50 protein-coding genes are annotated in these 56,681 nt (G+C 72.4%); 35 read left to right on the top strand and 15 right to left on the bottom strand.

What is annotated here, in order from left to right; all coding sequences use genetic code 11:
* The 4 genes from GPA10_RS40635 to GPA10_RS40620 all read left to right on the top strand — a co-directional run.
* Nucleotides 1-929 (top strand): alpha amylase C-terminal domain-containing protein (locus tag GPA10_RS40635; RefSeq protein WP_198351857.1); only part of this gene is annotated, 929 nt, incomplete at its 5' end.
* Nucleotides 930-1,150: 221 nt separating this feature from the next.
* Entirely contained in the window at nucleotides 1,151-1,369 is a 219-nt protein-coding gene (locus tag GPA10_RS40630; RefSeq protein WP_058847906.1) for a hypothetical protein, read from the top strand.
* Between the two features lie 253 nt (nucleotides 1,370-1,622).
* On the top strand, nucleotides 1,623-2,423 hold the full coding sequence (locus GPA10_RS40625) for a SigB/SigF/SigG family RNA polymerase sigma factor (RefSeq protein WP_157169794.1): 801 nt from the start codon (nucleotides 1,623-1,625) through the stop codon (nucleotides 2,421-2,423).
* Nucleotides 2,424-2,497: 74 nt separating this feature from the next.
* Nucleotides 2,498-2,824, top strand: a complete 327-nt coding sequence (locus GPA10_RS40620; RefSeq protein ID WP_058847904.1) for a hypothetical protein — start codon at nucleotides 2,498-2,500, stop codon at nucleotides 2,822-2,824.
* A 45-nt stretch (nucleotides 2,825-2,869) separates the two neighbouring features.
* On the opposite strand, the gene GPA10_RS40615 is transcribed toward GPA10_RS40620, so the two are convergent.
* The 3 genes from GPA10_RS40615 to GPA10_RS40605 all read right to left on the bottom strand — a co-directional run bounded on the left by GPA10_RS40615 (nucleotide 2,870) and on the right by GPA10_RS40605 (nucleotide 4,972).
* Entirely contained in the window at nucleotides 2,870-3,901 is a 1,032-nt protein-coding gene (locus GPA10_RS40615; RefSeq protein ID WP_157169793.1) for an iron-containing redox enzyme family protein, read from the bottom strand.
* Nucleotides 3,898-4,101 carry a CDGSH iron-sulfur domain-containing protein gene (locus GPA10_RS40610; RefSeq protein ID WP_277819657.1) on the bottom strand — a complete coding sequence of 68 codons (204 nt, stop codon included), beginning with the start codon at nucleotides 4,099-4,101 and terminating at the stop codon, nucleotides 3,898-3,900. The genes GPA10_RS40615 and GPA10_RS40610 overlap by 4 nt, the downstream gene beginning before the upstream one ends.
* Before the next feature lie 181 nt (nucleotides 4,102-4,282).
* Nucleotides 4,283-4,972, bottom strand: a complete 690-nt coding sequence (locus GPA10_RS40605; RefSeq protein ID WP_343041880.1) for a HemK2/MTQ2 family protein methyltransferase — start codon at nucleotides 4,970-4,972, stop codon at nucleotides 4,283-4,285.
* 470 nt (nucleotides 4,973-5,442) lie between these two features.
* Here GPA10_RS40605 and GPA10_RS40600 point away from each other — a divergent pair, with 470 nt between their 5' ends.
* The 3 genes from GPA10_RS40600 to GPA10_RS40590 all read left to right on the top strand — a co-directional run bounded on the left by GPA10_RS40600 (nucleotide 5,443) and on the right by GPA10_RS40590 (nucleotide 7,844).
* Nucleotides 5,443-6,531 carry an NAD(P)H-dependent amine dehydrogenase family protein gene (locus GPA10_RS40600; RefSeq protein ID WP_157169791.1) on the top strand — a complete coding sequence of 363 codons (1,089 nt, stop codon included), beginning with the start codon at nucleotides 5,443-5,445 and terminating at the stop codon, nucleotides 6,529-6,531.
* Nucleotides 6,528-7,010: a carboxymuconolactone decarboxylase family protein gene (locus GPA10_RS40595; protein ID WP_157169790.1), complete on the top strand. Its 483-nt coding sequence runs from the start codon at nucleotides 6,528-6,530 to the stop codon at nucleotides 7,008-7,010. Before GPA10_RS40600 ends, GPA10_RS40595 begins: the two co-directional genes overlap by 4 nt.
* 201 nt (nucleotides 7,011-7,211) lie before the next feature.
* A complete protein-coding gene (locus GPA10_RS40590) occupies nucleotides 7,212-7,844 on the top strand; it encodes a hypothetical protein (RefSeq protein WP_157169789.1) in 633 nt (210 codons plus the stop codon).
* Nucleotides 7,845-7,882: 38 nt separating this feature from the next.
* On the opposite strand, the gene GPA10_RS40585 is transcribed toward GPA10_RS40590, so the two are convergent.
* Both GPA10_RS40585 and GPA10_RS40580 read right to left on the bottom strand, forming a co-directional pair.
* Nucleotides 7,883-8,581: an N-acyl homoserine lactonase family protein gene (locus GPA10_RS40585; RefSeq protein WP_058847897.1), complete on the bottom strand. Its 699-nt coding sequence runs from the start codon at nucleotides 8,579-8,581 to the stop codon at nucleotides 7,883-7,885.
* 46 nt (nucleotides 8,582-8,627) lie between these two features.
* Nucleotides 8,628-8,996 carry an ANTAR domain-containing protein gene (locus GPA10_RS40580; protein WP_157169788.1) on the bottom strand — a complete coding sequence of 123 codons (369 nt, stop codon included), beginning with the start codon at nucleotides 8,994-8,996 and terminating at the stop codon, nucleotides 8,628-8,630.
* 215 nt (nucleotides 8,997-9,211) lie between these two features.
* Between GPA10_RS40580 and GPA10_RS40575 the strand changes: the two genes are divergently transcribed.
* A complete protein-coding gene (locus GPA10_RS40575; protein WP_157169787.1) occupies nucleotides 9,212-9,586 on the top strand; it encodes a VOC family protein in 375 nt (124 codons plus the stop codon).
* Nucleotides 9,587-9,763: 177 nt separating this feature from the next.
* Here GPA10_RS40575 and GPA10_RS40570 read toward each other — a convergent pair whose 3' ends face one another.
* The 3 genes from GPA10_RS40570 to GPA10_RS40560 all read right to left on the bottom strand — a co-directional run bounded on the left by GPA10_RS40570 (nucleotide 9,764) and on the right by GPA10_RS40560 (nucleotide 12,538).
* Nucleotides 9,764-10,027 carry a GlsB/YeaQ/YmgE family stress response membrane protein gene (locus tag GPA10_RS40570; RefSeq protein ID WP_058847894.1) on the bottom strand — a complete coding sequence of 88 codons (264 nt, stop codon included), beginning with the start codon at nucleotides 10,025-10,027 and terminating at the stop codon, nucleotides 9,764-9,766.
* A 156-nt stretch (nucleotides 10,028-10,183) separates the two neighbouring features.
* A complete protein-coding gene (locus tag GPA10_RS40565; protein ID WP_157169786.1) occupies nucleotides 10,184-11,383 on the bottom strand; it encodes a hypothetical protein in 1,200 nt (399 codons plus the stop codon).
* A gap of 96 nt (nucleotides 11,384-11,479) precedes the next feature.
* Nucleotides 11,480-12,538, bottom strand: coding sequence for a GNAT family N-acetyltransferase (locus GPA10_RS40560; RefSeq protein WP_157169785.1), 1,059 nt, complete (start codon nucleotides 12,536-12,538; stop codon nucleotides 11,480-11,482).
* A 217-nt stretch (nucleotides 12,539-12,755) separates the two neighbouring features.
* On the opposite strand from GPA10_RS40560, the gene GPA10_RS40555 reads away from it, so the two are divergent.
* The 7 genes from GPA10_RS40555 (at nucleotide 12,756) to GPA10_RS40525 (ending at nucleotide 20,420) form a co-directional block, all read left to right on the top strand.
* Nucleotides 12,756-13,340 (top strand): (2Fe-2S)-binding protein, encoded by a 585-nt coding sequence (locus GPA10_RS40555; RefSeq protein WP_157169784.1) that lies wholly within the window; start codon nucleotides 12,756-12,758, stop codon nucleotides 13,338-13,340.
* Entirely contained in the window at nucleotides 13,337-14,329 is a 993-nt protein-coding gene (locus GPA10_RS40550; protein WP_343041879.1) for an FAD binding domain-containing protein, read from the top strand. The genes GPA10_RS40555 and GPA10_RS40550 overlap by 4 nt, the downstream gene beginning before the upstream one ends.
* Nucleotides 14,330-14,381: 52 nt before the next feature.
* On the top strand, nucleotides 14,382-16,496 hold the full coding sequence (locus GPA10_RS40545) for a xanthine dehydrogenase family protein molybdopterin-binding subunit (protein WP_157169783.1): 2,115 nt from the start codon (nucleotides 14,382-14,384) through the stop codon (nucleotides 16,494-16,496).
* A 129-nt stretch (nucleotides 16,497-16,625) separates the two neighbouring features.
* Nucleotides 16,626-17,210: a sigma-70 family RNA polymerase sigma factor gene (locus GPA10_RS40540; RefSeq protein WP_058847888.1), complete on the top strand. Its 585-nt coding sequence runs from the start codon at nucleotides 16,626-16,628 to the stop codon at nucleotides 17,208-17,210.
* Nucleotides 17,207-17,965, top strand: a complete 759-nt coding sequence (locus GPA10_RS40535) for an anti-sigma factor (RefSeq protein WP_157169782.1) — start codon at nucleotides 17,207-17,209, stop codon at nucleotides 17,963-17,965. Before GPA10_RS40540 ends, GPA10_RS40535 begins: the two co-directional genes overlap by 4 nt.
* Nucleotides 17,966-18,132: 167 nt before the next feature.
* A complete protein-coding gene (locus GPA10_RS40530) occupies nucleotides 18,133-19,698 on the top strand; it encodes a molybdopterin-dependent oxidoreductase (protein ID WP_246260637.1) in 1,566 nt (521 codons plus the stop codon).
* Nucleotides 19,699-19,754: 56 nt separating this feature from the next.
* Nucleotides 19,755-20,420 (top strand): fasciclin domain-containing protein, encoded by a 666-nt coding sequence (locus tag GPA10_RS40525; protein ID WP_157169781.1) that lies wholly within the window; start codon nucleotides 19,755-19,757, stop codon nucleotides 20,418-20,420.
* A 112-nt stretch (nucleotides 20,421-20,532) separates the two neighbouring features.
* Here the strand turns inward: GPA10_RS40525 and GPA10_RS40520 are convergent, their stop codons facing one another.
* Nucleotides 20,533-20,943: a Fur family transcriptional regulator gene (locus GPA10_RS40520; RefSeq protein WP_058847885.1), complete on the bottom strand. Its 411-nt coding sequence runs from the start codon at nucleotides 20,941-20,943 to the stop codon at nucleotides 20,533-20,535.
* Nucleotides 20,944-21,127: 184 nt separating this feature from the next.
* Here GPA10_RS40520 and katG point away from each other — a divergent pair, with 184 nt between their 5' ends.
* The 12 genes from katG to GPA10_RS40460 all read left to right on the top strand — a co-directional run bounded on the left by katG (nucleotide 21,128) and on the right by GPA10_RS40460 (nucleotide 35,552).
* On the top strand, nucleotides 21,128-23,356 hold the full coding sequence (gene katG, locus GPA10_RS40515; RefSeq protein ID WP_157169780.1) for a catalase/peroxidase HPI: 2,229 nt from the start codon (nucleotides 21,128-21,130) through the stop codon (nucleotides 23,354-23,356).
* A 195-nt stretch (nucleotides 23,357-23,551) separates the two neighbouring features.
* Complete coding sequence (locus tag GPA10_RS40510) at nucleotides 23,552-24,031, top strand: SsgA family sporulation/cell division regulator (protein WP_157169779.1); 480 nt, start codon at nucleotides 23,552-23,554, stop codon at nucleotides 24,029-24,031.
* A gap of 125 nt (nucleotides 24,032-24,156) precedes the next feature.
* The gene (locus GPA10_RS40505; protein WP_157169778.1) at nucleotides 24,157-24,987 is read left to right on the top strand and encodes a zinc metalloprotease; all 831 of its coding nucleotides are present in this window, start codon (nucleotides 24,157-24,159) and stop codon (nucleotides 24,985-24,987) included.
* Nucleotides 24,988-25,058: 71 nt separating this feature from the next.
* Nucleotides 25,059-26,162, top strand: coding sequence for an amidinotransferase (locus GPA10_RS40500; protein ID WP_157169777.1), 1,104 nt, complete (start codon nucleotides 25,059-25,061; stop codon nucleotides 26,160-26,162).
* Nucleotides 26,163-26,257: 95 nt separating this feature from the next.
* Nucleotides 26,258-26,494, top strand: coding sequence for a DUF6480 family protein (locus GPA10_RS40495; protein ID WP_157169776.1), 237 nt, complete (start codon nucleotides 26,258-26,260; stop codon nucleotides 26,492-26,494).
* Nucleotides 26,495-26,708: 214 nt separating this feature from the next.
* A complete protein-coding gene (locus GPA10_RS40490; RefSeq protein WP_157169775.1) occupies nucleotides 26,709-30,368 on the top strand; it encodes a nitrate reductase subunit alpha in 3,660 nt (1,219 codons plus the stop codon).
* A complete protein-coding gene (gene narH / locus GPA10_RS40485) occupies nucleotides 30,368-32,005 on the top strand; it encodes a nitrate reductase subunit beta (protein ID WP_058847878.1) in 1,638 nt (545 codons plus the stop codon). The genes GPA10_RS40490 and narH overlap by 1 nt, the downstream gene beginning before the upstream one ends.
* 116 nt (nucleotides 32,006-32,121) lie before the next feature.
* Complete coding sequence (gene narJ, locus GPA10_RS40480; RefSeq protein ID WP_157169798.1) at nucleotides 32,122-32,778, top strand: nitrate reductase molybdenum cofactor assembly chaperone; 657 nt, start codon at nucleotides 32,122-32,124, stop codon at nucleotides 32,776-32,778.
* Entirely contained in the window at nucleotides 32,775-33,542 is a 768-nt protein-coding gene (gene narI, locus GPA10_RS40475) for a respiratory nitrate reductase subunit gamma (protein ID WP_058847877.1), read from the top strand. Before narJ ends, narI begins: the two co-directional genes overlap by 4 nt.
* A 19-nt stretch (nucleotides 33,543-33,561) precedes the next feature.
* Nucleotides 33,562-34,602 carry a tellurite resistance/C4-dicarboxylate transporter family protein gene (locus GPA10_RS40470; protein ID WP_343041878.1) on the top strand — a complete coding sequence of 347 codons (1,041 nt, stop codon included), beginning with the start codon at nucleotides 33,562-33,564 and terminating at the stop codon, nucleotides 34,600-34,602.
* Nucleotides 34,603-34,611: 9 nt separating this feature from the next.
* Nucleotides 34,612-35,232 carry an L-threonylcarbamoyladenylate synthase gene (locus tag GPA10_RS40465; protein ID WP_157169773.1) on the top strand — a complete coding sequence of 207 codons (621 nt, stop codon included), beginning with the start codon at nucleotides 34,612-34,614 and terminating at the stop codon, nucleotides 35,230-35,232.
* 119 nt (nucleotides 35,233-35,351) lie between these two features.
* Nucleotides 35,352-35,552: a hypothetical protein gene (locus GPA10_RS40460; protein WP_157169772.1), complete on the top strand. Its 201-nt coding sequence runs from the start codon at nucleotides 35,352-35,354 to the stop codon at nucleotides 35,550-35,552.
* An 85-nt stretch (nucleotides 35,553-35,637) separates the two neighbouring features.
* On the opposite strand, the gene GPA10_RS40455 is transcribed toward GPA10_RS40460, so the two are convergent.
* Nucleotides 35,638-37,140, bottom strand: a complete 1,503-nt coding sequence (locus GPA10_RS40455; protein WP_157169771.1) for a glycerophosphodiester phosphodiesterase family protein — start codon at nucleotides 37,138-37,140, stop codon at nucleotides 35,638-35,640.
* A gap of 328 nt (nucleotides 37,141-37,468) precedes the next feature.
* On the opposite strand from GPA10_RS40455, the gene GPA10_RS40450 reads away from it, so the two are divergent.
* Nucleotides 37,469-38,101: a GNAT family N-acetyltransferase gene (locus GPA10_RS40450; protein ID WP_157169770.1), complete on the top strand. Its 633-nt coding sequence runs from the start codon at nucleotides 37,469-37,471 to the stop codon at nucleotides 38,099-38,101.
* A gap of 51 nt (nucleotides 38,102-38,152) precedes the next feature.
* Entirely contained in the window at nucleotides 38,153-39,070 is a 918-nt protein-coding gene (locus GPA10_RS40445; protein WP_343041877.1) for a glutaminase, read from the top strand.
* A 30-nt stretch (nucleotides 39,071-39,100) separates the two neighbouring features.
* Here the strand turns inward: GPA10_RS40445 and GPA10_RS40440 are convergent, their stop codons facing one another.
* The 5 genes from GPA10_RS40440 to murJ all read right to left on the bottom strand — a co-directional run bounded on the left by GPA10_RS40440 (nucleotide 39,101) and on the right by murJ (nucleotide 46,826).
* Complete coding sequence (locus tag GPA10_RS40440) at nucleotides 39,101-40,750, bottom strand: amidase (RefSeq protein ID WP_157169769.1); 1,650 nt, start codon at nucleotides 40,748-40,750, stop codon at nucleotides 39,101-39,103.
* A 103-nt stretch (nucleotides 40,751-40,853) separates the two neighbouring features.
* Nucleotides 40,854-41,813, bottom strand: a complete 960-nt coding sequence (locus tag GPA10_RS40435) for a helix-turn-helix transcriptional regulator (RefSeq protein ID WP_157169768.1) — start codon at nucleotides 41,811-41,813, stop codon at nucleotides 40,854-40,856.
* Between the two features lie 113 nt (nucleotides 41,814-41,926).
* Nucleotides 41,927-43,606 (bottom strand): FAD-binding oxidoreductase, encoded by a 1,680-nt coding sequence (locus GPA10_RS40430; protein ID WP_157169767.1) that lies wholly within the window; start codon nucleotides 43,604-43,606, stop codon nucleotides 41,927-41,929.
* 328 nt (nucleotides 43,607-43,934) lie between these two features.
* Entirely contained in the window at nucleotides 43,935-44,996 is a 1,062-nt protein-coding gene (locus GPA10_RS40425; RefSeq protein ID WP_079086339.1) for a M20 family metallopeptidase, read from the bottom strand.
* A gap of 75 nt (nucleotides 44,997-45,071) precedes the next feature.
* Entirely contained in the window at nucleotides 45,072-46,826 is a 1,755-nt protein-coding gene (gene murJ / locus GPA10_RS40420; RefSeq protein ID WP_157169766.1) for a murein biosynthesis integral membrane protein MurJ, read from the bottom strand.
* Between the two features lie 114 nt (nucleotides 46,827-46,940).
* Between murJ and GPA10_RS40415 the strand changes: the two genes are divergently transcribed.
* From GPA10_RS40415 to GPA10_RS40385, 6 genes are all read left to right on the top strand, one after another.
* Nucleotides 46,941-48,065, top strand: coding sequence for a beta-ketoacyl-[acyl-carrier-protein] synthase family protein (locus GPA10_RS40415; RefSeq protein WP_157169765.1), 1,125 nt, complete (start codon nucleotides 46,941-46,943; stop codon nucleotides 48,063-48,065).
* Nucleotides 48,066-48,115: 50 nt separating this feature from the next.
* Complete coding sequence (locus tag GPA10_RS40410) at nucleotides 48,116-48,997, top strand: GNAT family N-acetyltransferase (protein ID WP_157169764.1); 882 nt, start codon at nucleotides 48,116-48,118, stop codon at nucleotides 48,995-48,997.
* 544 nt (nucleotides 48,998-49,541) lie between these two features.
* Nucleotides 49,542-52,916 carry a S8 family peptidase gene (locus tag GPA10_RS40405; protein WP_343041876.1) on the top strand — a complete coding sequence of 1,125 codons (3,375 nt, stop codon included), beginning with the start codon at nucleotides 49,542-49,544 and terminating at the stop codon, nucleotides 52,914-52,916.
* Between the two features lie 435 nt (nucleotides 52,917-53,351).
* Nucleotides 53,352-53,705, top strand: a complete 354-nt coding sequence (locus tag GPA10_RS40400; protein ID WP_157169763.1) for a hypothetical protein — start codon at nucleotides 53,352-53,354, stop codon at nucleotides 53,703-53,705.
* 135 nt (nucleotides 53,706-53,840) lie between these two features.
* Nucleotides 53,841-54,887 (top strand): isocitrate/isopropylmalate dehydrogenase family protein, encoded by a 1,047-nt coding sequence (locus GPA10_RS40390; RefSeq protein ID WP_157169761.1) that lies wholly within the window; start codon nucleotides 53,841-53,843, stop codon nucleotides 54,885-54,887.
* Between the two features lie 322 nt (nucleotides 54,888-55,209).
* A partial coding sequence (locus tag GPA10_RS40385; protein WP_343041875.1) for a condensation domain-containing protein occupies nucleotides 55,210-56,681 on the top strand: 1,472 nt, incomplete at its 3' end.

The raw sequence follows: 56,681 nt of genomic DNA, 5'->3' as shown, positions 1-56,681 counted from the left end.
CGCCCAACGAACACGGCGGCCGGGAGAACCTCGACGCCGTCGCCTTCCTCCAGGAGATGAACGCCACCGTCTACCGGCGCTGCCCCGGAGTGGTGACCATCGCCGAGGAGTCCACAGCGTGGGACGGCGTCACCCGCGCCACACACGAGGCCGGGCCCGGCGGCACCGGCGGTCTCGGGTTCGGCATGAAGTGGAACATGGGCTGGTCGCACGACTCGCTGGCGTACCTCGCGCACGAACCGGTGCACCGCCAGTACCACCACGGCGAGCTGACCTTCTCGATGGTCTACGCCTACAGCGAGAACTACCTGCTGCCGGTCTCGCACGACGAGGTGGTGCACGGCAAGCGGTCCCTGGTGTCGAAGATGCCCGGCGACTGGTGGCAGCAGCGCGCCAACCACCGCGCCTACCTGGCGTACATGTGGGCGCACCCCGGCAAACAGCTGCTCTTCATGGGCCAGGAGTTCGCGCAGGGCGCCGAGTGGTCGCAGGAGCGCGGCCTCGACTGGGGGCTGCTCGACGCGGCCCACCCGGCGCGGGCGGACCACCACGGCGTGCGGCGGCTGGTGCGGGACCTCAACGACCGGTACCGGTGTGCGCCCGCCCTCTGGGAGCAGGACACGGTGCCCGCGGGCTTCTCCTGGGTCGCGGTGGACGCGGCGCAGGACGACGTCGTGGCGTTCCTGCGCTTCGCCAAGGACGGCACGCCGCTGCTGGTCGTGTGCCACTTCTCCCCGGTGGTCCGGCACGGCTACCCGCTGCGGGTACCGGCCGCGGTCTCCGCCTGGGAGGAGATCCTCAACACCGACGCGGAGTGCTACGGCGGTGGCGGTGTCCGCAACACCGGGGTCCTGGAGCCCGAGGACACCGGCGGCTGGCTGCGGGTGACTCTGCCGCCGCTGGCGACGGTGTGGCTGCGTCCGGTGTGACACAAGGCGGGCCGTGACACATCACCGCACAAGAGGGCCGCTTCCGTGCATGACCCGTGCCGTACATGGCACCCGGTATCCGACGACATGTGAAAGCGACACCCAAGAACGGCACCCAAGAACGGCACCCAAGAACGGCACCCGACAACGACACCCGACAACGACACCTGAGAACGGCATCAGAGAGAACGAGACCGGAGAACGACACCTGAGGAGGCCGTATGTCCGCCACGGAACCCCACGCGCCGGAACTGCCGAAGACCACGCTCCTGGAGCCGCCGCACAGCCGTGCGGCGCGGAGCGCCCCGTCCGGCCCGGAGTCCCCCGCGCAGGACGCGGGAGCCGTGCGCACATGCGTGCCCGCCCTGCCGTCCGCCACGGAACCGGCCGACAGAGACGACTACGTCTTCGAGGCCAACATCGTGCGCGGCCTGGACTGAACCGGCGCGCGGCCACCGGGGACACCGGCACCCGTGGCCGGGGCCCGCACCGTACGGACCCACATGGGCTGCCTCAAGCTGCGGACCGGGGCTTTTGCGAGGACAGTGGAAAGGCAGGCGAATCACCGTGCTTCGGACAGGAGGCGCGACAGCGAAGCGGCAGAGCCGCTTGGCGCGCGACCTCCTGCCGAGCCGCGCGCGAGGCCGTGCCGCGGCACCACTCACACGTCGTCACGGCCCAGGAGCGATCCCCATGCCGAGCACCACCTCCTCCGGCGCGTCCCGGCGCGCTCACCACGACCGACCGGAGACGGAGCGGGCCTTCCGGCACCTGGCCGGGCTGCCCCCCGGGCTCGAGCGCGAGCTGCTCTGCGAGGAACTCGTCGCCGCCTGGCTGCCCATGGCCCACCGCATCGCGTACACCTTCCGCAACCGCGGTGAGAACCTCGACGACCTCCGCCAGGTCGCCGCCATGGGCCTGGTCAAGGCCGTCAACCGCTACGAGCCGGGACGCGGCGCCTTCGAGAGCTACGCCGTGCCCACCATCACCGGCGAACTGCGGCGCCACTTCCGGGACCACACCTGGGACGTCCGCGTGCCCCGCCGCGTACAGGAGCTGCGCAACCGCATCCGCTACGCGCGCCGCGAACTCACCCAGACCCCCGGCAGCCCCGAACCCACCGCCGCGCAGTTGGCCGCGCACACCGGGCTGACCACGCAGGAGGTGCACGACGGCCTCGAAGCCCTGGACGCGTACCAGTCCCTGTCCCTGGACGCCGACATGCATACCGCGTCGGACGACGGGTACCACCTCGCCGACACCCTGGGGGCCCCCGACCCCGGCTACGACCTCGTCATCGACCGCCAGACCGCGAGGGAAGGCCTGCGCCATCTGCCCGAGCGTGAGCAGACCATCCTCTACCTGCGGTTCTTCCGCGGCATGACGCAGAGCGGCATCGCCGAACAGCTCGGCCTCTCCCAGATGCACGTGTCCCGGCTGATCACCAAGTCCTGCAGCCAGGTACGCGCCGAGGCGATGGGCGTCGCCCCTTAGGGGCACAGACAACTGCCCTCAGGGGCACAGACAACTGCCGAAGCCACCGAACGACCGACCGGAAGGGTTGCTCCATGCCTGCTGGATCCAGCAAGAAGCGGGAACGACAGTACGAGCACATCAAGGACAGTGCCGAGGACCGGGGCGCCTCCACCAAGCGCGCCAAGGAGATCGCCGCCCGCACCGTCAACAAGGAACGCGCACGCTCCGGGGAGTCAAGGACCGCGAGCAAGACCTCCACGCAGGACCGGAAGTCCGCCTCCCAGCGCGGCGGCGAGCGCTCCCACAGCGGCGCCCAGGGGCCGACTCGTGACCAGTTGTACGAGGAGGCCAAGAAGAAGAACATCGAGGGCCGCTCGTCGATGAACAAGAAGGAACTCAAGCAGGCGCTCGGCCGCTGACCGGTTCACCGTTCACCGTTCACCGGCGAAGTCGGGGTCCCGCCCCTATGGGGCGCGCAGGGCGGTGCGGCCGGCGCGCCAGGCGGTGAGGAGGTGTGTCGCGAGGCGGTCCTCGACGAGACCGGTGGCGCGGGCGCCGAAGGCGACGTCGGCGTCGAGCCGCGGCTCGGCGGCGAGCAGGCCGCCGACGACGTCCCGGCGGACGACCTGCTCGTGCACGGCGTCCGCCTCGACGTGCTCGTCGTAGAACCGCTGCGCCGCACCCCCCGCGCCGACTCTCCGCAGGCCGGCCGCGAGGCGCCTGGACCCGGGCGAGGAGGTGGTCTCCACGGCGGCGAAGTGCCCGACGAGCGCCCCGCGCAGCGCCCGGTGCAGCCCGAACAGGGACATCAGGTTCACGGTCACGAGGGCTTCGGCCGGTGCGGTGTCGAGATGGTGCCCGTACGAGGGGTCCAGGCCGAGGTCCACCATGAGGTCGGCGAACAGCTGCGCGTGGATGTCCTCGGGACGCCCGGCGCCGAACTCGTCGAACTCGACGGCCACCATCGCGGCCTTGGCGCGCCCGTGCAGCCGCGGAAGGACCCAGGCGTGCGGGTCGGCCTCCTTGAGGTGGTACAGGGACCGCAGGGCCGCGTACTCACGGAACTGCCAGAGTTCGCCGTCGCGTCGCAGATGGTGGCTGACGCTCGTCGCGTCGTACCCGACAGGCTCGGTCAGGAGTTCCGCGAGCGTCTCCTCGGCACCGCCCGGAGGGGTCGCGTCGGCCCGCAGCGCCCCGAGGAAGCGCCGTTCGAGCGTGCGGCGCAGGGTCAGCAGGTCCGGATCCCACTCCCGCTCCTCGTCCACGCCTGCGAAGCCCTGGTAGTGGAGTTCGTAGAGGACGTAGAGGGCGAGCTGGAGGTCGTCGCCGTACGGGTCGGTACGGTCGGCCGGCGCCTGCGGCAGGCAGCCGTCACCAGCACGCCGCAGGGAGTCGATGACGGCGCCGGACAGGTCGCCGCGAGGGTCGGGGAGGCCGGGGCTGCGGCGGGGCGTCGGCTCGGTCCGTAGCTCGGTGTGGACGCGCGCGGTGCTCATGACGGCGGCTCCTGGGCGGAGGGGTCCCCTGTACCGGCGCGGGGGGTGTCGGAGGTGTCCGGGCGTGACCTGCGGCGGTGGCTGGTGTCGCACCAGGGGTAGGTGCGGCTGCGCCGGCACGTGCAGAGCGCGACCGTGAAGCGGTGCGACACGGCGACGCTGCCGTCGTCGCAGACCACTTCCACCGGCCCCTCCATCAGGAGCGGGCCCTCGTGGTCGACCGTGACCCGGCGAGGGCGTCGGCCGGAGTGCTCGCGGGGCAGTGCGGGCGAGCCCTGAGCACAGTCGGGTGAGCCTCCAGCACTTTCGGGAGAGCCCCCAGCGCTGTCGGGAGAGCCCTCAGCGCAGTCGGGGACGCCCTCAGCGGGGTCGGGGGAGGCTTCAGCGGAGTTCGGCACGGATCACCACCAGTTCCTCCCTGTTCTCGGTGTCGTCGATGAGTCCCATGTCGCGCAGCCAGGCCCTGCGGGACCGCAGGACGGGACCGAACGGGACGTACGCGCGGTCGACGACACCGGCCTCCATGCCGTTCCCGGCGAGCCGGTCGAGCGTCGCCGCAACACCGGAGAGGCCCGAGTGCACGAGGAGCAGGGCGCCTCCGGGACGCAGCACGCGGGGCACCGCGTCGCAGACGCGGTTCACGACCGCCCGGCCCTCGGTTCCCGCGTCCCACGCGCGGGCCGCGCCGTGGCGCGGGAGGCGTGCGGAGGGGCCGGGCACGTACGGCGGGTTGCTGACCACGAGGTCGCAGCAGTCGTCGGGGAGCGTGTCGGTCAGATCGCCGCGGCGCACGGTGACGGTCAGGCCGTTGCGCAGAGCGTTGAAGCGGGCGGTCAGGACCGCGCGCCGGGATATGTCGACGGCGGTCACCCGCGCCCCCAGCGAGGCGGCCGCGACGGCGAGCGCCCCGGAGCCGGTGCCCAGGTCCACGACGGCGGTGTCCTCGTCGATGGCCTCCCGCCGCAGGCAGCGGGTGAGGAGGCGGGTGTCGTGCTGCGGCGCGTAGACGCCCGGGAGGGTGACGAGGCGCGCCAGGCGCGCGGCTCCGGTCGGCGTACACGTGTGCGTCACCGGTCGTGGGTACGGGCGCGGGGGCGTTCCCGCCCTCACCCCCGGCTGCGCTCCTTCGCTCACCCCCGGCTGCACTCCTTCGCTCACCCCCGGGTGCGTCCCATCGCTCACCCCCGAATACGCCTCTGCGCTCATCCGGCATCTCCCGTCGCTCGGTGTCCACGAGTCGCCCGTCGTCACAGAAAGTGACTCAGCGGGGACTTTGCGGATGCACATGGCCGTGCTCGATGCAGTCACTGAGTGCCCAGGTCTGCACTGCCGACACCTGGATGGCCCCGTGTCACAGGTCCCGTACCGCCGCACCCGTTTCCCCGGCTGTCGCGGGGCCACCGGGGCCGATCACAGCCGAGCGGGTCCGCGCCGCCGACCTGCGGACCGGATCCCGGGGCACGTCACCACCTGACAGCGCGTCAGAGAATGTGCGGTCGCGCCCCTGGGAAGTGCGAGGCGCCGCCGTTACCCTCCGGCGCATGATTTCCACGGTGGTCTGGGGAACGGGCAACGTGGGCCGCGCGGCCGTCCGCGCCGTGGCCGCTCATCCGGCGCTGACGCTGACGGCGGTGGTCGTCCACAGTCCGGGCAAGGTCGGCCGCGACGCCGGTGAGCTCTGCGGGCTCGGCCGGGACCTCGGGGTCGCGGCCACCACCGACCTCGACGCGGTGCTCGCCGCCCGCCCGCGGGCCGTCGTGTACGCGGCGTCCGGCGACGTCCGCCCCGACGACGCGCTCGCCGACGTCACCCGGGCACTGCGGGCCGGGTGCGTGGTCGTCACGCCCTCGCTGTACGGCTTCCACGACAAGCTGAGCACCCCGGCCGAACTGCGGGACCCGGTACTCGCCGCGATCGCGGACGGCGGCGGCTCCCTGTTCGTGTCCGGCGTCGACCCGGGCTGGGCGAACGACGTGCTGCCGCTTCTGGTCAGCGGGCTCGGCGCCGCCGTGGACGCGATCCGCTGCCAGGAGATCTTCGACTACTCCACGTACGACCAGGAGGACGCGGTCCGCGGCCTGATCGGCATGGGCCACCCCCTCGACTACGCGCCGCCGATGCTCGCGCCCTCGGTGCCGACCATGGTGTGGGGCGGGCAGATAAGGCTGATGGCCCGTGCGCTCGGCGCCGAACTCGACGACATCCGCGAGACGGTGGACCGCCGCGCGCTCACGGCGACGGTCGACACCAGGACGATGGGGCACTTCGAGGCCGGCACCCAGGGAGCGGTGCGGTTCGAGGTGCAGGGCGTCGTCGCGGGCGAGCCCCGCATCGTGATCGAGCACATCACACGCATCCATGCCTCCTGCGCCCCCGAATGGCCCGCTCCGCCCGACGGCGACGGCGCGCACCGGGTGGTGATCGAGGGCCGCCCGCGCATCGAGGTCACGATCGAGGCGTCCGACGAGGGCGACAACCGGTCCGCGGGCGGCAACGCCACGGCCGTCGGCCGTCTTGTGGGCGCCGTCGACTGGCTCGCGGCCGCCGAGCCCGGCCTCTACGACGCCCTCGACGTCCCGCTGCGCCCGGCCGTGGGCGCACTGGGCCCACCGGGAAGGACAATTTCATGATCATTGACATTCCGGACGGCCATGACCCCCTCGGTCACGTGTGGGGCGACATGGTTCCCGGGATCGGTGCCGCCGCCGCGAACTTCTCCCTGGCGGTCTATGAACACACCACCCTCGGGCTGCGCGAGTTCGAGGCGGCGCGGCTGCGGACCGCGCAGATCAACGGCTGCGCCCTCTGCCTCGACTGGCGCACCGAACGCGACGGACGGAAGGTCGAGGCGGAGTTCGCCGACGCCGTCACCGCGTGGCGCACCACCGGCGCCTTCGACGACCGGACCCGGCTCGCCGCCGAGTACGCCGAGCGGTACGCCCTCGACCACCACGGACTCGACGACGCGTTCTGGGCGCGGATGACGGCGCACTACAGCCAGGTGGAGATCGTGGAACTCACCATGAGCATCGGCGCCTGGCTCGCGTTCGGCAGACTCAACCACGTACTGGGCATCGACGGCGTCTGCGCGCTCCCCACGCACACCTGAGTACCACCCGCGCGGGCGAACTCCCCGGCCTCAAGCGGCCGTTGCCATTCCGCGACATGCAGAACGAAGCCGTGACACGTGTGAGGACAACGGGTTCGCCGTGTCGCGGGTCGTAAGGAGCGTGAGTCGCCGCTTGGGGGGCGATTCGATCCGCCGGGACGCACCACGGGCGGAACGAACCGATATGGGGAGATGACACAGATGACTGTACGAACGACTGCACGGACGGCCGGGCGGCGGCACGTGAAGCTGCTGGCGCTGACCGCCGCGATGGCGGCGTCGGGCATCGCGCTCGGGACCGTCCCGGCCGCGGCCGCCTCCGGCACGCCGCGTTTCCTCGCGCCGTCCGAGCTGCCGCCGCACGCGTCGTCGGCCTGGCACGCGGGCCCGGTGACGTCGGGCCAGCCGGACCCGCTGCCGATGTGCGGGGGTGAGGTGCTGCCGTCGATCTCCGTGCACCGCGCCTACCGCACGGACCTCGACACCGGGGCCCTCCAGGTGACCGTCGTCGAGCGCAGCGAGGAGCGGGCCAAGACCTTTGCCGAGCTGCTCCGCAAGAACCTCGCCGCCTGTGCGGACAAGGTGATGCAGCAGTACCCCGACATCACCGCGTCGCAGAAGTACTACGGCAAGGTCGACGCCGAGGAGGGCGCCCACGTCTACGGAGTCCACACCGAGTCCTCCTGGGGCGCCTCCGACATCAACCTGTACTCGGTGGGGCGTGACGGCAGCACCGTGACGCTCGTCCACTGGGGCCAGATGGGAGGCTTCGCCGACGCGCCGGTCGCCGGTTTCAAGAAGACGACGGCCACGGCGGTGAAGAAGCTGTACTGAGGCCTGGTCCGGTCCCGGGCGGCGGCGCCCGGGACCGTTCAGGACGGCTCCCAGACGGAGCAGTCGTGGGCGAAGAGGACCCGCCGCGGGTCGAAGTCCGCCAGCCGGTCGAGCCACGGACGGTAGGCGGGCAGCGGCTGCTCCACCCCGTCGAGCGCGGCCCGGCGGGCCAGTTGGGCGGAGGCGAAGTCCGAGGCCAGGTCGTGTGCCTGCCCGGCGAGGACGACGGTACCGTCGTCCTGGCGCAGGACCAGCGACTGGTGCCCCGGTGTGTGCCCAGGCGTCGGCACGACCCGTACGCCCGGCCAGGGCTCGCTCTCCCCGGACAGCTCGTCGTAGACCGCGCCGGGGAAGTCGACCAGTTCGTCCACGGTGTAGTCCCCGCGGCGGGCGGTGGCCAGTTCGACGTCCTGGACGAGGACGGGCCTGCCCGCGAGGAGCGGGTTGCCGCCGCAGTGGTCGAAGTGCAGATGGCAGTTCACGACCAGGGAGATGTCGTCGAGCGCGACTCCCGCAGCCGCGAGGGCCTCCTCCAGCGGGCGGCGACGTGGGCGGTAGTGCGCTTCGGTCCCGGTGTCGGCGTGGCCTATCCCGGTGTCGAAGAGCAGCAGGCCCCGCTCGTGACGGACCAGGTAGGCGAGCGCCGGTTCGACGCGCGGTTCCGTGCCGCCCGCCTCCGACGCGGGCCGGACGAAGTACCCGAGGTCGAGACGGCGCACCGCGATGTTGTGTCCCATGCGGCCATTCTCACCATCGCCCGCACCGGGGCTCCCACCGAGTCCCTCATCGCGGCGGGATGCCCCGCGTCGGCTGCCTGCGGGCCCGGTGTTCGGCGCTGCGCACCGTGAGCCGGCGCTCCAGCTCCGCCCGGATGTCGTCGGACAGCAGGCCCGTGCGCCCCCATTCGACGACCTGCTCCGCCAGGGCGCCCAGCCTGACGCCGGTGCGCATCGACATCTCGCGCAGGTCGTCCCACGCGTCGGCCGCCGTCGTCTGCGCCACCGCGAGGATCACACCGATCGCCTGGTCGACGGGCGCGTTGGCCGTCAGGGCCGACCGCAACTTCTTGACCTCCTCCTCCAGCTCCCGCACCAGCGCCTCACCGGTCCGGCAACCGTCGCCGCCCCGCTCCGTGAGGTGGGTGTCAAACATCAGGGGGAACCTCCACGGCGACGGGCACAGCAATGCGGGCGGGCATGCGGACACTGGAGCAGTCCGCTCCTGAGGTCCACCTGCCCTGCGAAGTCGATACGACACGCGCAGGCTATCGAATGGCCAGGCGGCTCAAGAGCAACAGGCGGGGTACACGATCCGAGTCCGGTTCACCGAGCCGGAGAATCTGGCACCACGACGGAAGGAGGGCGACCATGACCATCGTCGAAGCCGGCATCGTGGTTCTCGACTGCGCAGAGCCCGAGCAGCTGGCCGAGTTCTACCGTGCGTTGCTGGGCGGGCAGAGCGAGTTCAATCCGCAGTCGGACCGGTTCGAGGTCACCAGCGAGTCCGGTACGAGGATGGGCTTCCGCCGGGACACGGGCTTCACGCCCCCGAGTTGGCCCCGGCCCGACGACGCCCACCAGACGCATCTGGAACTCCTGGTCTCCGCGGAGAACATGGACGCCGCCGAACGCGAGATCATCACGCGCGGCGCCCGCCCCGTCGACACCAATCCGCACGGCGGCGAGGACAAACGCCTGTACTCCGACCCCGCAGGACACACTTTCGCGCTGCGCAGTCATTGACGCCCGTTGCCTTGATGCCTGTTGATGATCCGGTTCCGAGGCGCCGCTGAGCGTGCCCGGAACCGCCCGCGTCCGGCTGTGCGCGCCTCCGTGTCCGGGAGCGCGCACAGCCGGACGCGGGCCACGAACCCTGGTGGTGCGCCGGAGGGACGACGGCAGGGCGTGCGGCCCGGCCCCTCAGCGACGGACCTTGACCCGCGACAGCGCGGTCACTCCGAGCGCGGCCAGGGCGATCTGGATGAGCCACTCCCCCCAGTCCACGCCGTCGGTGTCGGCGACGCCCAGACCGGAGGCGATGGCCGTACCGATCAGAGCCGCCACGATGCCGACCACGACGGTCCACAGGACGCCGATGCGCTGGCGTCCGGGAACGACGAGCCGTCCGAGTATCCCGATGACCGCGCCGATGAGAATCGCACTGATGAGGCCCGAGATCTCCATGAGTTCCCCTGAGTTCTGTGGTTTGTCCTGCTCCCCCCGTCCTCGTCCGGGTGCCCGCGGCCGGACCGGATACTCCCCACCGGTCGCCGGTCCTGCGCGACCGGCGGGCGGCGGACACCGCGACGACCTGCGGTTGGGCCTGCTCACCGGGTGCGTTCAGGCGTCCAGGCGCTCGGTGTACGCCTCGGTCGGCGGCGTCGGGTTGTCGTGCGTCATGCCCACCGACCAGTAGGTGGCGGTGCCGGGTACGCGGGTGACGTCGTTGAGGTACGGCGCCGGGGCCGGGCCCGCCGGTCCGCGGACGACGGTCCAGGCGCTGCCGTCCCGGCGCAGATACGTACCGCGGCTCCGGTCCTGGTGGTTCCAGCCGGTGATCCAGGCGGCGCGGCCCTGGTCGTCGGCGGCGATACCGGTCAGCGCCCCGATGGTGAAGCCGAACTGCGCGCGGGTCCAGGCCTTGCCGTCCCAGTGGCTCAGAACGGCCGCGCCGGGGCGCCCCGGCGGCCCGCCGACGCCGAGGTCGGAGCCCACCACCCAGATGTCGTCCGCGGCGGCGGGGTGCAGGTCGCTGACGGCCATGCGGGTCCCCTTGACGGTGGGGAGGACCGTCCACGCTCCGTTCCAGCGCGCCACGAACCCCGCCCAGCCACCTCCGATCGACTGGTCGCCGCCCACCCAGACGTCACCCGAGGGGTGCGGCACGACCCGGTGGACGGTGACGCCCGTCGCGGGCAGCGGGTCGAGCCACCGCCAGGTCTTGCCGTCGCCGTGCAGCAGCGCGGTGGAGCCGCCGCGGCTGCCGCCGGCCCACACCCGCCGGTCGGCACCGACCGCCACCGCGGTCAGCCGGACGCCCTGCTCGCCGCTGCCGGGGAACGCGCTCTCGCGCCAGGTGGCGCCGTCCCAGCGCAGCAGGGGGCTCGCCGTACCGACCGCCATGCCGACGCTCCAGGCCGCGGTGGCGCAGGTGCCCGCCACACCGAGCAGCCGCGAGTGGCGCAGATGCGCCAGATCGGTCCTGGCCCAGGCCTGGCCGTCCCACAGCATGGCGAGGGCCCGGCCGTCGCGGGATCCGTAGCGGGCCTCCTCGCCGACGGCCCAGGCGAGGCGGGGTCCGGCGGCGGCGATGTGCCGCAGTTGCGCGGCCGGTGTGCTGCCGGGCGCCGGCACCGCCCGCCAGTCCTGGGCGCGGGGCAGGTCCTCCGCACCGGGCCGGTCCTGGGCGCGGGGCTGTTTCTCCCCGACGCGCGGGTCATGGGCACGAGCGGCGGGTACGGCGGCCCCGGCCGCTCCCGTGCCGAGGGCGATGCCCGAGAGCGCGCCGACCGTCCCTGCGACGAATCGTCTTCGTTCCACTGCTGGGTCCCTTCCGCGGCGGACAGGAGGGACCAGGGTGAACCGGCAGGGCGCCCCGGTCCAGCCCCGCGTGTGACAAAACAGGCGGGTGCCGGATCAGGACGTGCGGTCCGTGCCCAACGGCCGGGCGTACGTGACGGATTCGCGGTCCACCACGAATCCCGCCCCCTCGTAGAACCCGAGGGCACCGGACGGGTTGACGGTGTCCACGGTCAGCGACGCCGTGTCGTACCCGGCCGCGCGCGCCGCGCGCAGCAGTTCCGTCAGCAGGGCCGGGGCGGCGCCCCGGCCGCGGTGGGCCCGGCGGGTGCCGAGGTAGCCGACGTGGCAGTCCCTGCGGCCCGTCGCGGCGGTGTCCGCCTCGCTCTCCTCCGCGAGGAGGTACGCCGCCACCTCGTCGACCGGCGGCGTGCCCCGCGCCCCGTCCCGCGCCGTGCCGCCCGGACCACCGGTGTCCGTGACGAGCAGCCGTGACATCGCGGGCCGGAACGATCCCGCGCCGGTGACCCAGGTGTTCCAGTCGGTCCTGTCGAACGGGGCGAAGTTCCAGTGGTCACGGAACGCGTCGTTGTGGGCCAGGCGTGTGGCCTCGTCGTACACGGAGTCGAAGGGGACCACACGGGTGCCCTCGGGCGCGGGGCGGGCCGGCGGGGCGTCGCCGGTCAGCGGGTGCTTCATCTCGAACCACCAGCGGCACGGCGTGTAGCCGCACCCTTCGGCCAGATGCCGCAGTCCCTCGTCCTTCGTCCGCCCGTCGAGCAGCAGCTCGCCCGGCAGGGCGGAGAGGTCCGGGAGGGCGGCGTGCCGGGCGGTCGCACGCTCCTCCATCCAGGCGACGAGCCGCGAGCCGACGCCGCGCCGCCGCCGCTCGGGGTGCACCGCCGCGTCGCCCTGGAAGCGCGCCACGTCGAGGGCGCCGTGCGGGGTGTGGACGACGGCGTACGCGACGAGACGCGACCCCTCCCACAGGCCCAGGGTGTCCTGCTCCAGGTCCAGTTTGGGGTCGCTGAGCGCCTCGTTCAGCTCTTCGGCGTCGATGTGCTCACCGGCGCGGTCGGCGCGCTCCACGGCTCCGAGCAGCTCGAGCCAGGCAGGGACGCAGTCCTTGCTCAGGGGCCCGGCCTCCAGGCCCGTGCCGGCATCAGGTCCCGTCATGTCGCCCTTCCGTCCACCGTCGGCCGCGGGTCACGGCTGCCCGCGGATGTGCTTCCGCCCGGCAACTCTGCCAAGCGTCGTGCGGTCGCGCGACGGCGGACCCGCTCCGCGTGCCGGGAGGTGTCACCTGTGTCAGCGTGCCGGGAGGTGTCACCTGTGTCAGCCTGGGCACGCGGCCTGCACAGCACCCCAGCACGACCGGAAGGTCCCTCACGCCATGGGCAGCGAGAACGACGACGGCGCAGCGCCTGGCGGTGCCCCGGCGGCACCGGCCGAGCAGCGCTCCGCGACCACGCTCCGCGTCAACGCGGAGCACCACACCCTCGACCTCGACCACCGGCGGGTCCTCCTGGACGTGTTGCGGGAGGACCTCGACCTCACCGGTGCCAAGAAGGGCTGCGACCACGGCCAGTGCGGCGCGTGCACGGTCCTCGTGGACGGGCGCCGCGTCAACAGCTGTCTGCAGCTGGCGGTGGCCCTGGACGGCTGCGAGGTGACGACGGTCGAAGGGCTCCTGGGCGAGGGCGAGGCCCTGCACCCCCTGCAACGGGCGTTCCTGGACCGCGACGCGTTCCAGTGCGGGTACTGCACACCGGGGCAGATCTGCTCGGCCGTCGGCGTCATCGCCGAGGCCGCCGCGGGCCACCCCTCGCACGTCACCGCGCCCGGGGCGCCCTCCGGCCGCCCCGTGCCGCTCGACCGGGACGAGATCCGGGAGCGGCTGAGCGGCAACCTGTGCCGCTGCGGCGCCTATCCGCGCATCGTCGATGCCGTCGAGGACGTCGAAGGGGCAGCCACGTGAAGCCGTTCGGATATGTGCGGGCGGCCAGCGTGGAGGAGGCGACGGAGGCGTTCGCCGCGCACCCCGGCGCCCGCTACCTCGGCGGCGGCACCAACCTCGTCGACCTCATGAAGCTGGGCGTGGAGCGTCCTGCGGTGCTCGTCGACGTCAGCAGGCTGCCGCTGGACGCGGTGGAGGAGCTGGACGACGGTTCGCTGCGCGTCGGCGCGGCCGTGCGCAACAGCGACCTCGCGGCGCACCCCCTGGTCCGCGACCGCTATCCGGCGCTGTCCCAGGCACTCCTCGCGGGCGCGTCCGGGCAGCTCCGCAACGCGGCCACCACGGGCGGCAATCTGTTGCAGCGCACCAGGTGCCCGTACTTCCAGGACCCCGCCAAACCCTGCAACAAGCGGCAACCCGGGCAGGGCTGCGGGGCGCGCGAGGGCGTGCACCGGGACCACGCGGTCCTCGGGCACTCCGAGCAGTGCATCGCCACTCACCCCTCGGACATGGCCGTGGCGCTCGCCGCGCTCGACGCCCGAGTGGAGCTGTTCGACGAGGAGGGCGCACGGAGCGTGCCCGCGGCCGAGTTCCACCGGCTGCCCGGGGACCGTCCGGAGCGGGACACGATGATCCGTCCCGGTGAGCTGATCACGTCGGTGGTGCTGCCCGCCGCCACGGCCGGGCTGCCGTCGGCCTACCGCAAGGCCCGCGACCGGGCCTCGTACGCCTTCGCCCTCGCGTCCGTCGCGGTGGTGCTGCGGGTCGCGGACGGGCGCGTCGCGCACGCGGGGATCGCCTTCGGCGCGCTGGCCCACCGGCCCTGGCGTGCGACCAGGGCCGAGGAGGCCCTCGTCGGCGGCCCCGCGACACCGGACGCGTTCGCGCACGCCGTCGGCCTCGAACTCGCCGCGGCCCAGCCGCTGCGGGACAACGGCTACAAGGTGCCGCTTGCCCGCAACATCGCCGTCGACGTCCTGACCCGGCTCGCGTCGGCCGCGGCGTCCTGATCCGGCCCGAGGGCCCGAACCGTCACTTCACAGCACGTCGCAGGAGGACTTCATGGCCGGCACCGGTACCGCGCCCGGGGCTACGCACTCCGCCCTGGGAGCTCCCGCCGAGCGGATCGAGGGGCGCCTGAAGGTCACCGGCGGCGCCCGCTACGCCGCCGAGCACCCGCTGCCCGGCCGGGCCCAGGCCTGGCCGGTGCCCGCCACCGTCGCCAGGGGCCGGGTCACGGCCGTCGACGCGGCGGACGCCCTGCGGATCCCCGGCGTGCTCGCCGTGCTCACCCACGAGAACGCCCCGCGGCTCGCCGAACCCGACGACCGGACGCTCTTCGTCCTGCAGGACGCGTCGGTGCCGCACCGCGGCTGGTTCGTCGCCCTGGTCGTGGCGGAGACCCTGGAGAGTGCCCGCGCCGCCGCCGCCGCGGTCCGCGTCGACTACGCCGTGGACGAGCACGACGTCACCCTGACGCCGGACCACCCGGACGCGTACGAGCCCGAGACCGTCAACGGGGACTTCCCCGGCCGCCGCGAGATCGGCGGCCCCGACGGCGCCCCCGCCGCCGTGCGTGTCGACGTCGGGTACGAGGTGACGCCGCTGCACAACCACCCGATGGAACCGCACGCGAGCACCGCGCACTGGGACGACGGCGAGCTCACCGTGTACTCATCGAGCCAGGGCGGCAACACGGTGCGCGACACCCTCGCGTCGATGTTCGAGACGTCCGCCGAACACATCACCGTCGTCTCCGCCCACGTCGGCGGGGGCTTCGGCTCCAAGGGCACGCCCCGCCCCGACGTGGTGCTGGCGGTGCTTGCCGCGCGGGCCACCGGGCGGCCGGTCACGGTCTCGCTGCCCCGCCGGTACCTGCCCGCCGTCGTGGGTCACCGGGCCCCCACCCTGCACCGGGTCCGCCTGGGTGCCGGGCGCGACGGCCGTCTCGTCTCGCTGGCCCACGAGGTCACGACGTACACCTCGCACGTGAAGGAGTTCGTGGAGCAGGCGGCGGTGTCGGCCCGCGTCATGTACGGCGCGCCGCACCACTTCACCACCCACCACGTGGTGCGCCTCGACGTGCCGAGCCCGTCGTGGATGCGGGCCCCCGGCGAGGCACCCGGCATGTACGCGCTGGAGTCCGCCATGGACGAACTCGCCGCCGAGCTGGGCATGGACCCGGTGGAGCTGCGGGCCGTCAACGATCCGGATCGGGAGCCGGACAGCGGCAAGCCGTTCAGCAGCAGGCATCTCGTGGACTGCCTGCGGGAGGGCGCGCGGCGCTTCGGCTGGTCCGGGCGCGACCCGCGTCCCGGCGCGCGGGCGGAGGGTCCGCTCCTGCTGGGTACGGGCGTGGCCGCCGCGACCTACCCGGTCCTCGTGTCGCCGTCGACCGCTGAGGCCGAGGCGCGGCCCGACGGCACCTTCGCGGTGCGCGTGAACGCCACCGACATCGGCACCGGCGCCCGTACCGTCCTCGCGCAGGTCGCGGCGGACGCCCTCGGTGTCGCCCTGGAACGGGTGCGCATCGAGGTGGGCTGCACCACCCTGCCCGCGGCGCCGCTCGCGGGCGGCTCGTCGGGGACGTCCTCGTGGGGCTGGGCGGTGCACGACGCGTGCGCGCGCCTCGCGGAACGGCTCGCCGAGCACGGCGGGACGCCGCCCGCGGCGGGTGTCACCGCCCGTGCGGACACCGCGGGGCGGGCCGACGCCGAGAGCGACTACGCCCGCCATGCCTTCGGCGCGCACTTCGCGGAGGCCGCCGTGGACACCGTGACCGGCGAGGTACGGGTCCGCAGGCTGCTCGGCGTGTACGCGGCCGGGCGCATCCTCAACGCCCGAACCGCGCGGTCGCAGTTCGTCGGCGGCATGACCATGGGGCTCGGCATGGCGCTCACCGAGACCAGCACGCTCGATCCCGCGTTCGGTGACTTCACGGAGTCCGACCTGGCCTCGTACCACGTCCCCGCGCACGCGGACGTGCCGGACGTCGAGGCGCACTGGATCGACGAGAGCGACCCCCACGTCAACCCGATGGGCAGCAAGGGGATCGGCGAGATCGGCATCGTCGGCACCGCCGCCGCCATCGGCAACGCCGTCCACCACGCCACGGGGGTCCGCTTCCGTGAGCTGCCGCTGACGCCGGACAAGGTGCTGCGGGGCCTCGGCGGCTGACGTCCCGTCCCCTGGTTCTCAGTGGTTCTCCGTGGTTCTCCGTAATCCTTTTCGGACCGGACCAATCCCCGGCCGCTACGGCTACGGATGAAGGGTGTATCTGGAACGCTGCCCCGAAGGGCCACCACGTTGAAAGAAGTAGTACACATCGGTTCCCGGACGACGCCCGGGCCCGATCTCCAAGAGCTGATCGCCCGGGTGGCGCGCGGCGACCAGAAGGCGTTCGCGTCCGTCTACGACGTCGTGGCGGGCCCCGTCCTCGGTGTCGTACGCCGGGTCCTTCGCGACCACGCCCAGTCCGAGGAGGTCACGCAGGAGGTCCTGGTCGAGGTGTGGCGCACGGCGCCGCGCTATCGTAAAAATCGTGGTACTGCCATGAACTGGGTGCTCACCCTGGCGCACCGGCGCGCCGTCGACCGGGTCCGCTCGGTGGAGGCCGCCGCCGAGCGGGATCACAAGGCCGCCCTGCTCGCGCAGACACCCGAGTTCGACGAGGTCAGCGAGCAGGTCGAGGCCCGCTTCGAGCGCGAGCAGGTGCGCCGGTGCCTGCGCGGGCTCACGGAGACGCAGCGGCAGTCGGTGACGCTCGCCTACTACCGCGGGCTGACCCATCGACAGGTTGCCGAGCTGCTCGCCCTGCCGCTCGGCACGGTCAAGACCCGCCTGCGCGACGGACTCATCCGGCTGCGCGACTGCATGGGAGTGAGCGCATGACGAACCGTGCGGATCTGCACACCCTCACCGGCGCGTACGCCACCGACTCCCTCGACGACACGGAGCGCGCCCAGTTCGAGGAGCACATCGGCCAGTGCCCGGCCTGCGCCCAGGAGGTACGGGAGCTGTCGGCCACCGCGGCCCGTCTCGGCCTCGCGGCGGCGGTCGTGCCCCGGCCCGCCCTGAAGGAGCAGGTGCTGCGGAGCATCGCCACGGTCCGCCAGGAGGCGCCGCGCACCGAACCCGGACCGCCGGGCGGCACCGTCCCCCGCGCTCCGCTGCGCCGCGCGTCCCGGTGGGCACTGGCCGCCTGCCTCGCGGCGGCCACCGCGTTCGGCGCCACCGCCGTCTGGCAGCACCGCGAGGCCGGCGACGCGCGGGATCAGGCACGCGAGGTGCAGCAGCGGACGGAGGAGTTGGCGTCGCTGCTCGCCGCCCCGGACGCCCGGACCCGTACGGCGAATCTCGCCGGTGGGGCCCGCGCGACGGTCGTGGTGTCCGAAGGGCGCGACCGGGCCGCGTTCCTCGCGACCGGCATGGCGGAGCCGCCCCGCGGCAAGGTCTACCAGCTGTGGTTCAACGACAAGGGGACCATGCGTTCCGCGGGCCTGATGGACCCTGGACGCACCACCTCGGCCCTCGTGATGAAGGGCCGTGTCGGCGAGGCCACCGGCATGGGCGTCACGGTGGAACCCGCGGGCGGCTCGCCCGAGCCGACGACGAAGCCGGTGGCGCTCCTCGACTTCCCGGCCTGATCCGGCCCGGCGGGGGCGGTTCCGTCGACTCGTAGCGACTCGTAGAGGAATCGACCAATCCGCTGAGCCTCCGGCTCCGTATTCCTCGTGTGAGGACAGCAAAGGACAGCACAGCGAAGGGCGGCAGCGCCGAGGTCGGCGCGGGCCGCGCCGTACGGGGCGGCGCCCTGCGGGCCGTCCTGGCCGGCGGTGTCAGCGGAGCGGTCGCCGGGTTCGCCGCACTGGCCGCCGCCGAGCTGGTCTCGGCGGCGGTGCGGCCCGAGGCAGGACCGGTGGTGGCGGTGGGCGGCGCCGCGATCGACCGGACGCCGCCCGCGGTGAAGGACTGGGCCATCCGCGAGTTCGGCACCGCCGACAAACTCGTCCTCCAGTGGGGCATCCTCGCCGTCCTCGCCCTCTTCGCCATGGCACTCGGCGTCCTGGCCGTGCGGCACCGTGTCGCCGGGGCGGCGGGCGTGCTGCTCTTCGGGGTCGTCGGGGCGTGGGCCGCCCTGGGCAGGCCGGACTCGACCGGCTTCGGCGACGCGCTGCCGTCCGTCGCGGGGGCCGCCGCGGGCGCGGTGCTCCTGTACGTCCTCGCGGGCTGCGCCGTCCGGCCGGTGCCGCCCGGCCCCGACCAGGTCGCCGAAGCCGCTCCCGGGGTGTGGGACCGGCGCCGGTTCGTCGTGGTGACGAGCGCGGTGGCCGCGGCCTCCGCCGGTGCCGGGGTCCTCGGCAGGACCCTGAACGCCGCGCGGGGCCAGGACGCCGTGGCCTCCCGGCGGCGGATCAGGCTGCCCGCACCGGCATCGGCGGCGGCGCCGGTGCCCGCGGGAGCCCGCCTCCAGGTCCCCGGGATCAGTGCGTTCGTCACCCCCAACGAGGACTTCTACCGCGTCGACACCGCGCTCGTGGTGCCGAAGGTCGACGCCGGCACCTGGCGTCTGACCATCCACGGCAAGGGCGTCCGGCGACCCGTGACGGTCTCCTTCGACGATCTGCTGCGGCGCCGGCTCGTCGAGCGGGACATCACGTTGACCTGCGTGTCCAACGAGGTGGGCGGGCCGTACGCGGGCAACGCCCGCTGGCTCGGGGTGCCGCTGGCCGAGCTGCTCGCCGAGTGCGGCGTCGAGCCACCGGCACGCGGCGGCCCGGCGGACCAGCTGGTGGCCCGGTCCGTGGACGGCATGACCATCGGCACCCCCGTGGACGACGTCATGGACGGCCGCGACGCGCTGCTCGCCCTCGGCATGAACGGCGAACCGCTGCCGTTCGCCCACGGCTTCCCGGTCCGCATGGTCGTCCCGGGCCTGTACGGCTACGTGTCCGCCTGCAAGTGGATCGAGGACATCGAGCTGACCACGTTCGACGCCTACGACCCGTACTGGGTGCGGCGGGACTGGGCCCGCGAGGCACCCGTCAAGACCCAGTCCCGCATCGACACGCCCAAGCCCTTCGCGCGGCCCCGCGCGGGCACGGTGACGGTCGCCGGGGTCGCCTGGGCCCAGCACCGCGGCATCGACAAGGTCGAGCTGCGGGTGGACGACGGGCCCTGGCAGCGGGCCGAACTCGCCGCCGAGGACACCCGGGACACCTGGCGGCAGTGGTCCTACCGCTGGCGCGCGACCCCGGGCGACCACACCCTCACCGTCCGCGCCACCGACCGCACGGGCCGGACCCAGACCGCGCGACGGACCCGGACCGTTCCCGACGGCGCCAGCGGCCGCCATTCGGTGGTGGTCACCGTGACCTGACTCGCACCCCTTGCCCCCGATCCGTAAGAACCCCCCCGCTCCACAAGGAGAAGACCATGAACACGCAGACCCTTCGCCTCCGTCGTACCGTCATCGCCGCCGCAGCGGTCGTCGCCCTGCCCCTGACGCTGACGGCCTGCTCCGACGACGGCGACAGCAAGGACAAGTCCGCGTCCGCGTCCGAGAAGTCGACGGACGCCGGGACGAGCGCCGAGGAGACCCCCGCCGACGACATGGCGGGCATGGACGAGCCCTTCGGCCCGGCCTGTTCCTCCGTGCCCAAGGACGGCAAGGGCAGCTTCGACGGCATGGCGAAGGACCCCGTCGCCACCGCCGCGTCGAACAACCCGGCGCTCTCCACGCTCGTCACCGCCGTCAAGAAGGCGGGCCTGGTCGACACTCTCAACAACGCCGAGAACATCACCGTGTTCGCGCCCACCAACGACGCCTTCGCCAAGATCCCGAAGGCCGACCTGGACAAGGTCCTCAACGACAAGGCCCAGCTCACGAAGATCCTCACGTATCACGTGGTGGGTCAGAAGCTGACGCCGAAGGACCTGGAGAAGGGCTCCTGGGCGACCCTGGAGAAGTCGAAGCTCATGACCGCGGGCTCCGGCGAGGACTACAAGGTCAACGACAGCGCGAAGGTGGTCTGCGGCAACGTCAAGACCGCCAACGCCAACGTCTACATCATCGACACGGTCCTGATGCCCAAGAGCTGACCGCGGGTGGTGCGTTCAGGGGCGGCCGGACTTCCGGCCGCCCCCTCGGCCTGCCGCGGTGGGCGTTGTGCGGCGGCACGCCCCCGGTCACCTCCGTCAACCGGCCGGACGGTCAGGCGCAGGCCGCGCACACCCCGCGGTAGGTGACCTCGACCTGGGACACCGTGAAGCCGAACCGCTCCTCCTGGGGGAGGTTCGCCAGGGGGTCGCCGCTCGGGTGGACGTCCCGGATGATTCCGCAGGCGGAGCACACCAAGTGCTGGTGCGGGTGGTGGGCGTTGGGGTCGTAGCGTTTGGCGCGGCCGTCGGTGGAGACTTCCATGACCTCGCCGAGGGAGACCATCTCCCCCAGCGTGTTGTAGACGGTCGCCCGGGAGATCTCGGGCAGTCTCTCCGCGGCACGCGCGTGCACTTCCTCGGCGGTGAGGTGCACGTGGTCGCCGTCGAGGACCTCCGCGACGACGCGCCGCTGCGAGGTCACGCGCCAGCCGCGTCCCCGCAGCCGCTCCAGCAGGTCACTCATGTCGGTTCACCCATTCAGGCTCGGTTGACTACGCCAAGGTTACCGGTAGCTGTACGAACTCCGATTCCATATCGACCAGTTGAGCTTCTTGACCTGGACTCTGTCCATCGTAGGATCGGTTCCCCGACAATGACCGAGGGATGGACAGGTCGGCGTCGGCCGTCACCAGTTCGAAAGGTTTCCCATGGCTGAGAACCCGGACGCAATCGTCACCGACCCGAAGTTCGAGGAGACGTCGGAGGGCACGGGCGGCTGCCCGGTCGCCCACGGCCGTGCCGCACACCCGACGCAGGGCGGCGGAAACCGCCAGTGGTGGCCGGAACGCCTGAACCTGAAGATCCTTGCCAAGAACCCCGCCGTGGGCAACCCGCTGGGCGAGGAGTTCGACTACGCCGCGGCGTTCGAAACCCTGGACCTGGCGGCGGTGAAACGGGACATCGCCGAGGTCCTGACCACCTCGCAGGACTGGTGGCCGGCCGACTTCGGCCACTACGGCCCGCTCATGATCCGTATGGCCTGGCACAGCGCGGGCACGTACCGCATCAGCGACGGCCGCGGCGGCGCCGGTGCCGGCCAGCAGCGCTTCGCGCCGCTCAACAGCTGGCCGGACAACGTGAGCCTCGACAAGGCCCGCAGGCTCCTGTGGCCGGTCAAGAAGAAGTACGGCCAGAGCATCTCCTGGGCCGACCTGCTGATCCTCACCGGCAACGTGGCCCTGGAGAGCATGGGCTTCGAGACCTTCGGCTTCGCCGGTGGCCGCGAGGACGTGTGGGAGCCGGAGGAGGACGTCTACTGGGGCCCCGAGACCAACTGGCTCGACGACAAGCGCTACACCGGCGACCGCGATCTCGAGAATCCCCTCGGCGCCGTCCAGATGGGCCTCATCTACGTCAACCCCGAGGGTCCCAACGGCAATCCGGACCCGATCGCCGCGGCCCGCGACATCCGTGAGACGTTCCGCCGCATGGCGATGAACGACGAGGAGACCGTCGCCCTCATCGCCGGTGGCCACACCTTCGGCAAGACCCACGGCGCGGGCCCCGCGGACAACGTCGGCCCGGACCCCGAGGCCGCGTCCCTGGAGCAGATGGGCCTCGGCTGGCACAACACGTACGGCACCGGCAAGGGCGCCGACACGATCACCAGTGGTCTCGAGGTCACCTGGACCACCACGCCCACCCAGTGGGGCAACGGGTTCTTCAAGAACCTCTTCGAGTACGAGTACGAGCTCACGCAGAGCCCTGCGGGCGCCAACCAGTGGGTGGCGAAGAACGCCCCGGAGATCATCCCCGACGCGCACGACGCGTCGAAGAAGCACCGCCCGACGATGCTGACCACCGACCTGTCACTGCGCTACGACCCGGTCTACGAGCCGATCTCGCGCCGCTTCTACCAGAACCCGCAGGAGTTCGCGGACGCCTTCGCCCGCGCCTGGTACAAGCTGACGCACCGCGACATGGGCCCGGTCGTCCGCTACCTCGGCCCGGAGGTCCCCTCCGAGGTGCTGCTGTGGCAGGACCCGCTCCCGGAGCGCACCGGTGAGGTCGTCGACGCCGCGGACATCGCCGCCCTCAAGGACCAGGTGCTCCGCTCCGGCCTCACCGTCTCCCAACTGGTCTCCACGGCCTGGGCCGCGGCCTCCTCCTTCCGCGGCAGCGACAAGCGCGGCGGCGCCAACGGCGCCCGTATCCGCCTGGAGCCGCAGCGCAACTGGGAGGTCAACAACCCGGACGGTCTTGCGCAGGTGCTGAGCACCCTGGAAGGCATCAAGGAGTCGTTCGACGCCGCGGGCGGCAGGCAGGTCTCCCTCGCCGACCTCATCGTCCTCGCGGGCGGCGCGGCCGTGGAGAAGGCCGCCAAGGACGCGGGGCACGACATCCAGGTGGCCTTCACCCCCGGCCGGGTCGACGCCGAGCAGGAGCAGACCGACGTCGAGTCCTTCGCCGCGATCGAGCCCTCCTCCGACGGCTTCCGCAACTTCGTCGGCAAGGGCAACCGGCTGCCCGCCGAGTTCCTGCTGATCGACAAGGCGAACCTGCTGACCCTGAGCGCGCCCGAGACCACCGTCCTGGTCGGAGGGCTGCGCGTGCTCGGCGCCAACCACGGCCAGTCGAAGCACGGTGTCCTCACCGACCGGCCGGGCACCCTGACGAACGACTTCTTCGTCAACCTGCTCGACCTGGACACGACGTGGAAGTCGACGTCCGATGCCCAGGACGAGTTCGAGGGCCGCGGCGCCGACGGCACGGTGAAGTGGACCGGCACCCGTGCCGACCTCGTCTTCGGCTCGAACTCCGAACTGCGGGCGCTCGCCGAGGTGTACGCGAGTGACGACGCGCAGGAGAAGTTCGTGCAGGACTTCGCCGCGGCGTGGAGCAAGGTCATGGACCTGGACCGGTTCGACGTCGCCTGACCCGGCCCACCGGCGCCCACGTCCGGGCCGGCCTCCGGGCCGGCCCGGACGTCCGTCTTTTCCGCCGTGGCAAGGGTTTGGCGAAAGCGGTTGCGGAGACTCGTCGCGCGGAGGTTGCTCGCGAACCCGGCGCAGTCGGCGTCCGCCGCTGCCCGGCTCCACCATGGTGTCTCTCCCGACCACGGGCGGCGCATCATGCCCACGGGAAAGCTGCGCTGCTCGATGTCGATCCCTGTCACACTCGTCGAAACAGATCCGTGGCCGTTCACGGTCCTGCGCTGCACCGCGCACCTCGTAAGGGATCAGGGGCCCCCGGCCCCCTTCGGCCTCAGCCTCCGGTACTCGGTGCACGACCCCTTCGCCGTGCGCGTCCTGCTCGAAGCCGGTACCGCCGCCGTGACGTGGACCCTGTCCCGGGACCTCCTCCTGCGTTCCCTGCTCGGTCGCGACGGGATGGGCGACGTCGCCGCCTGGCCGGTCGCGCGCGGGCTCGGCGCCGACGTCGTACAGGTGCGCCTCGGTCCGCCCGGGGGCGGCGCCGTGATCGAGATCGCGCACGACGTGCTGAGCCGGTGGCTGGAGGTCACCAGGCGGCTCAGCCCCGTCGGCGAGGAGTCGCGCCACATCGACTGGGACGCGGTGACCCGCGTACTCCTGGACGCCGACACCGGCTGAGCGGCGTCCCGGGAGCACGCCCGCACCGGCTGACCTGCGCCCCGGATGGCGGCAGCGGCGTTTGGCGGTCCTTCACACGGGTCACTCGTCTCGCGCAGGAAACGGGCCGTGAGGAGGCGCCAACCATGACGAAGAGCCTGCCCCTGAGGCATCCGGCCGGTATGCGGGCGGACGTCCGCCGGGCCGTTCCCGTCGTCTTCGTCCTGGCGGTCACCGGACTGGCCGAGGCGCGGTTGCCCGCCGTCCATCCGGGCCGTTCCCCGTGGGTGTACTGGGCGGTGGGCCTGGTGGCCGCCGGGGCCTGCTTCGCGTCGCTGCTCGCGCGCGACGGTGCCCGCGCGGTCGTGGCCGGGCGCCAGGGTGTGGCGGTCGGTTCGTTCCTGCTGCGGCCGTCGCCCACGCGGACCGCGCACGCGCGGGACACGGGGGCGGCACGCTCGTGGGACGCGGGGGCCGAGCGTGCGCGGGGCACAGGGGCGGCACGGTCGTGGGACGCGGGGGCCGAGCGCTCGTGGGACGCGGGGGCCGAGCGCGCGCGGGACGCGGCGCCGACGCCGGAGGCCGAACTGCGCACGGCGGCCGTGGGTCCGCTGGTCAGCCTCGGCCTCGCCCTGGTGACGGCGCCGGCCGCGCTCCTTCTCGACAGGGCCGGGGGTTCGGACCTCGCGGCGGAGACCCTCGCGTGGCTGGCGGCGGTCAATGTCGTCCTGGCGGTGGGGCATCTGCTGCCGGGCGCGCCGCTCGACGGTGCCCGGCTGCTGCACGCGCTGGTGTGGCGGCGGACGGGGGACCGGGCCCGCGCCACAGCGGTGGTGGGCGCGGCCGGGCGGTACGTGGGGTGGCCGCTGCTGCTGCTCGGCCTCGCACAGGTGGTGTTCGCCGACGACCTGGGCGGCCTCTGGCTGGCCCTGGCGGGGACGTTCCTGGTGGCCACGGCGGAACACCGGTGGGGCTGAGGCGCGGTGGAGCATCGGCAGAGGACACGACGGAACACCGCCGGACCTGAGACACGGGGTGCAACGCAGGCATGACATCGCCGTCACCGGAGCCGCTCGTATCGCCCGTCGGCTCGCACAACGAGTGGGATCCTCTCGAGGAGGTCATCGTGGGGCGCCTCGACGGGGCGACGTTCCCTTCGGACCACCCGGTCGTGACCTGCAACATGCCGCGGTGGGCGGGCAGGGTGCACGGAGCCGTGTCCGGGTACGCGTATCCGCGGGTGATGGTCGAGCGGGCCCGGCGCGAACTCGAACAGTTCGTCGTCCTGCTTCAGTCCCTGGGGGTCACGGTCACCCGGCCGGACCCGGTCGACGGCAGGAAGCGTTTCGGCACGCCGGAGTGGTCGTCGCACGGGTTCTGCACCACCTGTCCGCGCGACAGCATGCTGGTGGTCGGGGACCAGATCATCGAGACCCCGATGGCCTGGCCGTGCCGGTACTTCGAGACGCACGCCTACCGCACGCTCCTCAAGGACTACTTCCGGCGCGGCGCTCGCTGGACGGCGGCGCCGAAGCCGCAGCTCTCCGACGCCCTGTACCGACCGGACTTCCGGCCGCCCGCGGCGGACGAGCCCCTCCGCCACATCCTGACCGAATTCGAGCCTGTGTTCGACGCGGCGGACTTCGTCCGCGCGGGACGGGACCTGTTCGTCCTGCGGAGCAACGTCACCAACGGGATGGGCATCGAGTGGATGCGCCGCCATCTGGGACCGGACTACCGCATCCATGAGATCGAGAGCCGCTGCCGCACGCCCCTGCACATCGACACCACGCTCATGCCGCTCGCCCCCGGCAAGGTTCTGGTCAATCCGGAGTACATCGACGTGGACCGGCTGCCGGACGTCCTGAAGTCCTGGGACGTCCTGGTCGCCCCGGAGCCCGATCCGATCGACGAGCGCCTGCTGAGACTCACGTCGATGTGCGGCAAGTGGCTCAGCATGAACGTGTTGATGATCGACGAGAAGCGGGTGATCGCGGAGCGGCACCACACCGGGACCCTGCGGGCGCTCGAAAGATGGGGGTTCGAGCCCATCCCCTGCGACCTGCTGCACTATGCGCCGTTCGGGGGTTCCTTCCACTGCGCGACCCTCGACGTCCGGCGCCGCGGACGGCTCGAATCGTATGCCGACTGACCCAAAGGCATATGCCGGACCCCGAAGGGCCCCCGTGGCCGACTCCGGTCACGGCAGGAGCGTGTCGATCACCGCCATCGGGGCACTCGGCGACCATGAGCCAGACAAATGGGAGCAATCCCGATCCCGACCCCAGCCGCACCACGGGTCTCGAACCGGGCGGTGGCGTACCGCCGGGCGAGACCCCGCCTGCGGAGGGAAGCACGCCGGGCGCGGGGCCCGACGAGTCCCACAACCCCACGACCGGCTGGGCCATGGCTCCGCTGATCATCATTCTGGCGATCGTCGTTCTCGTCGCCGTCGGACTGCTCGGCTACGCACTGTCGCTGTGAGTGGGCGTGCCGTGCGCACGTGCTCACAAACACCCGCACCGCACACTTGGCCAGAATCCGCCATTGCAAAGGGCGGGAAAAGAAAGTTCTAAGTACAACCAACTGGCCAAAAAGTGATTCCTTTCACGAGCGCCGCCGGAGGAGTCTGTCCCCGTCATGGTGTGACGTGCCGGACGCGATCCGTCCGGTGCCCGTCCCCGAGGGGAGTCCGTGCATGGGACGTGGCAGGGCGAAGGCGGAACGTGCCGCGGCGGAGGCCGCCGAACGATTGCTGGAGGCCGGTCGGCTGCTGCGGCGGGCGCCGACGACGCCCGAGGGACGAGCCGTCTTCCGCGCCGACCAGAAGGTCAACGACCAGCCCTATCGGGAGCGTTGGGCGCATGACAAAGTCGTGCGCTCGACCCATGGGGTGAACTGCACGGGCTCGTGCTCGTGGCAGGTGTACGTGAAGGACGGCCTGATCGCCTGGGAGACCCAGGCGACCGACTACCCCTCGACGGGCCCGGACCGTCCCGACTACGAACCGCGGGGCTGCCCCCGTGGCGCATCCTTCTCCTGGTACACCTATTCACCCACACGAGTGCGCTATCCTCACGCCCGCGGTGCACTCGTGGAAATGTTTCGGGAAGCAAAGCGGCGCCATGAAGGAGATCCGGTGGCGGCGTGGGCCGACATCACCGGGGACCCCGACAAGCGACGCCGCTACCAGTCGGCGCGCGGCAGGGGCGGCCTGGTGCGCATCGGCTGGGACGAGGCCCTGGAGATCGCCGCTGCCGCGCATGTGCACACCCTCCAGGAGTACGGGCCCGACCGCATCGCCGGCTTCTCGCCCATCCCCGCGATGTCGATGGCCTCGCACGCGGCGGGCGCCCGGTTCCACGCCCTGATCGGCGCGCCGATGCTGTCGTTCTACGACTGGTACGCCGATCTGCCGATCGCCTCGCCCCAGGTGTTCGGCGACCAGACCGACGTACCGGAGTCGGGCGACTGGTGGGACGCGGCCTATCTGATGCTGTGGGGCTCGAACGTCCCCGTCACCCGCACCCCGGACGCGCACTGGATGGCCGAGGCCCGCTACCGCGGGCAGAAGGTCGTCGTGGTCTCCCCCGACTACGCCGACGCCACGAAGTTCGCCGACGAGTGGCTGCACCCGCACCCCGGCACCGACGGGGCGCTCGCCATGGCCATGGGCCACGTCATCCTGCGCGAGTGCTTCGTGGAGCGGCAGGTGCCGTACTTCCAGGACTACGTGCGCAGGTTCACCGACCTGCCCTTCCTCATCGCCCTGGACGAGCGCGACGACGGCACGCACGCGCCCGGCGCCTTCGTCACGGCCGAGGACCTGGACCTGGCGCCCGACGCCGCCGCGCACACACGCCGGTGGATGCCGGTGCTCCACGACGAGGTCACCGACGCCGTGGTCGTGCCGGGCGGCACCATGGGCGACCGCTGGACCAAGGAGGGCGAGGGCCGCTGGAACCTCGACCTCGGGGAGATCGAGCCCGCCTTGAGCCTGTACGGCAGGCCGGGTACGCGGACGGTTCAGGTGACGCTGCCGCGCTTCGACGAACAGGGCGCGACGGTACGCCGCGCGGTCCCCGTGCGCCGCGTCGGCGGACGCCTGGTGACCACGGTGTTCGACCTGATGCTGACGCAGTACGGGGTGGCCCGCCCGGAGTTGCCGGGGCAGTGGCCGACCTCGTACGAGGACGCGTCGACGCCGTGCACGCCCGCGTGGCAGGAGGCGATCACCTCGGTGTCGGCCGGGGCGGTGGTGCGGGCCGCGCGCGAGTTCGCGAGGACCGCGGAGCAGACCCGGGGCCGCTGCATGATCGTGATGGGGGCGGGCACCAACCACTGGTTCCACTCCGACACCATCTACCGCTCGTTCCTCTCACTGCTGCTCCTCACCGGCTGCCAGGGCGTCAACGGCGGCGGCTGGGCGCACTACGTCGGGCAGGAGAAGGTCCGCCCCTACGCCGGCTGGCAGCAGATGGCGACGGCCTCGGACTGGGCGCGCCCCTCACGGCAGATGCCGGGGACCCCGTACTGGTATCTGCACACCGGCCAGTGGCGCTACGAGAAGTTCACGGCGGACCTGCTCGCGTCCCCGACCGGCCCCGGCGGCCTGAGCGGCCTGCACACCGCGGACCTCGTGGCGCACTCCGCCCGCAAGGGGTGGATGCCGTCGTACCCGACGTTCTCGGCCAACCCCCTGGATCTGGGGCGGCGCGTGCGCGAGGCGGGCGCGGACCCCGCGCGCTGGATCGCCGACGAGCGCGCGGCCGGTCGCCTCGGCTACGCGTGCGACGATCCCGACGACCCCGCGAACTGGCCGCGGGTGCTCACGGTGTGGCGGGCCAATCTGATCGGCTCGTCGGCCAAGGGCAACGAGTTCTTCCTGCGGCACCTGCTCGGCGCGTCCGACAACGCCGCCGCCGAGGAGGCGCCGCCCGAGGCCAGACCCCGCGACGTGACCTGGCGGGAGGAGGCACCGCGCGGCAAGCTCGACCTGCTGCTCGCCCTGGACTTCCGGATGACGTCCACCACCCTGTACGCCGACCTGGTCCTGCCCGCGGCGACCTGGTACGAGAAGCACGACCTGTCCAGCACGGACATGCACCCCTACGTGCACGCCTTCTCCCCGGCGATCGTGCCGCCGTGGCAGGCCCGCACCGACTTCGAGATCTTCCACGGCCTGGCCGCCGAGGTCAGCCGCCTCGCCGAGGGCCGCCTGGAGACCGCGTACGACCTGGTCGCCACCGCCCTCCAGCACGACACCCCGGGCGAGGCACCGCCGGACGAGGACACCGGACCCCAGTTCCACCTGGTGGAGCGGGACTACACGGCGATCGGCGACAAGATCGCCGCCCTCGGGCCGCTGCCGGAGACGACGGGCCTTCAGGTCAAGGGCATCACCGTACGCACCGAACAGGAGAGCCGCTGGCTCGCGGCGCGCTGCGGCACCGCCTCGCGGGGCGCGGCACGCGGCCGGCCGCTCCTGGACACGGACGTCAAGATGTGCGAGGCGATCCTGGCGCTGTCAGGCACCACCAACGGGCGGGTCGCCGCCGAGGGGTTCCGGCAGCTCGCCGAGCGCTGCGGCCCCGCGTCCGACCTGGAGGAGCTCGCCGCGTCCGTGGCCGAGCGGCGCATCGTCTTCTCCGACACGCAGGCCCGTCCCGTACAGGTAGGGGCGAGCTTCGAATGGTCCGGCAAGGAGGCACCGGACCGCCGCTACGCCCCCTTCACCATCAACACCGAGCACCGCAAGCCCTGGCACACCCTCACCGGGCGGCAGCACTTCTACCTCGACCACGCCTGGATCGCCGAGTACGGCGAGCAACTGCCCGTCTACCGGCCGCCGCTCGACCAGGCCCTCCTCGGCGAGCAGCCGCAGCCGAGCGGCGAGGGGAAGTCGGTGACGGTGCGCTATCTGACCCCGCACTCGAAGTGGTCCATCCACTCCGAGTACCAGGAGAACCTGCTGATGCAGACCCTGGCACGGGGCGGCCCCGTCATCTGGATCAGCGTGGCCGACGCCGAGTCGATCGGTGTGGCCGACAACGACTGGATCGAGGCGGTCAACCCCAACGGTGTCGTGGTGGCCCGCGCGATCGTCTCGCACCGCATGCCGACCGGCACGGTGTTCATGTACCACGTCCAGGAACGCCTGGTGAACGTGCCCAAGTCCGAGGCCACCGGGCGGCGCGGCGGCGTCCACAACGCCCTCACGCGGCTGCTCGTCAAACCCACCCATCTGATCGGCGGCCACGCCCAGCTCTCCTTCGCCCCCAACTACTACGGCCCCACCGGCAATCAGCGCGACGCGGTCACCGTCATCCGCCGTCGCTCCCAGGAGGTCACGTACTGATGCGTGTCATGGCACAGGTCGCCATGGTGATGAATCTCGACAAGTGCATCGGCTGCCACACGTGCTCGGTCACCTGCAAGCAGACCTGGACCAACCGGTCCGGCACCGAGTACGCCTGGTTCAACAACGTCGAGACCCGCCCCGGCCAGGGCTACCCCCGCGCCTATGAGGACCAGGACCGCTGGAAGGGCGGCTGGGCCCTCAAGCACGGCCGGCTCGTGCCGCGCAGCGGCGGCCGGGCCCGCCGTCTCGCCCGGCTCTTCGCCAACCCCGAACTGCCCTCGCTCCAGGACTACTACGAGCCCTGGACGTACGACTACGAGAACCTGATCAGCGCGCCGCTCGGCGACGACGTGCCCACCGCGCCGCCCCGCTCCCTGATCGACGGCCGTCCCACCTCGGTCACCTGGGGGCCGAACTGGGACGACGACCTCGGCGGCGGACCCGAACACCTCGCCGCCGACCCGGTCCTCAAGAAGATGAACGCCGATGTGCGCCTGGAGTACGAGCAGGCCTTCATGTTCTATCTGCCGCGGATCTGCGAGCACTGCCTCAACCCGTCGTGCGTGGCCGTGTGCCCCTCCGGCGCCCTCTACAAGCGCATCGAGGACGGCATCGTCCTCGTCGACCAGGACCGCTGCCGCGGCTGGCGCATGTGCGTCACCGGCTGCCCGTACAAGAAGGTCTACTTCAACCACTCCTCCGGCAAGGCCGAGAAGTGCACCTTCTGCTATCCGCGCATCGAGGCCGGCGAGCCCACCGTCTGCTCCGAGACATGCGTGGGCAGGCTCCGCTACCTCGGTGTGATCCTGTACGACGCCGACAAGGTCGGCGATGCCGCCGCCACGCCCGACGAACAGGACCTGTACGAAGCGCAGTTGGAGTGCTTCCTCGACCCCGACGACCCGGAGGTGGCGCGCGCCGCCGAGGCCTCCGGCATCCCGCACGACTGGATCACCGCCGCCCGCCGCTCCCCCGTGCACGCCCTGATCAGCCGCTACCGCGTGGCGCTCCCGCTGCACCCGGAGTACCGCACGATGCCCATGGTCTGGTACATCCCCCCGCTGTCCCCGGTCGTCGAGTCCCTCACCGCGACGGGCCACGACGGCGAGGACCCCGCCAAGCTCTTCGCCGCCATCGACTCCCTGCGCATCCCCGTGGAGTACCTGGCCGGTCTCTTCACCGCGGGCGACCCGGGGCCCGTGGAGGCCTCCCTGTGCCGTCTTGCCGCGATGCGCAGCCATATGCGGCGCGTCAACCTCGGCGAGGAGCGCGACCCGGCCATCGCCGCCGCCGTGGGCATGGACACCGAGAGCATCGAGGCCATGTACCGGCTCCTCGCCCTGGCCAAGTACGAGGAGCGGTATGTGATCCCCACCAGCTACGCCGTCTCCTCCGGTGCCGAGACCGACGGCGGGTGCAGCCTCGACCACGACGGCGGCCCCGGCATGTACGGCGCGGACACCTTCCACGCCCCGCTGGTCGACGTCCCCGCGGGCGGCCCCTCCGCGCTGCCGGGCGGCCACGAGCCCGAGCACGCGGGCACGTCGCTGCGCGGCCGCGTCAACCTCCTCGGCTGGAACGGCCGCGGCCGTCCCGCCGGTCTCTTCCCGCGCCGAGGGGAACAGACCGAGTGAAGGCCTTCCGCACCCCCGCGCCCCGTACGAACCGCACGCACCGTACGGCTGCCGCGCGCACCCCCGCGCCGTCCTCCCGTACCCCCGCCCCCTCCGCGCGCACCGGTGCCGCCGCGCTGGTCCACCAGGCCGCCTCGCTGCTGCTGATCCACCCCGACGACCGGTGGCCCGACAGGGTCCGCCTCGTCATGGACTCCCTGGCCGCCGCGCCCGGCCCCGTGGCGCAGTCGCTGCGGCGCTGCTGCGACGCTCTCGCCGCCGTCCCCGTCCTCGACCTGTCGGCCCGCTACGTCGTCACCTTCGACCGCAGCCGGCGCCGCACCCTGCATCTGACCTACTACACGGACGGCGACACCCGCCGCCGCGGCCAGTCCCTGCTGGCCTGGCAGGACCTGTACCGCAGCCACGGCTGGCAGCCGCCGGCCGACGAACTGCCCGACTTCCTGCCCCTGGCGCTGGAATTCGCCGCCCGTTGCCCCGAACCCGGTGTCCGCGCCCTCCAGGAGCACCGCGCGGGCCTCGAACTCCTGCGTCTGGCCCTGCACGAGCACCGCAGCCCCTGGGCCGACGTCCTCGAAGCCGTCTGCCACACCCTGCCCGGGGCCTCTCCCGCGGACCGCGCCGCCGCCCTCAGGCTGGCCCGCACCGGACCGCCCACGGAGACCGTCGGCCTGCTGCCGTTCACCGGGCAGGCCCCGCCGGGCCCCGTCGACCTGCCCCTGCCCGTCCCCCGTCCCCCGGACCCCCCACACCCCGCGGAGGCCGCACGGTGAACCACTTGCACACCGCCCTGTGGGGCGTGCTGCCCTACCTCTGCGTCGGCCTCCTGGTCACCGGCACCGCCTGGCGGTACCGCTACGACCGTTTCGGGTTCACCACCCGCTCCAGCCAGCTCCACGAGCACCGGCTGCTGAGCGTGGGCGGGCCGCTGTTCCACTTCGGGCTCCTCTTCGTCGTCGCCGGGCACGTCATCGGGCTCGCCGTCCCCGAGTCGTGGACCGACCGCGCCCACGTCCACGAGCGCCTCTACCACGCCAACGCGCTCCTGGTGGGCGGCACGGCGGGCCTCGCCACCCTCGCCGGACTCGTGATCCTGCTCTACCGGCGGCTGCGGGTGCCCGCCGTCCGCGCGGCCACCAGCCGCAGCGACCGCGTCGTCCACCCCGTCCTCATCACAGTCATCCTGGCCGGGCTCGTCGCCACGGCCACCACCCTGCAACCCCACCCCTACGACTACCGCGTCGGCGTCTCGGTGTGGTTCCGGTCGCTCTTCGGCCTGGACCCCGACGTGTCCGCGATGTCGGACGCCCCGTTCGTCTACCAGCTGCACGCGCTGCTCGGCATGGCCCTGTTCGCCCTGTGGCCCTTCAGCCGCCTGGTGCACGCCTTCACGGCGCCGCTCGGCTATCTGGCCCGCCCCTACGTCGTCTACCGCTCCCGCGGCGCCCGGCACGCCCCGGCGCCCCGGCCGGGGTCGCACCCGGCCCCGCCCCCGGGCACGCACGCGCCGCCGCCGGACGCCGTCTCACGACGGTGAAGCGCACCCGGGCCCGCGGGTGGTGACGGGGCACGGGCGTACCCGGGGGCGCCCGGCAGCGCCTCTGCGGTGGTGCCGCGACCTGGCACCGGCCTGCTTCGCCCCCGTCATGGCCACCGGCATCGTCTCCCGCGCCCTCACCGGCACCGGCGCGCACCGCCTCTCCCAACTGCTCCTCGGCGGCGCGTGCCTCCTGTACGGCGTCCTGTTCGCCGCCACCGTGACCAAGGCGGCCCGGTACCCGGACCGGCTGGCGTCCGAACTCCGCGACCCCGCCAAGGTCTTCGGTCACTTCACCTTCGTCGCCGCGAGCGGGGTGCTCGCGGCCCGGCTCACCGGGGGCCCGGCGCGCCACGCCGGGTGGGTGCTCCTCACGCTCGCCGCCGCCGTGTGGCCGCTGCTCGCCGCGTGCGTCGTACGGAACCTGCGCACGGACCGGAGGGCTGCCGCCGAGCGCGCCGACGGCACCTGGTTCCTGCTCACCGTCGGCCTGCAGTCGGTCGTCATCGCGCTCACCGGTCAGCGTCCCGGCGCCATGTCGACGTTCGTCGGGCTCCTCCTCTGGTGCGCGGGGGTCGTCCTCTACACGGTCACGCTCGCGGCGATCGTCCGGCGCCTGCTGCGTCATCCACCGGGCCCCGCCCGGTTCACCCCCGTCTACTGGGTGACCATGGGCGCCGTCGCCATCACCATCCTGGCGGGCACCCGGCTCCTGGCCCGCCCGGACCTCCCGCGGGGGCCGCCGCACGACCTCCTGGCGGGCTCGGTCCTCGCCCTGTGGGTGTGGGCCACCGCCCTGATCCCGGTCCTGCTCGCCGCCGGGGTCTGGCGGCATCTGCGCCACCAGGTGCCGCTCGCGTACGAGTCCGCCCTGTGGTGCGTCGTCTTCCCCGCGGGCATGTACGCCACCGCGACCGCGCGGCTTGCCGCCGTCCAGCACCTGGGGGCCCTGGCCTCCGCCACCGCTCCGCTGGCCTGGGCCGCGACGGCGGCGTGGCTGGCGGTGCAGACCCGTTATGTCACGTCCCGCCTGCGGTGGAGCGGTGGAGCGGGCGCCTAGACTCGCGGGATGGCGAAGTACTTCGACGTGCACCCCGAGAACCCGCAGCGGCGCACCATCGGCACGGTGGCGGACAGCATCCGTTCCGGAGCGCTCATCGCGTATCCGACGGACTCCTGCTATGCGCTCGGCTGCCAGCTGGGAAACCGTGACGGCATCGGCCGGATCCGCTCGATCCGCAACCTCGACGACCGTCATCACTTCACCCTGGTGTGCCAGACCTTCGCGCAGCTGGGGCAGTTCGTGTACCTCGACAACGATGTGTTCCGGACCATCAAGGCGGCGACGCCGGGCAGCTACACGTTCATCCTCCCGGCGACGAAGGAGGTGCCGCGCCAGCTCCTGCACCCGAAGAAGAAAACGGTGGGCGTCCGCATCCCCGACCACGCCATCGCCCAGGCCCTGCTAGCCGAGCTCGGCGAGCCGCTGCTGTCGAGCACGCTGTTGCTGCCCGGCGAGGAGGCGCCGCTGACGCAGGGCTGGGAGATCAAGGAGCGTCTCGACCACGTGGTGGACGCCGTCATCGACTCCGGCGACTGCGGCACGGAGCCGACCACCGTCATCGACTTCTCCGGCGGCGACGTCGAGATCGTCCGCAAGGGCGCGGGGGACACCTCCCGGTTCGAGTAGGTTACGGCCCGCCCGGCGACTTCACCCTTACGCACCATTCCGCTTCCTGGCGGTGGACGGCCGAGTCCTATCGAATGGAGAACGTCAGCTCCCTCACTCCCCCACAGGAGAGCAATTCCATGCGTATGCGTACTGCTTTCGCCGCCGTCGTCCTGACGGCCGCCGCTTCCGTCGCCGCCGTCGGCACCGCTGCCGCCGACGACGCCCCCGAGCGCGTCACCAACGTGCACGTCGTCCCGGGCCACGACGTGAACGCCCAGTCCAACCTCTACGCCGTCGGCAACTCGGCGCCGTCCTTCGGCGAGATGGACCTGGACTGACGTCCTCCCCCAGGCGGCCCCGGTACCTCCAGGTGCCGGGGCCGCCCGCTGTCCGCGGGACCGCCCGCCGCCCGCGTGCGGCGGCTCAGCGGCGCACCGGCTCCAGTTGGAGATGGTCCAGGTTCCAGTTCTGCGGCACCTTGTCGTCCAGGGAGATCCGCAGGGTGTGCCTGCCCCGGCCCAGTCGGCGCGTCACGCCGCTGCCCTGGAGGGCGAAGGCGTGGTGCGCGGTGGTGTTGGCCACCCTGACGGGTCCGCTCGCCGGGCCCCGGTCGACGGTGAGGCGGTAGGTCCCCGCGGGCGAGTAGGGCGAGGACACCCGGGCCTTGAGGGTGTAGTCACCGGTCCGCGGCACGTCCACGGTGTACGTGAGCCACTCCGTGCCCCGCATCCAGCACACCGCCACCGCGCCGTCGTGGTCGCAGATGTCGACGCCCTCGCCGGGCCGGCCGGGTCCGTCGCCCCGGTTGCCGGGGTCGGTGTCGTGATGGGTGACGCCGTCCTTGCCGGGTGTGTACGCCTCCCCCTGGATCCGCACCGCGCCGGGCGGCACCTTGTTCACCGGGCCTTTGGCCAGGTACGTCCTCAGCGCCTCGACGTTGTCGGTCTGGATGACCGTCGCTTCGTAGGTGCCGATCAGCCTGCCCCAGCCGCGCGCGGGGTCGATGAGGGAGGCCTCGTCGGTGTGCCCGGCGGCGAACTCGTCGCGCATGCTGTTGATCCATACGCGGCCGGTCCCCCGCACCCCCTTGAGGAAGGCGGGGCCGGCCACCTCGTCCTCGGCGTCGTCGAAGACGACCTCGAACGCGGGCGGCCGTTCCTTGCCGAACTCCTTCACCGCGCCGGCGTTGTCGTCGTCGACGAGGTGCATGTAGAGCGCGTCGCGGTGGCGGGCGCGGAACGCCCGTACCTCGGGCACGGCCGCCCGGGACTTGAACACGCCGTTGCGCACTGTTCCGGTCTGCTTCAGGACACCCATGACGGCCTCCCGCTCCCGCCAGGCCTGGTCGAGGTTGACGAGGCCGCGGGTGCGGGCCTCCTTCATGGCGTCGGCGAGCGTGGGCACACGATGCCGGGTGAGCGCCGCCTGCCGGCCCCCGAGGCCCACGCGCAGGCGCAGCGCGCGCAGTTGGGCGACGGTCCGGTCGGCGACGCGGCCGGTGCCGTTCGTGGTGCGCTCCAGGGTCTCGTCGTGCATCAGGACGGGGACGCCGTCCTTGCTGAGCTGGATGTCGACCTCGACGATCTCGGCGCCGTCCGCGAACGCCGCCCGGATCGCGGGCAGGCTGTTCTCGGGCGCCTTGCGCCACTGGCCGCGGTGGGCCGCCGTCATGACGGCGGCCTTGGGGCCGTGGTCCAGGAAGGCGCGGAGCGCGCGGTCGGCGGCGTTCTCCGGGGGTGCCGTTCCCGTGGCCGGGATGGGGGCGAGCGCCAGCGCGCAGGCGGTCAGGGTGACGCATACGGCGGCACGCGTGCGGTGGCTGCGGGTGCTGGTGCCGGTGCGGTTGCCGGTACCGGTGCCGGTGCGGTTGCTCGTACCGGGGCTGGTGCTGTCGGAGGTCGGGGATGCGGGCGAGGGCGAGGGCATGGGCGTGAGCATCGGCCAGCGGAGGCCGTGCGTCCACGACCGCGCACGGCCTGTCGCGCCGAGCACGCACACATACCCGTTCCGGCCCATGAGGGCTTGCCGACCTCGCGTCCGTGTGCCTCCACGGAGACTCGCGGCCGTGCGCCTCCACGGAGACTCGCGGCCGTGCGCCTCGACGGAGAGATGGGGGGAACGCGCCGGTCGGCTTGATCGTTCGACGGTGCAGGCAGCGGTGCAGGTGTCCGACACCCGCGCAGCAGCTCGCAGGCAGTGCAGGCAGCAGCACAGCGGCAGAACGCAGCACCTCACCGGCAGGGAGAGAACGTCCATGGCAACCGCACCCCTCGTCCGCCCCGCCACGGAGCAGGACGCGCCCGCCGCCGTCCGGACGCTCGCGCGGGCCTTCGCCGACTACCCCTTCACCCGGCACGTGGTGGCCGCGGACGGGCACGCCGAGCGGGTGCGGCGCTTCCAGGAGCTGTTCCTGACCCGTGTCGGCCTTCCGTACGGGCGGGTGTGGGTCACCGACGACGCGCGGGCCGTGGCCGTGTGGACCACGCCGGAACAGGACCCCGGCCCTGGCTTCGCCGACGCGGGCCCGCATCTCGCGGAGCTGGCGGGCGAGCGCGCGCCCGCCTTCGCCTCCGCCGAGGAGGCCCTGCGGCCGCACCGGCCGAGCGAGCCCGTGTGGTTCCTCGCGACCACAGGCGTCGACCCGGACGCCCAGGGTCGCGGTCTCGGCCGTGCGGTGCTCGCGGCCGGGCTCGACGCCGCGGACCGCGCGGGGCACCCGGCGTTCCTGGAGACGGCCGACGAACGGAACGTCCGGTTCTACGAGCGTCTGGGTTTCGCGGTGACCGCCGACGTCGCCCTGCCCGACGGCGGGCCCCGCACCTGGTGCATGCGGCGCCCGGCCCGCGTCGCCACGGGGAATCCCGTACCCGGTGATCCGCCGCCGTAAGGTAGGGCGGGCACCCCACCGCATTGCTGTACGAAAACGGAGCAAGTCCCCGTGCCGTCGACCCTTCAGCCGGTCCTTGACCGCATCGCCGCCGAGATCGAGGCCCTGCCGGGGCGGGGCAGTCCCGCCGACTACATCCCGGCGCTCGCCTGCGCCGACCCCCGGCGCTTCGGCATGGCCGTCGCCGAGCTGGACGGCACGGTCTACGGAGTGGGCGACTGGCGCCACCCCTTCTCCTCGCAGTCCATCACCAAGGTCTTCACGCTGGCACTCGACCTCTCCCTGGAGGGCGACGAGCTGTGGGAGCACGTCGGCCGCGAGCCGTCCGGCAACCCGTTCAACTCCCTGGTCCAGCTGGAGTACGAGAACGGCATCCCCCGCAACCCGTTCATCAACGCGGGCGCCCTCGTCGTCACCGACCGCCTCCAGACCCTGACCGGCGACGCCTCCGGCGCGCTCCTGGCCTTCCTGCGCGCCGAGTCCGGCAACGACCAGCTGACCTTCGACGAGAAGGTCGCCGCCTCCGAGACCGCGCACGGCGACCGCAACGCCGCCCTCGCCCACTTCATGGCGTCGTACGGCAACATCGGCAACCCCGTGCCCGCACTCCTCGACCAGTACTTCCGCCAGTGCTCGGTGGAGGCCTCCTGCGCCGACCTGGCCCTGGCCGCCGGTTTCCTCGCCCGGCACGGCATACGGGCCGACGGCTCGACGCTGCTCACCCGCAGCCGCGCCAAGCAGGTCAACGCGGTCATGCTGACCTGCGGCACCTACGACGCGGCCGGGGACTTCGCGCACCGCGTGGGCCTGCCCGGCAAGAGCGGGGTGGGCGGCGGCATCATCGCGGTCGTCCCCGGCCGCTGCACCGTGTGCGTCTGGAGTCCGGGCCTCGATCAGCGCGGCAACTCGGTCGCGGGCGTCGCCGCCCTGGACCGCTTCACCACGCTGACCGGGCTCTCCGTCTTCTGACGGCTCCGTCCGCGGCGGCGCGCCGGACCGTCAGGGCGTCGCGCTGCCCGCCGTCGGCAGGTAGCGGGGCGCGCGCCAGGCGCGGAGCTGCTGCTCCACCGCGGCCCCCAGGGAGAGGAGCGCGGCGTCCTCGCGGTCACCGGCCATCAGCAGGACACCGACCGGGAGTTCGCCCACGGACCCGGCGGGCACCGACAGGGAGGGGTAGCCGGCGACGGCCGCGGGGGTGGACGACGGGATCACGTCGTTGTCGCCGCGCGCGCAGTCCGTGGTCCAGGCGGGCGGGTTCGTCGGCGCGGCGATGGCGTCGAGGTCGTGGGCGGCCATCGTCTCGTCGATCGAGCGCCGCGACAGGTCCGCGAGCTCGGCGCGCATGGCACGGTACTCGGGGTCGGTGGTGGGCGGCGCGGCCAGGGCCTGCTCGAACAGTTCCTGTCCGGCGAAGCAGGTCTGCTCCTGAGGGTGCGTACGGTTGAACTCGATCAGCGCGGCGAGGTCGCGGGGGCCCTTGCGGGTGCCGAGGTAGGCGTCGATGTCGCGGTGGAACTCGCTGAGCAGCGCCGGGAATTCTAGTTCGGCGAGGCGCGCCTGGTAGGGCGGCGTCACCTCGACGACCTCCGCGCCCGCGCCGCGCAGCTTCTGTGCCGTACGGGTCATCACGGCGTCCACGTCGGGGCCGAGCGACGGCAGCCGCCACAGCCCGATCCGCTTGCCCTTCAGTCCGCCCTCGCGCAGGTGCCGCGGGTCGAGCGCCGCACCGGGGGCGAGGCGCTCGCCGCGGCCGGTGGCGCGGTCGCGCGCCGGCGGGGAGCCGTCGCCGATCACGGACAGGGTGAGCGCGGTGTCGATCACATTGCGGGCCATGGGGCCCGCGGTGTCCTGCTCGGCGGAGATCGGCACCACACCGGTCCCACTCACCAGGCCGAGGCTCGGCTTGTGGCCGACCACTCCGTTCATGCCCGCCGGACAGACGATGGATCCGTCCGTCTCGGTGCCGATCGCCACCTGGGACAGGGACGCGGCGAGCGCGGCGGCGGAGCCGGAGGACGAGCCGCACGGGTTGCGGTCGAGCACGAACGGGTTGTGGGTCTGTCCGCCGACGGCCGACCAGCCCGACGTGGGCTTCGCCGCCCGGAAGTTCGCCCACTCCGACAGATTGGTCTTGCCCAGGATCACCGCGCCCGCCCGCTTCAGCCGGGTCACGAGGACGGCGTCCTTGGCCGGCGGCTTGCCCGCGAGGGCGAGCGACCCGGCCGTGGTCGGCATGTCCCGGGTGTCGACGTTGTCCTTGAGCAGGACGGGGATGCCGTCGAGCGGGCCGCGTGCCTCGCCGCGCCGGTGCCTGGCGTCACTGGCCGCGGCCTGGCGCAGCGCGGCCGGGCTGAGGCGCAGCACCGCGTTGATCTTCGAGTCGACGGTCTCGATCCGCCGCAGATAGGCGCGGGTCAGCTCCGACGACGTCAGGGACCCCTTGTGCATGCGCGCCTGCAGTTCGGGAATCGTCACCGTGTCCAGGTCGATGCCCTTCAGGGCGGGCGATCCGGCGGGTGAGCCTGCGGCGCCGGGATCTGAGCCTGCGGCACCGGGGTCGTCCGCCGCCGCGTTCGGTCCGATCGTACCCGCGAGGAGGGATCCCGCCACCAGGGCTACGGTCAGTACACCAACTCTCGTTTTCCTCATGGGTGTCAGCGCACTACACCCACCTCGTCCGGCGCAAGCGTTTAGGGGCACCGGACCGGGCAGGGGCCGGACAGCGACCGGGCAGGGGCCGGAAAGTGGCCGGTCATGCAGTGGCACGCCGCATCCGGCCGGCGGTGGTACGGAGGTGGTCGAGCACGGCGGGGTCCGCGTCAAGCGTGTAGTCGGCGTCCAGTGCCGCGAGTGTCTGCGCGACGCGCGTGAGGGCGTCGCCGGAGGCGTCGACCCGGCAGGTCCGGTCGTCGAGTGCCTGGACGCGGGGGCCGAGGCCGCGGGCGCGAGCGCGGACGTGGTCGGCGGGGGCGTCGACGGTGGCAACCGCGCGGTGCCGGGCGGGCGCGGCGGTGAGCTGCGCGGCCACGAACGCCGCGGCGTCGCCGCCGGGCACGGGGCGCGGGGGGACGCGGCGGCCGGTCGGGGCGGGGTCGGCCATGCGGTCGAGGCGGAAGAGGCGCCAGTCGTCCCGGTCGGTCTCGTGGGCCAGGAGGTACCACAGGCCACCGGAGGCGATCAGATGGCAGGGCTCGGCGCGGCGCGGGGCCGGGGTGCCGTCCCGGGTGGTGTAGCCGAAGGTGACGATCTCGTGGTCGCGGCAGGCGCCGGCGAGGGTGGCGAGGAGCGCGGGGTCGGCGCGGGGCCCGCGGTCCTCCCAGGAGATGCCGGTGAGGGTGGTCTGGAGGGCGGCGACCCGGCCGCGCAGGCGGCGCGGCAGGACCTGTTCCAGCTTGGCGAGGGCCTGGAGGGCGGAGTCCTCCAGGCCGGTGAGCCCGCCGGCGGCGGTGCGCAGGGCGACGGCGACCACGACGGCCTCGTCGTCGTCGAGGACGAGCGGCGGCAGCGCCGTGCCGGAGGCGAGGCGGTAGCCGCCGCCGTGGCCGCGGGCGCTGTGCACCGGATACCCCATGTCCCGCAGCCGGTCGATGTCCCGCCGCAGGGCCCGCGCGGTCACCCGCAGCCGCTCGGCCAGTTCCTCGCCCGCCCATTCCCGCCGGGCCTGAAGCAAGGACAGCAGCCGCAGGACACGTGCGGTCATGTCACTCGTCATGGTTCCCACTATGGACGTGTCACAGGACAGGAGCTGTCCGCAGAGCGGGGCGTCCTGCGGACGGGGCGGAGTGCGCCGCCCCGTCCGCAGGGGCTGTGCGGGCCGTCGGGCGGTTACGGCAGACGGACGGACTGGGCGTGGCGGAAGATGTTCTTCGGGTCCCAGGCCGCCTTCACCTTCTGCAGGCGGGTGTAGTTGTCCTTGTAGTACAGGCTGTTCCACGCCGTCGACGAGGTGTTGTAGGCGGCGTCGCCGAGGTCCTTGTCGGGGTAGTTGACGTAGCAGCCGTCGTTGATCTCGTTCGGCACGGGGACGCCGCCGGTCTCCCCGTACACGTCCCGGTAGAAGTCCCGGATCCACGCCAGGTGGCGGGCCTCGTCGGCCGGGTCGGTCCAGTAGGTCTGGTACTGGAGCTTGAGCACCGAGTCGCGCTGCGGCACGGCGGTGTCGCCGGGCTTGACGGCGTTGATGCGGCCGCCGTACGAGTCGACCTGGACCAGGGCGTCGCCGTTGCTGTAGTCGGTCCGGGACAGGTGCTTGTACATCGCCTTGATCTGCGCGGCGGAGAAGCCCTTGCGCGCGTAGGCCGACTTGTACTTGCCGTACAGCGTGGGGTTGCCGCCGCTGAGGTAGTCGGTGGCGATGTACCAGGGGAGCTTGCGCGGGGCGGCGAACTGCGGCATGGCCGCGTGCTCGCCCATGCGGTTCGTCATCGCCTGCCGTGTGATGCCCACGCCCGCGGTGACCGCGGCCAGGTAGTCGTTGAGCAGTGCCTGGGCGTTCGGGATCGTGGCGTCCATCTGCGTGAGCAGACCGATCTGGCCGTTGGAGATGTGGTTCAGCTTCAGCAGGCCGAACAGGGAGTTGTACTTGGAGTCCGGCGCGCTGTTCTTCTCGTGCCAGGCGCCCCAGTTCTGCAGCAGCCGGGTGAAGGACGCCTCCGTCACGTCTTTCCAGGGGAACGACGTGGCGTGCACGAAGACCTCGGACGGCGGCTTGGGCAGGAGCTTGGACGGGTCGGTCCCGGTCGCGCCCGGCGTCCGCAGCCAGTAGCGGGTGATCAGACCGAAGTTGCCGCCGCCACCGCCGGTGTGCGCCCACCAGAGGTCCTTCAGGGCGGCGTCGTCGGAGTCACGGGTGGCGACGACGGCCTTGGCGGTGCCGTTCTTGTCGACCGTGACGACCTCGACTCCGTAGAGGTGGTCGACGGTGAGGCCCTGGAGGCGGGACAGCAGGCCGTACCCGCCGCCGGATATGTGGCCGCCGACACCGACGGACGCGCAGGAACCGGCCGGGAGCGTGACGCCGTACAGCTTGTAGAGCGTCTCGTAGACCTGGAGGTTGGAGGCGCCGCCCTCGACGGCGAAGGCGTTCCTGCCGGTGTCGTAGTAGACCTGCGTCATCCCGGACATGTCGATGACGACCTGGACGTCCTTGTTGAAGACGAAGTCCTCGTAGCAGTGGCCGCCGCTGCGCACGGTGAGGCGCTTGTTCGCGGAGACGGCTTCCTGCACGGCGCGTACGGCCTGGGCGGTGGTCGTGACCAGACGGACGTAGTCGGGGCTCGCGACCCAGCGCTGGTTGATGCCGCGCACCAGGTCGGGGAAGCGTGAGTCGGTCGGCGCGACGGTGATGTAGTCGGTCGTGACGGCGGTGGTCCCCGCCTCGGCGACGGTGGCCGCGGCCGCGGTGCCGGAGCGCGGCGCGGCTTCGGCCGCCGCGGGCAGCGCGGTGGAGAGGGCCGCTCCGCCGGCGACGGCTGCGGCGCCGGTGAGGAGGGATCTGCGACCCAAAGGTCTGTCCTGCTTCGCGACGTCCGACTCGTTTGCCTTGTTTGTCTTTCTCACGGACACACTCCCCCAACGGGTTTGCGCACAAAGGAAGTTGAAGATGCATCGAACGATGATCGATCATGAGATTGCCCCATGAAGCAGGTGCGACGCAATAGCTCCATTGAGAAAAGTGTCCGAACTACCGCTTCAAATAAGGTTTGTTGCAACATGTGCAACTAGTCCGATTCACTAAAGCACCGGAAAAGCACGGGAAACGGGCTTCGGACCCACTGGTCCGAAGCCCGCTCTCATCCTGGCCGACGACGCTTGCGTTTCGTTGATGTACCGCTCACGCGTGCTGACGCGTGTGGACGAGCCCGGCGATCAGATGCGCCCGCTCGGCCATGGCGTCGATCACCACGTACTCGTGGTCGGCGTGGGCGCCGCCGCCGACGGCGCCGAGGCCGTCCAGAGTGGGCACGCCGAGGGCCGCCGTGAAGTTGCCGTCGCTGCCGCCTCCGACCGAGACGCCCTCGATGCCGGGGAGCAACGCCTGCGCCACGGCGAACAGTTCGGCGGACGCCGACTCGGGCATCGGCGGCCGTCCGATGTTTCCACTCACGGAGATGTCGGCCCCCGCGAGATGCGGTTCGAGGACGACGAACGCGGACTCGACGCGCTTCGCCTCCTCGACTGACGCCACCCGCACGTCGACGAGAACGGTGGCCTGAGCCGGTACGGTGTTGGCCACGGTGCCCGCGGACGCGACGGTCGGAGTCACCGTCGTGCCGAGGGCGGGGCGGCTGAGGCTCGCGATGTCGAGCACCTGGTGCGCGGCCTCGATCAAAGCGTTCACCCCGGCCGCGGGCTCCAGGCCCGCGTGCGACGCGCGGCCGCGGATGGCCACCCGGAACGTGCCGCAGCCCTTGCGGCCCGTCTTCAGGGCACCGCCCTCGGCGGCTCCCTCCACCACCAGGACGGCACCGCAGGCACGGGCCCGTTCCTCGATGAGGGCCCGCGAGGTCGGGGAGCCCACCTCCTCGTCGGCGGTCACGAGCAGTTCGACGCCCGTCAGGTCGTCGAGCGACGCGAGGCCGTGCACGGCCTGCACCAGACCGCCGAGCATGTCGAACACGCCGGGCCCCGTCGCGTACCCGCCCTCGGCCCGGAACGGCCGCAGGTGCAGGGTGCCGAGCGGGAAGACCGTGTCGTGGTGGCCGAGGACCAGCACCCTCGGCTCGCCGCCGCCCGACCAGTGGACGTGCGGACCGGCCTCGCCGTCGACGAGCACGGCCTGCCCGCCCAGGCGTTTCTCGACGATCGCGGCGACGACACGGGCCGACGCCGTCAGGGCCTCGACGTCGTGCGAGGGCGACTCGGCCTCGACCAGCGCCCTGAGGTCCTCGATCATTGCGTCCACGCTCACGTCCACGGCCCTGTTCGTCGTCACGCGGCAAGGCTACGGGGTGGATCGGGGTGCGTTGTCTCAGGTCAGCCCCGGCAGGCGCAGCCTTCGCAGCTCGCTGATCCGCAGGGCGCGGGCGAGGAGCAGGAACATCAGCACCATCGTGAGGCCGCCGGCCGCCAGGGCCGCCGCGGGCGCCCACGCGGCCGGCGCCGGGGAGGCGCACGCCTGGGCGACGAGCCGGCCGAGCACCCCTGCCGCGACCGCGGACACGGTCAGCTTGCCGTACGTACGGCACAGCCGCCTGCCGTCGAGGCGCCCGTCGAGCCGGTGCCGCAACCGCCGCGCGCTGAGGAACAGGCCGACGGCGTACGAGAGGGAGTAGGCGCCCGCCATGCCGGTGACGGCCCAGCGCGGCGGCAGGAACTGGTGGCAGCCGACCACGAGGGCGATGTTGACGGCACCGATGCCCACGGCGAGGCGGAAGGGGGTGCGGGTGTCCTCGAACGCGTAGAAGCCGCGCAGCAGCAGGTACTGCGCGGAGAACGGGATCAGGCCGAGGCCGAACGCCTGGAGCATGTGTCCGAGCGGGCGGGCCGACGCGGGTCCCGCCGCGCCGTGGGCGAAGAGGAGCCCGGCGATCTGCGGCCCGAACACGACGAAGAAGAACGCGGCGGGCACGATGACGACACCGCTGATCCGCAGCGCCCGGGACAGGTCCGCGCGCAGATCGTCCAGGCGCTTCTCGGCGACGGCCCGGCTCATCCGCGGCAGCAGCGCGGTGACCAGGGAGACCGTGACGACGGCTTGGGGCAGCATCCAGATCGTCTGCGCGTTGGAGTAGGCGGTGAAGCCCACGCCGTCCTCGGGCAGCGCCTGGTCGGCGGCCGAGGCGTAGCGCGTCACCACGGTGCCGGCGACCAGGTTGGCGAGGACGAACAGCAGGGTCCAGCGGGCGGCGCCGACGCTTCTGCGCAGCCCCGTGCCCCGCCAGTCGAAACGGGGCCGGAACCGGAATCCGGCCTCGCGCACATACGGGATCAGGGCGAGGGCCTGCACGGCCAGGGCGAGGGTGGTGCCGGCGCCCAGCAGGGTCACCTGGGCCGGTGTGATGTCCTCCACCCGCTCCGGGACGGTCATCAGGCCTACGTACGCGCCGAACACCGCGATCAGGACCACGTTGTTCAGGACGGGAGTCCACATCATCGCGCCGAAGCGGTTCCGCGCGTTGAGCACCTGACCCAGGACACCGAACAGGCCGTAGAGGAAGATCTGCGGCAGCAGGAACCTGGCGAACGTCACGGTCAGCTCGAACGCCTCGTGTCCTTCGGGGGTGTCGCTCTGGTAGAGGCCGACGATCTGCGGCGCGGCCCACACGGCGAGCGCCGTTCCGACGCCGAGGACGCACAGGACCAGGGTGACCAGGCGCTGCTCGAAGGCCCGCCCGCCGTCGGCGTGCTCGGTCCTCGCCCGGACCAGCTGCGGCACCAGGACGGAGTTCAGCGCCCCGCCGATGAACAGGAAGTACAGACTGGTCGGCACGGTGTTGGCCTGGGTGTAGGTGGTGGCGAGCAGCCCCGTGCCGAGCGCGGCGGCTTGCAGAACCTGTCTGATCAGGCCGGTCGCGCGGGACACCACCGTGCCCGCCGCCATCACGAGGGACGACCGCAGCAGCCCGCCGCCCTCGCCCGCCCCTCCGTCGGCCGCACCGCTTCGTGTTCTTCTCGGCGCCTTCGGCGCTCTCGTGCGTCCCGGCGCTCGCGGCGCGGCATGGCGCCCGCGCCGCTGGTCCGTCCGGGACCGGCGTAAGCGCCCGGTCCTCTTCCTCTCCGTCATGGACGGCAATCTACGCCCCGACCGCTCCGCGAAGATCCACACCGTGGCCGAAGAGTGCCCCCCGGGCTGGCGTAGATTTGCCCCTCAGCCCGTCGGCCGAAGGAGCGCCACTCCATGTCCCCTGCGTTGATCGCCAGACCCCACGTCGAACTCGGCAGACACCCCGTCTCCCTGGAAGACCTCATGGCGGACATGGCCCGTCAGCATGCCGATCTTCCCCGGCTCGCCGCCTATCTGCGCACGGCGCGGTCCACCGGCGTCCTGACGCGCTACTTCACGAGGCCGCTGGATTCGGCCACCGTGGCCGGGAACGCCTCGTTCCAGGAGCGCAATCGCGCCGCCTACGACGACGCGCTCGAACTGTCCCTGCGGGCGGTCCCCCGCGCCCTGGAGAACGCCGGTCTCGAACTCGCGGACATCGACTGCGTCATCACCAGTCACACCACCTCCTGGACCGCCCCGAGCCTCGACATCGATCTGGTGCAGGCTCTCGGCCGGGACGGGCTCCGGCCGGACATATCCCGCATACCGCTGGGCTCGCAGGGGTGCGCGGGCGGGGCGCAGGCACTCGCCCTCGCCCACGAACACATAGCGGCACACCCGGGCGCCCACGTCCTGATCGTCGTAGCGGAGTGCCTCAGCGCCGCGACCTACAACCCGGTCGACACCAGCCGCGAAAGCATGATCTACAAGGTCCTCTTCGGTGACAGCGCCGCGGCCTGCGTCGTCTCCGGCCGCGAGGCCGAAGGGGCCGAAGGGGCCGAAGGCGGCGGGCCCCGGTTCCGGATCGACGACACCTGGCAGTACGCCCTGCCCGGCAGCCTCACCGTCTACGAGGGGCGCCTCGACACCTACGGGCTGCACTTCGACTCCACCCGGGAGGCGACCCGCGCCATCGGCCGCACGGCTCCCGCCCTGCGCGCCTGGCTGGACGAGGCGGGCGCGCCGTCCACCCTCGACTTCTGCGTGGTGCACGCGGGCGGACCCGCCATCCTCAACAGCGCGGCGGAAGCCCTGCACACCGGCTCCGAATCCGGCCCGGACGGAGCGGAGCACGGGCGCACCGGTCCGCTGCGGCACTCCTGGGACAGCCTGGAGCAGTACGGCAACCTCGGCGGGGCCTCCGTCCTCGATGTGCTGCGCCGCTCCTTCGACGAACCCGAGCCGGGCCACAGGGGAGTACTTCTCGGCTTCGGCCCCGGTTTCGCGATCTCCGGGTGCATGCTCAGCAGCGTGTGACGTCCGTGCCCATGGACACGGGAAAGGTACGTGAGAAAGGTGGGACGACGATGACGATGGTGTCGGTGGAGCCGGGGCCCGGCGGTCTCGGCGAAGCCGTGGCCGTGCTGCGGCAGTGGCAGGACGAGGGCGCGCCGATGCAGCTGCATCCGGGCGACCTCGGCTGGTTCTGGCGGTCGGGCGCGCAGGCGACCGCCGCCGCGGTCAGGACATGGAGCCGGGACGGACGGATCCTCGCCGTCGGCCTCCTCGACGGTCCCGGCCTGCTGCGGCTGACGACCGCGCCGGCCGCCCGGCAGGACGAGGCACTGGCGCGGCGGCTCGTCGAGGACGTGACCCGCCCCGGGCGCGGTGTGCTGCCCGCGGGCAGCATGAACATCGAGGCGCCGATGGACGCGCTGGTCCAGGACCTCCTGATCGAGGAGGGCTGGCAGCCCGACGAGCCGTGGACGCCGCTGCGCCGGGACCTCACGGACCCGGTGCCGGACCCGGGCGTACGGATCGAGGTGGCGGGACCGGACCGGGCGGACGACTTCGCCGCCGTGCACCGGGCGGCGTTCGACGGGTCGAGGGCCATGGCCCGGCACTGGCACGCGATGGCGGCCGGGCTGCCGTACGCCGACGCGCGGACTCTGATCGCGTACGACGACGGGGGCGCCGCGGTGGCGGCGGTGACGGTGTGGTCGGCCGGTCCGGGCAGGCCCGGACTGCTGGAACCGATGGGCGTGCACCGGGACCACCGCCGTCGGGGCCACGGCGCGGCCATCGGTGTCGCGGCGGCGGCCGCGCTCCGGGATCTCGGCTCGTCGAGCGCCCTCGTGTGCACCCCGAGCGCCAACGCCGGCGCCGTCGCCGCCTACCGGGCTGCGGGATTCGAGGAACGCCCCGCGGTCCGGGACCTGCGAGGGGAGATTTCCCCGGCCGGAGCGTGAACCAGCCCTCGCCTTCGTACAGTTGGGGGGTGCGCCGATGCCCAGGGAGGGGATCCACGGCCTCGGCCCCCGAGCCGTCCGATGCACCCTCGCTGTCCTTCGTGCCCGGCGACCTCGCCCCGCCCGGCCGGGCGACACGCTGCTGATCCTTGCCCGTGGGCAGGGCCCCGGTGAGAGGCGGCGGTCGGTCGGCCCCGGCGGCAGCCGACAGCATGGTGCAGGCCGCGCTTCCGCTCCGGACGGCAGCAGGTTCCCCAGGGGTAGAGATCCAGCCATTTGGAAGGTCACGTTCCGTCCGTGAATGCCCCATCACCCCGCACAGCCGCGCCCTTCTGCGCGCCCGGCGTTCCCCCCGATCATGAAGAAGTTCAGAGTTGTCCTGATCTTGTACGCCGCAACTCTTCACCCCGGCCCCACCGTTGATCACGTTTCCCTCACATCACATACTGCGCTGGACCGGCGACGGGAGGCGGCATCCCGCCCACGGCCGGACCCCGACCCCTCACCTTCATCCCAAGCTCCTGGGGGAGACTTGCGCGCAGAAGTGCAGAGAGCACGCGCCTTCACCGTCACCGCGGCCACATCGGTGGCCCTCGTGGCGGGCATGACCGGCCCCGCGACAGCGACCACCACGAACACCCCGTACCCCACCGCCACCGCGCATACCGCGAACACGCGTTCCAGCAGCGACCAGCGGATCCAGCTCGTCACCGGTGACCGCGTGGTCGTCGGCGCCAAGGGCCAGGTGGTGGGCTTCGAAGCCGCCAAGGGCCGTGAGCGGATACCCGTACAGGTGCAGCGCACCAAGGACCACACGCTCGTCGTGCCCGCCGACGCGCAGCGCCTGATCGCCGCGGGCAAGCTGGACCAGCGGCTCTTCGACATCGACGAGCTCACCGACCCGCGGCTGCGCGAGAGCCACGGCGACGGGCTGAAACTGATCGTGCAGTACACCGACGGCTCCCGTGCCGCGCGGGCCGCCGTGCGCTCGGCAGGTGACACCCGGCTGCGGCGCTCCCTGCCCACCATCGGTGCCGATGCCGTCCGTACGTCCCGGGACGACGTGTCCCAGGTGTGGGAGGCGCTGACCGACCGGCGCCGGAGCGGAGCGCGCGCGACCGCGCCCGGTGTCGCCAGGGTGTGGCTCGACGGGGTGCGCCGCGCGAGCCTGGACCGCAGCGTCCGGCAGATCGGCGCCGACAAGGCCTGGAAGGCCGGGTACGACGGCGAGGGCGTCAGGATCGCCGTCCTCGACACCGGCGTCGACAAGACGCACGACGACCTCAAGGACCAGGTCGTCGGGGAGAAGAACTTCTCCGCGTCCCCCGACACCGCGGACCGCGTAGGCCACGGCACGCACGTCGCCTCGATCGCCGCGGGCACCGGCGCCGAGTCGGGCGGCACGTACAAGGGCGTCGCCCCGGGCGCCGAGATCATCAGCGGCAAGGTCCTCGACGACGACGGTTTCGGGGACGACTCCGGCATCGTCGCGGGCATGGAGTGGGCCGCCGCCGAGGGCGCCGACGTGGTCAACCTCAGCCTCGGCAGCCCCGACTCCCCCGGCGTCGACCCGCTGGAGGAGACCGTCGACAGGCTGTCGGCCGAGAAGGGCGTCCTGTTCGCCGTCGCGGCGGGCAACGAGGGCGAGAGCGGCGACTCGACGGTCGGCTCGCCCGGCAGCGCCGACGCCGCGCTGACCGTGGGCGCCGTCGACAAGAACGACCGGCTGGCGCCCTTCTCCAGCGTCGGCCCGCGCGTCGGTGACGGCGCCGTCAAGCCGGACGTGACCGCGCCCGGCGTCGCCATCGCCGCGGCCGCAGCCCCCGGCAGCGACATCGACACCCGCCCCGGCACCCCGCACCCGGCCCCCGGCTATCTTCAGCTCGACGGCACCTCCATGGCCACCCCGCATGTGGCGGGCGCGGCGGCGATCCTCAAGCAGCGGCACCCGGGCTGGGGGGCCGCGGAGCTCAAGGGCGCGCTGACCGCGTCCACCAAGGGCGGCCCGTACACCGCCTTCCAGCAGGGCTCCGGCCGCGTCCAGGTCGACGCGGCGCTGTCCCAGTCCGTGATCGCCGATCCGGTCTCGCTGAGCTTCGGCGTCGCGCGGTGGCCGCACACCGACGACCGGCCCCTGACCCGGAAGGTCGGCTACCGCAACCTCGGCACCGACGACGTCACCCTCGACCTGGCGGTGTCCACGCTCGACCCGGCGGGCAAGGAGGCCCCGGCCGGGTTCTTCTCGCTCGGCACCACCCGGGTGACCGTGCCCGCGGGCGGCCGCGCCGAGGTCGACCTGACCGCCGACACGCGGGTCGGCGACGTCGACGGCACCTTCTCGGGCTACGTCACCGCGACCGCCGCGGGCCAGTCCGTCCGCACGGCCGCGACGGCCGTCCGCGAGGCGGAGTCCTACGACCTCACCCTCAAGGCCGTCGACCGCGACGGCGCCGACGCGCAGAACTTCTCCAGCACCCTGGTCGGCACCTCGGGACCCGCCAAGGACTTCCAGACCCGCATCGACAACGAACCGGGGGCGCACACCATCCGGGTGCCCAAGGGCTCGTACATGTTCAACACGGCCGTCTACCGGGACCCGTCGGACTTCACCAAGGGCACCGACTGGATCGCCCAGCCGAAGCTGGACGTCACCGCCGACACGACGGTCACCGCCGACGCCCGCACCACCGAGCCGGTGGACCTCACCGTGCCCGGCATCGACAAGGTGGACTACGGCGGGACGTACTACGAGCTCGCGAGCGAGGCCGGCCGCGTCGGCAACGGCTGGGTCCTGCGCGGATTCACCGGCTTCCGCACCGCCCACATGGGCCCGGCCGTCACCGACGGCTCGCTCCTGCAGACCTGGGACGCGCACTTCCTCAAGGACGCCGGCACGCAGTACTCGGTGGCCTTCGGCGGCAAGGAGCAGCGGGTCTCGACCGGCTACACCAAGCATGTGAAGGCGGACGAGCTGGCCACGCTCAAGGTCGGCGCCGGTGCCTCCGCCCCCGGGAAGTCCGCTCTGGTCTCGCCGTTCCCGCACCTCCCCGGCGCCCCGGAGGGCAACGGGTTCTCGGCACCGCAGGCGGCGCCCGGCATCCGCACCTTCCACGTCTCCACCGCCGACGGCGTCAAGTGGCTCACCAAGTACCTCCAGTACGGCGAGCCCGACGAACACGGCTACCCGGTCTTCGACGGCGCCCAGGAGATGCCGGAGCCCAAGCGCTACGAGACCGGCAGGACCTATCGGGAGACGTTCAACACCGGTGTCTTCGGACCGCTGCTGCGTACGGGCACGGGTGTCTTCCGCACGGCCCCGGACCCGGACACGGGCGCGCAGCAACTCGTCGGCTCCCTGCCGCTGTTCGCGGACGGCGCGGGCCACGTGGGTCTGTCGACGTACACGTCGGCCACGTCGACGCTGTACCGCGACGGCGTCGAGGTCGCCACGAACGACGACCCGCTGACCGGCACGGAGCCCTTCACGGTCGGCTCCGCCGACGCCGAGTACCGGCTGACGGCCGCCGTGGAGCGGCCGGCCGGGGTCGCCGCCGTCTCCACCCGCGTCGAGGCCGGATTCACGTTCCGCTCCCGGCAGGTCGCGGACACCACGGCACTGCCGGTGTCCACGGTCCGCTTCGCCGCCCCCGTCGATCTCGCCTCGCGCGCCCCGGCGGGCAGGTCCGTCCGTTTCCCGGTGACCGTGCAGGGCTCCGCGGCCGGCAAGAACCTCAAGTCGCTCGCCGTGTCCGTGAGCTACGACGACGGCAGGACATGGCAGCGCGTGCGGGTCGACGACGGCAGGATCTCCGTGCGGAACCCGGCGAAGGACAAGGGCATCTCGTTCCACGCCGATGTCACGGACAAGCAGGGCAACAAGTCGACGCTGACGGTCCACCGCGCCTACCTCGGCGGGTGAGGCGCGCACATCACCTGTGACGACACGTGCTGGGAGGCCCCCGAAGGCGGCCTCCCAGCACGTTTTTTCGTGCGTCCCGGACACCGCACGACGGGTGAGCCACGCGTATCCGCGCGCCGAGACCGATGAGAATGGACGACGGGCGGGCGTATCCGCAGGGCCGCCTGTGTCGCGGGTACGTCCCGGTCGCGCGGAAACAGACGCGTGAGAATAATCCAACACCCCGGACACGGCGTGATTTCGCTGTCTTGTCGGCGGGACGAATAAGCACCTCCGCGCCTTCTGAGCTGGCGGGAAAGGTCAGAGAGAAGCTGCCGGAAGACATCTGCTGGGGTAAGTTCACGCCATTCCTTCCATGCCGTGCGGGGTCCCCTTGAGGAACTCCGTCGATCGGCACGCACACACGCGCCCCATGCCGAACAATCCGGAGTCCACATGAGCGGGTCGACCGCAGAGACCAGCGCGGGCGTGCACGCGTCCGCGATTCTCGAAGCGCACGCCAAAGGCAACGTCTCGCTCAAGGACAACGTCTCGCTCAAGGGCAGCGTCTACGCGGGTGCTCCCGCCGCATTGCCGGGCCGGGAACAAGAAGTCCTCGTCGCCGCCTCCTCCGGCGGAAACAACGTCGACACCGTCGAATACCGGCCGACCGTCCACGGATACGAGGCCGACAACCCCGACGTCATCGACAACCCCGACGTCATCAAAAAGGTTCTTGAAAAGGCGAAGGCGGGCAACGGCCCGCTGACGGACGACGAGACAGGACAGATCCTTGCAAAGGCCGGATGAATTCACGGGCGGCGGCCTCGACCGCGCCCTCAGTCCGCGCGGCAACGTCCCGGTCGTCACGCGGGATCCGGGCCCGCGCGACAGGGCGTTCGGCGAGGGCGAGGGCGAGGACATGTTCGGGACAGAGGTGGGGGCATGAGGATCGCGGTGATTCCGGGCGACGGCATCGGCAAGGAAGTCGTCCCCGCGGCGCTCCCCGCGCTGACGGCCCTCTGCGAGACCTTCGGCCTCCCCCTCTCGTACGACGTACTCGACTGGGGAGCCGACACGTGGCTCGCCACCGGCGTGGGCCTGCCCGACGGTGCCGTCGAGCGCCTCCCCCGCACCTACGACGCCGTACTCCTCGGCGCCCTCGGGGACCCGCGGATCCCGGACATGGCGCACGGCCGGGAGATCCTGCTCGGTCTGCGCCGCGGACTCGACCTGTACGTGAACCACCGTCCCGTGGTCCTGGACAGTGGTGTCATCGACATCTACCGCGAGAACACCCAGGGCCTCTACGCCGGTGTCGGCGGTTCGGTCACCCGGTCCGGCTCCGTCACCGTGGCCATCGACGAGAGCGTGCACACGCGGGCGGCCGTCGAGGACTTCGTCCGGTACTGCCTGCGCAGGCTCCGCGACGACGGCCGGCGCAAGGTGACGCTGGTCCACAAGTCCAACGCGGTGCCCAACACGGGCCGCCTGTGGCAGGACGTCTTCCGGCGCGAGCTGACGGCCTTCCCCGAGCTGACCGGCTCCGAGGAGTACGTGGACGCCTTCTGCTACCACCTGGTCCGGGACCCCTCACCCTACGAGGGCGTCCTGGCGTCCAGCCTCTTCGGCGACATCATCAGCGACATCGGCGCGGCCCTGATGGGCGGCCTCGGTCTCGCGGCCGGCGCCAGCGTGTGCCCGGAGACGCACTTCGCGCTGTTCGAACCGGTGCACGGCAGCGCCCCCGACATCGCGGGCAAGGGCATCGCCAACCCGTACGCCACGCTGATGTGCCTGGCCCTGATGCTCGACCACTTCGGCCACGGCGCCCCGGCGGACCTGCTGCGCACCTGCGTGCGCGAAGCCGCGCGCGGCGCCACGGCCACCCCCGACATCGGGGGCCACGGCACCACCGACCTGTTCATGGACACGGTCCTCACCCTGCTCGACCACCACCGCCCGGCCCGACGGGCATCGCCACCGGCCTGAAACGTCCTGCCGACGTGGTGCGCTGACGCCGACCGCCGCCGCTGCCGCTCTCCCCGAGCCCGCTGCCGCTGCCGTCCTCCCCGATCCTCCGCCGCTCCCTTCCTGAGCCCCCGCGGGCTCCTTCCCGAGCCCTGACGGCTCCCTTCCCGAGCCCTTAGCCCTTACGGCTCCGTCCTTCGAGCCCTTACGGCTCCGTCCTGAGCCCATACGGCTCCGTCCTGAGCCCCTACGGCTCCGCGCTGAGCCCTCATGGCTCGTTTTGCAATGCCTTGTCGGGTTCGTACCCGCTCGTATCGAGTCTCGTCCCTAGGAGTTGAACGTCGTGCGTTCCATCGGTGTGTCGCAAGCACAGGAAAGTCTCTGGCTGGCTCAGAAGCTCGCGCCCGAAGTGCCCAACGCGGTGGCTTCGCGGTGGCTCGTCGAGGGCCCGCTGGACGTGGAGGTGCTGTGCACGGCGTTGCGCACGGTCTTCCGCGAGTACGCGACGGCCCGCGTCAACTTCCGCCAGATCGGGGCGGAGTTGCGGCAGGTGGTCCGTGAGGACGACGTCGACGCGTGGAGCCCCGTCCTTCATGACGTGAGCGGGGCCCCCGACCCCGAGGCGGCTGCCCGGGACCGTGCCGGGGCGATCGAGCGGCACCCCTACGACCTGGAGCACGACCTCCTGTTCCGCGCCGGGGTCATCCGGCTCTCCCCGTCACGTCATCTGCTGATCCTGGCGGCCCACCACATCGTCGCGGACGGCTACGCCGTGCTCCGGGTCCTGTCGCCCCGTACGGCTGCCTGCTACACGGCGCTGCTGCGCGGCACCCCGCTGCCCGAAGTCCCGCCCGGCACTCCCGAGCTGATCCACGAGGAGGACCTGCGCCACCGCGCCTCGCCACAGTTCGCCCGGGACGCCGCCTTCTGGCGCAGCCACCTGAAGGACGCGCCCGAGGCCCTGCGGATCCCGGGCGAGGGCGGCACGGGACGGCCCGGCGTGCTCCACCACACGGTGGCCGTGCCCCGGCAGGACCTCGACGGGTGGTCCGAGGCCGCCAGGGCCGTCAAGGTGTCGCTTCCCGCCTTCCTGACCGCGGCGTCCACCGTCTTCTTCCGGCACCTCGGCGGGCGCCAGGACTTCACGTTCTCCGCTCCGGCGCTCGGCCGCACGGACGCCATGCGGTCCGTCTTCTGCTCACAGGCGACCATCCTGCCCGTGCGCGCACACGCGCCCCTGTCGCTGCCCTTCGCGGACCTCGCGCGGTCGCTCTCCGACGAGTTGACGCAGATCCGCCAGCACTCGGCGTTCCAGGTCACGGACGTCCGGACGGCGGCGGGAACGGCCGGATCCGGCTCGGTCTCCGGGCCCTTCGGCACGTCCCTCAACATTCTCCCCTTCGTCGCACCGCTCGACTTCGCCGGTGCCACGGCGCGCCTCCACCCCGATTCCTCCTGGGGCGCCATCGACGACCTGCAGTTCGCCCTCTACTACGACGGCCGCGCGCGGGACGGCCTGCATGTCCGCGTGGACGCCAACAGCGCGCTGTACAGCGCCGACGACACGCGGCGGTTCGCCGACCTGCTCATCGCCTTCGTCGAGGCCGCGGCGCGGGACCCGTATGCCGCGATCGGCGCGGTGGCTCCCGGGGCGGCGCCGTCGGCGGCATCGGCCGACGAGCCCGCTCCGGTGGGTGCGGGGGCGACCGTGGGTGAGCTGTTCGCGCGGCAGGTGGCGCGGGCTCCGGACGCGGTGGCCGTGGTGTGCGGTGCACAGAGGCTCACGTACGCGGAGCTGGACGCGCGGGCGGAGCG

Source organism: Streptomyces typhae, from assembly GCF_009755605.1.
Lineage (GTDB): Bacteria > Actinomycetota > Actinomycetes > Streptomycetales > Streptomycetaceae > Streptomyces > Streptomyces typhae.
The sequence above is the reverse complement of the archived record's forward strand: the minus strand, read 5'-3'. Positions and strand labels throughout refer to the sequence as shown.

What these genes read in the sequence shown, in the direction of transcription:
- GPA10_RS40590 (WP_157169789.1), top strand. Translation starts at nt 7,212, where the DNA reads ATGACTGTACGAACGACTGCACGGACGGCCGGGCGGCGGCACGTGAAG.
- GPA10_RS40500 (WP_157169777.1), top strand. Translation starts at nt 25,059, where the DNA reads ATGACATCGCCGTCACCGGAGCCGCTCGTATCGCCCGTCGGCTCGCAC.
- GPA10_RS40625 (WP_157169794.1), top strand. Translation starts at nt 1,623, where the DNA reads ATGCCGAGCACCACCTCCTCCGGCGCGTCCCGGCGCGCTCACCACGAC.
- GPA10_RS40525 (WP_157169781.1), top strand. Translation starts at nt 19,755, where the DNA reads ATGAACACGCAGACCCTTCGCCTCCGTCGTACCGTCATCGCCGCCGCA.
- GPA10_RS40570 (WP_058847894.1), bottom strand. Translation starts at nt 10,027, where the DNA reads ATGGAGATCTCGGGCCTCATCAGTGCGATTCTCATCGGCGCGGTCATC.
- murJ (WP_157169766.1), bottom strand. Translation starts at nt 46,826, where the DNA reads ATGACGGAGAGGAAGAGGACCGGGCGCTTACGCCGGTCCCGGACGGAC.
- GPA10_RS40585 (WP_058847897.1), bottom strand. Translation starts at nt 8,581, where the DNA reads ATGGGACACAACATCGCGGTGCGCCGTCTCGACCTCGGGTACTTCGTC.
- GPA10_RS40400 (WP_157169763.1), top strand. Translation starts at nt 53,352, where the DNA reads ATGAGCGGGTCGACCGCAGAGACCAGCGCGGGCGTGCACGCGTCCGCG.
- GPA10_RS40575 (WP_157169787.1), top strand. Translation starts at nt 9,212, where the DNA reads ATGACCATCGTCGAAGCCGGCATCGTGGTTCTCGACTGCGCAGAGCCC.
- GPA10_RS40520 (WP_058847885.1), bottom strand. Translation starts at nt 20,943, where the DNA reads ATGAGTGACCTGCTGGAGCGGCTGCGGGGACGCGGCTGGCGCGTGACC.
- GPA10_RS40410 (WP_157169764.1), top strand. Translation starts at nt 48,116, where the DNA reads ATGACGATGGTGTCGGTGGAGCCGGGGCCCGGCGGTCTCGGCGAAGCC.
- GPA10_RS40465 (WP_157169773.1), top strand. Translation starts at nt 34,612, where the DNA reads ATGGCGAAGTACTTCGACGTGCACCCCGAGAACCCGCAGCGGCGCACC.
- GPA10_RS40535 (WP_157169782.1), top strand. Translation starts at nt 17,207, where the DNA reads ATGACGAACCGTGCGGATCTGCACACCCTCACCGGCGCGTACGCCACC.
- GPA10_RS40505 (WP_157169778.1), top strand. Translation starts at nt 24,157, where the DNA reads ATGACGAAGAGCCTGCCCCTGAGGCATCCGGCCGGTATGCGGGCGGAC.
- GPA10_RS40455 (WP_157169771.1), bottom strand. Translation starts at nt 37,140, where the DNA reads ATGCCCTCGCCCTCGCCCGCATCCCCGACCTCCGACAGCACCAGCCCC.
- GPA10_RS40440 (WP_157169769.1), bottom strand. Translation starts at nt 40,750, where the DNA reads ATGAGGAAAACGAGAGTTGGTGTACTGACCGTAGCCCTGGTGGCGGGA.
- GPA10_RS40615 (WP_157169793.1), bottom strand. Translation starts at nt 3,901, where the DNA reads ATGAGCACCGCGCGCGTCCACACCGAGCTACGGACCGAGCCGACGCCC.
- GPA10_RS40510 (WP_157169779.1), top strand. Translation starts at nt 23,552, where the DNA reads ATGCCCACGGGAAAGCTGCGCTGCTCGATGTCGATCCCTGTCACACTC.
- katG (WP_157169780.1), top strand. Translation starts at nt 21,128, where the DNA reads ATGGCTGAGAACCCGGACGCAATCGTCACCGACCCGAAGTTCGAGGAG.
- GPA10_RS40620 (WP_058847904.1), top strand. Translation starts at nt 2,498, where the DNA reads ATGCCTGCTGGATCCAGCAAGAAGCGGGAACGACAGTACGAGCACATC.
- GPA10_RS40595 (WP_157169790.1), top strand. Translation starts at nt 6,528, where the DNA reads ATGATCATTGACATTCCGGACGGCCATGACCCCCTCGGTCACGTGTGG.
- GPA10_RS40495 (WP_157169776.1), top strand. Translation starts at nt 26,258, where the DNA reads ATGAGCCAGACAAATGGGAGCAATCCCGATCCCGACCCCAGCCGCACC.
- GPA10_RS40580 (WP_157169788.1), bottom strand. Translation starts at nt 8,996, where the DNA reads ATGTTTGACACCCACCTCACGGAGCGGGGCGGCGACGGTTGCCGGACC.
- GPA10_RS40600 (WP_157169791.1), top strand. Translation starts at nt 5,443, where the DNA reads ATGATTTCCACGGTGGTCTGGGGAACGGGCAACGTGGGCCGCGCGGCC.
- GPA10_RS40460 (WP_157169772.1), top strand. Translation starts at nt 35,352, where the DNA reads ATGCGTATGCGTACTGCTTTCGCCGCCGTCGTCCTGACGGCCGCCGCT.
- GPA10_RS40390 (WP_157169761.1), top strand. Translation starts at nt 53,841, where the DNA reads ATGAGGATCGCGGTGATTCCGGGCGACGGCATCGGCAAGGAAGTCGTC.
- GPA10_RS40425 (WP_079086339.1), bottom strand. Translation starts at nt 44,996, where the DNA reads ATGATCGAGGACCTCAGGGCGCTGGTCGAGGCCGAGTCGCCCTCGCAC.
- GPA10_RS40435 (WP_157169768.1), bottom strand. Translation starts at nt 41,813, where the DNA reads ATGACGAGTGACATGACCGCACGTGTCCTGCGGCTGCTGTCCTTGCTT.
- GPA10_RS40630 (WP_058847906.1), top strand. Translation starts at nt 1,151, where the DNA reads ATGTCCGCCACGGAACCCCACGCGCCGGAACTGCCGAAGACCACGCTC.
- GPA10_RS40415 (WP_157169765.1), top strand. Translation starts at nt 46,941, where the DNA reads ATGTCCCCTGCGTTGATCGCCAGACCCCACGTCGAACTCGGCAGACAC.
- GPA10_RS40560 (WP_157169785.1), bottom strand. Translation starts at nt 12,538, where the DNA reads ATGACGGGACCTGATGCCGGCACGGGCCTGGAGGCCGGGCCCCTGAGC.
- GPA10_RS40545 (WP_157169783.1), top strand. Translation starts at nt 14,382, where the DNA reads ATGGCCGGCACCGGTACCGCGCCCGGGGCTACGCACTCCGCCCTGGGA.
- GPA10_RS40450 (WP_157169770.1), top strand. Translation starts at nt 37,469, where the DNA reads ATGGCAACCGCACCCCTCGTCCGCCCCGCCACGGAGCAGGACGCGCCC.
- narH (WP_058847878.1), top strand. Translation starts at nt 30,368, where the DNA reads ATGCGTGTCATGGCACAGGTCGCCATGGTGATGAATCTCGACAAGTGC.
- GPA10_RS40490 (WP_157169775.1), top strand. Translation starts at nt 26,709, where the DNA reads ATGGGACGTGGCAGGGCGAAGGCGGAACGTGCCGCGGCGGAGGCCGCC.
- GPA10_RS40555 (WP_157169784.1), top strand. Translation starts at nt 12,756, where the DNA reads ATGGGCAGCGAGAACGACGACGGCGCAGCGCCTGGCGGTGCCCCGGCG.